General features: G+C 36.5%; 62 protein-coding genes and 1 CRISPR repeat array (2 of these 63 only partly in view). Of the genes, 43 read left to right on the top strand and 19 right to left on the bottom strand.

The genetic code is table 11. The annotated features are described in order from the left end of the window. Together NBG71_RS08720 and NBG71_RS08715 are read left to right on the top strand one after the other, a co-directional pair. Nucleotides 1-390, top strand: the 3' portion of a protein-coding gene (locus NBG71_RS08720; protein WP_159363476.1) for a bactofilin family protein. The gene continues 126 nt to the left of window position 1, outside the view; the window shows 390 of its 516 coding nt (coding positions 127-516); the start codon falls outside the window, past its left edge; the stop codon is at nt 388-390. 81 nt (nt 391-471) lie between these two features. Continuing rightward, nucleotides 472-1029: a GNAT family N-acetyltransferase gene (locus NBG71_RS08715; protein WP_075670894.1), complete on the top strand. Its 558-nt coding sequence runs from the start codon at nt 472-474 to the stop codon at nt 1027-1029. Here the strand turns inward: NBG71_RS08715 and NBG71_RS08710 are convergent. Then, nucleotides 1007-1357 carry a nitrous oxide-stimulated promoter family protein gene (locus NBG71_RS08710; protein WP_075670896.1) on the bottom strand — a complete coding sequence of 117 codons (351 nt, stop codon included), beginning with the start codon at nt 1355-1357 and terminating at the stop codon, nt 1007-1009. The genes NBG71_RS08715 and NBG71_RS08710 overlap by 23 nt on opposite strands. 179 nt (nt 1358-1536) lie before the next feature. On the opposite strand from NBG71_RS08710, the gene NBG71_RS08705 reads away from it, so the two are divergent. After that, complete coding sequence (locus NBG71_RS08705; RefSeq protein ID WP_036934877.1) at nt 1537-1782, top strand: DinI-like family protein; 246 nt, start codon at nt 1537-1539, stop codon at nt 1780-1782. 132 nt (nt 1783-1914) lie between these two features. On the opposite strand, the gene NBG71_RS08700 is transcribed toward NBG71_RS08705, so the two are convergent. Together NBG71_RS08700 and NBG71_RS08695 are read right to left on the bottom strand one after the other, a co-directional pair. Continuing rightward, nucleotides 1915-2154 (bottom strand): YecH family metal-binding protein, encoded by a 240-nt coding sequence (locus NBG71_RS08700; RefSeq protein WP_075670898.1) that lies wholly within the window; start codon nt 2152-2154, stop codon nt 1915-1917. Between the two features lie 111 nt (nt 2155-2265). Beyond that, a complete protein-coding gene (locus NBG71_RS08695) occupies nt 2266-2481 on the bottom strand; it encodes a DUF465 domain-containing protein (RefSeq protein WP_006533649.1) in 216 nt (71 codons plus the stop codon). A gap of 264 nt (nt 2482-2745) precedes the next feature. Here NBG71_RS08695 and eco point away from each other — a divergent pair, with 264 nt between their 5' ends. Then, nucleotides 2746-3225: a serine protease inhibitor ecotin gene (gene eco / locus NBG71_RS08690; protein ID WP_036912483.1), complete on the top strand. Its 480-nt coding sequence runs from the start codon at nt 2746-2748 to the stop codon at nt 3223-3225. 88 nt (nt 3226-3313) lie between these two features. Here the strand turns inward: eco and NBG71_RS08685 are convergent, their stop codons facing one another. Next, nucleotides 3314-3751, bottom strand: a complete 438-nt coding sequence (locus tag NBG71_RS08685; protein WP_036934874.1) for a universal stress protein — start codon at nt 3749-3751, stop codon at nt 3314-3316. 536 nt (nt 3752-4287) lie between these two features. Between NBG71_RS08685 and NBG71_RS08680 the strand changes: the two genes are divergently transcribed. Beyond that, a complete protein-coding gene (locus tag NBG71_RS08680; RefSeq protein WP_075670950.1) occupies nt 4288-5202 on the top strand; it encodes a cation diffusion facilitator family transporter in 915 nt (304 codons plus the stop codon). 82 nt (nt 5203-5284) lie between these two features. On the opposite strand, the gene ghrB is transcribed toward NBG71_RS08680, so the two are convergent. Next, nucleotides 5285-6244 (bottom strand): glyoxylate/hydroxypyruvate reductase GhrB, encoded by a 960-nt coding sequence (gene ghrB / locus NBG71_RS08675; RefSeq protein ID WP_099659338.1) that lies wholly within the window; start codon nt 6242-6244, stop codon nt 5285-5287. Between the two features lie 581 nt (nt 6245-6825). On the opposite strand from ghrB, the gene galE reads away from it, so the two are divergent. From galE to NBG71_RS08625, 10 genes are all read left to right on the top strand, one after another. Further along, complete coding sequence (galE, locus tag NBG71_RS08670) at nt 6826-7842, top strand: UDP-glucose 4-epimerase GalE (RefSeq protein WP_075670902.1); 1017 nt, start codon at nt 6826-6828, stop codon at nt 7840-7842. Nucleotides 7843-7887: 45 nt separating this feature from the next. Beyond that, nucleotides 7888-8943 carry a UDP-glucose--hexose-1-phosphate uridylyltransferase gene (locus NBG71_RS08665; protein WP_250916778.1) on the top strand — a complete coding sequence of 352 codons (1056 nt, stop codon included), beginning with the start codon at nt 7888-7890 and terminating at the stop codon, nt 8941-8943. Nucleotides 8944-9075: 132 nt separating this feature from the next. Beyond that, a complete protein-coding gene (galK, locus tag NBG71_RS08660; protein WP_109392921.1) occupies nt 9076-10236 on the top strand; it encodes a galactokinase in 1161 nt (386 codons plus the stop codon). Beyond that, nucleotides 10236-11306: a galactose-1-epimerase gene (galM, locus tag NBG71_RS08655; protein ID WP_099659341.1), complete on the top strand. Its 1071-nt coding sequence runs from the start codon at nt 10236-10238 to the stop codon at nt 11304-11306. Before galK ends, galM begins: the two co-directional genes overlap by 1 nt. 181 nt (nt 11307-11487) lie before the next feature. Next, entirely contained in the window at nt 11488-12498 is a 1011-nt protein-coding gene (locus NBG71_RS08650; RefSeq protein WP_075670910.1) for a substrate-binding domain-containing protein, read from the top strand. Nucleotides 12499-12828: 330 nt separating this feature from the next. Then, nucleotides 12829-14463, top strand: a complete 1635-nt coding sequence (locus NBG71_RS08645; protein ID WP_075670912.1) for a sodium/sugar symporter — start codon at nt 12829-12831, stop codon at nt 14461-14463. A 257-nt stretch (nt 14464-14720) separates the two neighbouring features. Then, the gene (locus NBG71_RS08640; RefSeq protein ID WP_075670914.1) at nt 14721-16760 is read left to right on the top strand and encodes an IreA family TonB-dependent siderophore receptor; all 2040 of its coding nucleotides are present in this window, start codon (nt 14721-14723) and stop codon (nt 16758-16760) included. Between the two features lie 114 nt (nt 16761-16874). Then, the gene (locus NBG71_RS08635) at nt 16875-17732 is read left to right on the top strand and encodes an alpha/beta hydrolase (RefSeq protein ID WP_250916777.1); all 858 of its coding nucleotides are present in this window, start codon (nt 16875-16877) and stop codon (nt 17730-17732) included. A 399-nt stretch (nt 17733-18131) separates the two neighbouring features. Beyond that, nucleotides 18132-19298 carry an MFS transporter gene (locus tag NBG71_RS08630; RefSeq protein ID WP_075670918.1) on the top strand — a complete coding sequence of 389 codons (1167 nt, stop codon included), beginning with the start codon at nt 18132-18134 and terminating at the stop codon, nt 19296-19298. Between the two features lie 214 nt (nt 19299-19512). Beyond that, nucleotides 19513-20091, top strand: coding sequence for a DUF1287 domain-containing protein (locus NBG71_RS08625; RefSeq protein ID WP_075670922.1), 579 nt, complete (start codon nt 19513-19515; stop codon nt 20089-20091). 474 nt (nt 20092-20565) lie between these two features. Here NBG71_RS08625 and NBG71_RS08620 read toward each other — a convergent pair whose 3' ends face one another. Together NBG71_RS08620 and NBG71_RS08615 are read right to left on the bottom strand one after the other, a co-directional pair. After that, a complete protein-coding gene (locus NBG71_RS08620) occupies nt 20566-20949 on the bottom strand; it encodes a YkgJ family cysteine cluster protein (protein WP_099659342.1) in 384 nt (127 codons plus the stop codon). A 408-nt stretch (nt 20950-21357) separates the two neighbouring features. After that, entirely contained in the window at nt 21358-21702 is a 345-nt protein-coding gene (locus NBG71_RS08615) for a DMT family protein (RefSeq protein WP_075670926.1), read from the bottom strand. Nucleotides 21703-22158: 456 nt separating this feature from the next. Here NBG71_RS08615 and umoC point away from each other — a divergent pair, with 456 nt between their 5' ends. Beyond that, a complete protein-coding gene (gene umoC / locus NBG71_RS08610) occupies nt 22159-22563 on the top strand; it encodes a UmoC family flagellar biogenesis regulator (RefSeq protein WP_250916776.1) in 405 nt (134 codons plus the stop codon). A 123-nt stretch (nt 22564-22686) separates the two neighbouring features. Here the strand turns inward: umoC and NBG71_RS08605 are convergent, their stop codons facing one another. From NBG71_RS08605 to NBG71_RS08585, 5 genes are all read right to left on the bottom strand, one after another. Beyond that, nucleotides 22687-23391 (bottom strand): LutC/YkgG family protein, encoded by a 705-nt coding sequence (locus NBG71_RS08605; RefSeq protein WP_075670930.1) that lies wholly within the window; start codon nt 23389-23391, stop codon nt 22687-22689. A gap of 1 nt (nt 23392) precedes the next feature. Continuing rightward, on the bottom strand, nt 23393-24814 hold the full coding sequence (locus NBG71_RS08600) for a LutB/LldF family L-lactate oxidation iron-sulfur protein (RefSeq protein WP_075670932.1): 1422 nt from the start codon (nt 24812-24814) through the stop codon (nt 23393-23395). A 12-nt stretch (nt 24815-24826) separates the two neighbouring features. Then, on the bottom strand, nt 24827-25546 hold the full coding sequence (locus NBG71_RS08595; protein ID WP_099659343.1) for a (Fe-S)-binding protein: 720 nt from the start codon (nt 25544-25546) through the stop codon (nt 24827-24829). Between the two features lie 119 nt (nt 25547-25665). Beyond that, nucleotides 25666-27192: an L-lactate permease gene (locus tag NBG71_RS08590; RefSeq protein WP_075670936.1), complete on the bottom strand. Its 1527-nt coding sequence runs from the start codon at nt 27190-27192 to the stop codon at nt 25666-25668. A 1927-nt stretch (nt 27193-29119) separates the two neighbouring features. After that, a complete protein-coding gene (locus tag NBG71_RS08585; protein ID WP_099659345.1) occupies nt 29120-30670 on the bottom strand; it encodes a methyl-accepting chemotaxis protein in 1551 nt (516 codons plus the stop codon). Between the two features lie 507 nt (nt 30671-31177). On the opposite strand from NBG71_RS08585, the gene NBG71_RS08580 reads away from it, so the two are divergent. The 3 genes from NBG71_RS08580 to NBG71_RS08570 all read left to right on the top strand — a co-directional run bounded on the left by NBG71_RS08580 (nt 31178) and on the right by NBG71_RS08570 (nt 33767). Further along, nucleotides 31178-31756, top strand: coding sequence for a phosphoglycerate mutase family protein (locus tag NBG71_RS08580; protein WP_075673651.1), 579 nt, complete (start codon nt 31178-31180; stop codon nt 31754-31756). 90 nt (nt 31757-31846) lie between these two features. After that, nucleotides 31847-32734, top strand: a complete 888-nt coding sequence (locus tag NBG71_RS08575; RefSeq protein WP_211838488.1) for a PhzF family phenazine biosynthesis protein — start codon at nt 31847-31849, stop codon at nt 32732-32734. A 374-nt stretch (nt 32735-33108) separates the two neighbouring features. Beyond that, a CRISPR array of direct repeats spans nt 33109-33376; the repeat unit is 28 nt; unit sequence GTTCACTGCCGCATAGGCAGCTTAGAAA. A 112-nt stretch (nt 33377-33488) separates the two neighbouring features. Continuing rightward, nucleotides 33489-33767, top strand: a complete 279-nt coding sequence (locus tag NBG71_RS08570; protein WP_211838487.1) for a hypothetical protein — start codon at nt 33489-33491, stop codon at nt 33765-33767. Between the two features lie 68 nt (nt 33768-33835). Here NBG71_RS08570 and NBG71_RS08565 read toward each other — a convergent pair whose 3' ends face one another. Next, nucleotides 33836-34189, bottom strand: a complete 354-nt coding sequence (locus tag NBG71_RS08565) for a hypothetical protein (protein WP_211838486.1) — start codon at nt 34187-34189, stop codon at nt 33836-33838. Between the two features lie 759 nt (nt 34190-34948). On the opposite strand from NBG71_RS08565, the gene NBG71_RS08560 reads away from it, so the two are divergent. Beyond that, a complete protein-coding gene (locus NBG71_RS08560; RefSeq protein WP_250916775.1) occupies nt 34949-37498 on the top strand; it encodes a DUF8727 domain-containing protein in 2550 nt (849 codons plus the stop codon). Nucleotides 37499-37509: 11 nt separating this feature from the next. Then, on the top strand, nt 37510-39366 hold the full coding sequence (locus tag NBG71_RS08555; protein WP_250916774.1) for a DUF2357 domain-containing protein: 1857 nt from the start codon (nt 37510-37512) through the stop codon (nt 39364-39366). Nucleotides 39367-39477: 111 nt separating this feature from the next. Here NBG71_RS08555 and NBG71_RS08550 read toward each other — a convergent pair whose 3' ends face one another. The 5 genes from NBG71_RS08550 to NBG71_RS08525 all read right to left on the bottom strand — a co-directional run bounded on the left by NBG71_RS08550 (nt 39478) and on the right by NBG71_RS08525 (nt 43349). Further along, nucleotides 39478-40668 (bottom strand): site-specific integrase, encoded by a 1191-nt coding sequence (locus NBG71_RS08550; protein WP_250916773.1) that lies wholly within the window; start codon nt 40666-40668, stop codon nt 39478-39480. A gap of 222 nt (nt 40669-40890) precedes the next feature. Next, nucleotides 40891-41718: a YfdQ family protein gene (locus NBG71_RS08540; RefSeq protein ID WP_250916771.1), complete on the bottom strand. Its 828-nt coding sequence runs from the start codon at nt 41716-41718 to the stop codon at nt 40891-40893. A gap of 65 nt (nt 41719-41783) precedes the next feature. Further along, a complete protein-coding gene (locus NBG71_RS08535) occupies nt 41784-42158 on the bottom strand; it encodes a YfdP family phage-associated protein (protein ID WP_099075721.1) in 375 nt (124 codons plus the stop codon). 173 nt (nt 42159-42331) lie between these two features. Then, the gene (locus NBG71_RS08530) at nt 42332-42673 is read right to left on the bottom strand and encodes a hypothetical protein (RefSeq protein ID WP_211823670.1); all 342 of its coding nucleotides are present in this window, start codon (nt 42671-42673) and stop codon (nt 42332-42334) included. A 208-nt stretch (nt 42674-42881) separates the two neighbouring features. Further along, on the bottom strand, nt 42882-43349 hold the full coding sequence (locus NBG71_RS08525; RefSeq protein WP_099075719.1) for a hypothetical protein: 468 nt from the start codon (nt 43347-43349) through the stop codon (nt 42882-42884). Between the two features lie 128 nt (nt 43350-43477). Here NBG71_RS08525 and NBG71_RS08520 point away from each other — a divergent pair, with 128 nt between their 5' ends. The 10 genes from NBG71_RS08520 (at nt 43478) to NBG71_RS08475 (ending at nt 49815) form a co-directional block, all read left to right on the top strand. Continuing rightward, on the top strand, nt 43478-43699 hold the full coding sequence (locus NBG71_RS08520) for a transcriptional regulator (RefSeq protein WP_063108339.1): 222 nt from the start codon (nt 43478-43480) through the stop codon (nt 43697-43699). 81 nt (nt 43700-43780) lie between these two features. Next, nucleotides 43781-44239 carry a YmfL family putative regulatory protein gene (locus tag NBG71_RS08515; protein ID WP_250916770.1) on the top strand — a complete coding sequence of 153 codons (459 nt, stop codon included), beginning with the start codon at nt 43781-43783 and terminating at the stop codon, nt 44237-44239. A gap of 88 nt (nt 44240-44327) precedes the next feature. After that, nucleotides 44328-44537 carry a hypothetical protein gene (locus tag NBG71_RS08510; protein ID WP_250916769.1) on the top strand — a complete coding sequence of 70 codons (210 nt, stop codon included), beginning with the start codon at nt 44328-44330 and terminating at the stop codon, nt 44535-44537. Next, on the top strand, nt 44527-44718 hold the full coding sequence (locus NBG71_RS08505) for a DUF4222 domain-containing protein (RefSeq protein ID WP_250916768.1): 192 nt from the start codon (nt 44527-44529) through the stop codon (nt 44716-44718). Before NBG71_RS08510 ends, NBG71_RS08505 begins: the two co-directional genes overlap by 11 nt. Continuing rightward, the gene (locus tag NBG71_RS08500; RefSeq protein ID WP_250916767.1) at nt 44715-45767 is read left to right on the top strand and encodes a helix-turn-helix domain-containing protein; all 1053 of its coding nucleotides are present in this window, start codon (nt 44715-44717) and stop codon (nt 45765-45767) included. Before NBG71_RS08505 ends, NBG71_RS08500 begins: the two co-directional genes overlap by 4 nt. 171 nt (nt 45768-45938) lie before the next feature. After that, nucleotides 45939-46646, top strand: coding sequence for a phage regulatory protein/antirepressor Ant (locus NBG71_RS08495; protein ID WP_004247134.1), 708 nt, complete (start codon nt 45939-45941; stop codon nt 46644-46646). Continuing rightward, nucleotides 46646-47671, top strand: coding sequence for a DUF968 domain-containing protein (locus tag NBG71_RS08490; protein WP_250916766.1), 1026 nt, complete (start codon nt 46646-46648; stop codon nt 47669-47671). The genes NBG71_RS08495 and NBG71_RS08490 overlap by 1 nt, the downstream gene beginning before the upstream one ends. A 27-nt stretch (nt 47672-47698) precedes the next feature. Next, complete coding sequence (locus NBG71_RS08485; protein ID WP_196730050.1) at nt 47699-48379, top strand: bacteriophage antitermination protein Q; 681 nt, start codon at nt 47699-47701, stop codon at nt 48377-48379. 779 nt (nt 48380-49158) lie between these two features. Next, nucleotides 49159-49575, top strand: a complete 417-nt coding sequence (locus NBG71_RS08480; protein ID WP_250916765.1) for a hypothetical protein — start codon at nt 49159-49161, stop codon at nt 49573-49575. 18 nt (nt 49576-49593) lie between these two features. After that, nucleotides 49594-49815: a hypothetical protein gene (locus NBG71_RS08475; RefSeq protein WP_115370356.1), complete on the top strand. Its 222-nt coding sequence runs from the start codon at nt 49594-49596 to the stop codon at nt 49813-49815. Here NBG71_RS08475 and NBG71_RS08470 read toward each other — a convergent pair. After that, a complete protein-coding gene (locus NBG71_RS08470; RefSeq protein ID WP_250916764.1) occupies nt 49790-50026 on the bottom strand; it encodes a hypothetical protein in 237 nt (78 codons plus the stop codon). The two genes, NBG71_RS08475 and NBG71_RS08470, sit on opposite strands and share 26 nt — an antisense overlap. A gap of 139 nt (nt 50027-50165) precedes the next feature. Here NBG71_RS08470 and NBG71_RS08465 point away from each other — a divergent pair, with 139 nt between their 5' ends. From NBG71_RS08465 to NBG71_RS08410, 12 genes are all read left to right on the top strand, one after another. Beyond that, nucleotides 50166-50435 carry a phage holin family protein gene (locus NBG71_RS08465; RefSeq protein WP_046334538.1) on the top strand — a complete coding sequence of 90 codons (270 nt, stop codon included), beginning with the start codon at nt 50166-50168 and terminating at the stop codon, nt 50433-50435. Further along, the gene (locus NBG71_RS08460) at nt 50435-50905 is read left to right on the top strand and encodes a lysozyme (RefSeq protein ID WP_250916763.1); all 471 of its coding nucleotides are present in this window, start codon (nt 50435-50437) and stop codon (nt 50903-50905) included. The genes NBG71_RS08465 and NBG71_RS08460 overlap by 1 nt, the downstream gene beginning before the upstream one ends. After that, nucleotides 50887-51045 carry a hypothetical protein gene (locus tag NBG71_RS08455; RefSeq protein WP_250916762.1) on the top strand — a complete coding sequence of 53 codons (159 nt, stop codon included), beginning with the start codon at nt 50887-50889 and terminating at the stop codon, nt 51043-51045. Before NBG71_RS08460 ends, NBG71_RS08455 begins: the two co-directional genes overlap by 19 nt. Nucleotides 51046-51047: 2 nt before the next feature. After that, nucleotides 51048-51509, top strand: coding sequence for a lysis protein (locus tag NBG71_RS08450; RefSeq protein WP_250916761.1), 462 nt, complete (start codon nt 51048-51050; stop codon nt 51507-51509). Nucleotides 51510-52207: 698 nt separating this feature from the next. Next, nucleotides 52208-52720, top strand: coding sequence for a KilA-N domain-containing protein (locus tag NBG71_RS08445; RefSeq protein WP_196538820.1), 513 nt, complete (start codon nt 52208-52210; stop codon nt 52718-52720). An 80-nt stretch (nt 52721-52800) separates the two neighbouring features. Then, nucleotides 52801-53208 carry a hypothetical protein gene (locus tag NBG71_RS08440; RefSeq protein WP_121910092.1) on the top strand — a complete coding sequence of 136 codons (408 nt, stop codon included), beginning with the start codon at nt 52801-52803 and terminating at the stop codon, nt 53206-53208. Then, entirely contained in the window at nt 53205-53543 is a 339-nt protein-coding gene (locus tag NBG71_RS08435; protein ID WP_250916760.1) for an HNH endonuclease, read from the top strand. Before NBG71_RS08440 ends, NBG71_RS08435 begins: the two co-directional genes overlap by 4 nt. Before the next feature lie 2 nt (nt 53544-53545). Continuing rightward, a complete protein-coding gene (locus tag NBG71_RS08430) occupies nt 53546-53758 on the top strand; it encodes a hypothetical protein (RefSeq protein ID WP_006537823.1) in 213 nt (70 codons plus the stop codon). Between the two features lie 124 nt (nt 53759-53882). Then, nucleotides 53883-54350 carry a phage terminase small subunit P27 family gene (locus NBG71_RS08425; protein ID WP_036937618.1) on the top strand — a complete coding sequence of 156 codons (468 nt, stop codon included), beginning with the start codon at nt 53883-53885 and terminating at the stop codon, nt 54348-54350. Beyond that, the gene (locus NBG71_RS08420; RefSeq protein ID WP_250916759.1) at nt 54304-56046 is read left to right on the top strand and encodes a terminase large subunit; all 1743 of its coding nucleotides are present in this window, start codon (nt 54304-54306) and stop codon (nt 56044-56046) included. The genes NBG71_RS08425 and NBG71_RS08420 overlap by 47 nt, the downstream gene beginning before the upstream one ends. After that, on the top strand, nt 56047-57369 hold the full coding sequence (locus tag NBG71_RS08415; RefSeq protein WP_109850110.1) for a phage portal protein: 1323 nt from the start codon (nt 56047-56049) through the stop codon (nt 57367-57369). It begins immediately after the preceding gene. A 5-nt stretch (nt 57370-57374) separates the two neighbouring features. Further along, a protein-coding gene (locus tag NBG71_RS08410; RefSeq protein ID WP_250916758.1) for a head maturation protease, ClpP-related crosses the window boundary here: on the top strand, nt 57375-57671 show its 5' portion. The gene runs 555 nt beyond the window's last position; 297 of the gene's 852 nt are visible here — the first part of the coding sequence; the start codon lies at nt 57375-57377; its stop codon lies beyond the right edge, outside the window.

The raw sequence follows: 57671 nt of genomic DNA, 5'->3' as shown, positions 1-57671 counted from the left end.
GGCGATATTAATGTTGAAGGCGATATCCAAATTTGGGGTAAAGTAGCCGGCAATATTAATGTCAAAGATGGCGTTATTCGTGTTATGCATGCCGGACAAGTTGAAGGTGAATTAACAGCACCTGATATTATTATTGATGGTTTTGTAAAAGGCATCTGTGCTGCAAATAATTTAGATATCTTAGAACACGGTGAATTACGTGGTACTAGTCGTTGTGGCAGTATGTCTATTAAGCGTGGTGGTATTTTTACTGGGCAATCAGAGCAAGTTGAACATCAAGCCAAATCAGTTGCTCAACAACGTGTTGTTTCAATAAAAGAGAGCTCTAATGCAAATAAAGATAAAGTTGCTACTCCAGTAGAAAACCAACTAAAAGAAAATAAAAAATAAAGTACCATTTTTCTTTTCATTGTTCGTTGCTTATCCTATTTTATCGCTATTGTCTTAATTTTATATAAATAGAGAATAACGATGAATTTAGATACTCCCAGACTACACCTAAGAGAATGGCGTGAGAGTGATAAAGCGCCATTTTTTTCTGAAATCAACTCTTCACCTGAAGTGATGCGCTACTTTCCTTGCACTTTATCTCAACTAGAAAGTGATAATATGGTTGAGACTATCCGCGAAAAATTTATTCAGCAAAATGGATGGGGAATGTGGGCTGTTGAATTAAAAGAAACTCAAGAATTTATTGGTTTTGTGGGGTTAAATATTCCAGCAGCGCCTTTGCCATTTAATCCCTGCGTAGAAATTGGTTGGCGGATTGCGCAAAAATTTTGGCGAAAAGGCTATACCTATGAAGCGGCTTTAGCTGTATTTAAATATGCGTTTGAAACGTTGGGATTAGAAGAGGTTGTTGCTTTTACTGCAGTTTCAAACCTTCCATCTCAAGGTGTAATGCAAAAACTAGGTATGTATCAATCTGATAGTTTTTTTCATCCAGCATTAGATAAAGCACATCCTCTTGCTGAGCATGTTCTATATCGCTTGAAGAAGTCTGATTTTATTTTTCAGTCGAACGAATAGACCGTTTTTTTTCAGGAAGAGGAGGAACGGGTTTTTTATCATCAATAAGATGACGTATTGCTAAAATTGGATGATAAATCAACATTCTTGGACCAGCCCATCGCATGATCTGTTTCATCGTTTCTCGTTTGGCTGGTTGATAGCAATGAATAGGGCATTGTTTACAGGCCGGTTTATCTTCACCATAGCGACATTTATCTAATCGGTTATAGGAATAATTGATTAATTGTTGATAATAATCTGAGTCAGCTTCAGGATGCGAATGAGCATAAAGGTGCACCATTTTTTGAATGGTTTTTTTCTCACGATTTATTCTTTTTCCTGACATATCTTCCTCTCTTAGTAATATGTTGCATTTATTATGCATCTTATCATTAAGCCGATAGAGACGCTAAAATATTATTTAATGCGTAATCATAAAAAATTTTGTCAAAAAGACTTTTCTTTTTTCTTAGAATATAATACTGTATTTATATACAGTTTATTTGCCTTTAAATGGTGAAACCAATGCGTGTGGAAATTTTATTTAATAAACAATCTAAGATAACCGACTCATTATTTCCGCTCTTAGAACACGAACTGAGAAAAAAGATCATTCCAGAATATCCAGATATGCAGTTTCGTATTGCCTTTAGTAGCATGAACTCGATTCAAGTCACTGGCATAAAAGATGAAACTAAGCATGAACACATAATGGAACTTATTCAAAGCGTTTGGGAAGATGATGGTTGGTTGCAAACAGACGATGAATAAAGTGCAGTAAAAATTTAGTAAATAAAGTAATTACGATTGTCAGAATGAATTGGCTTTTTACTTGTTTATATAAAAAGCCAATGACATAGAAAAGGAAATCACTGGCAATCGGGCTTTAAAACTGTATATCTATCAATGATGACAAATCTTATTTTCACTCGTTGTAAATCCACCCTCTGCTGGAATAAATTTACCTTTCCTTTCTAAGAAATCAACTAATTCAGTCGCTGTCATATTTTCAGCTGAGCACGTATGAAAACGTGAGTCATTGCCGAATTGTTTATGGATAGCATCAATTAGCGATGTTTTAGTAAATGCAGTCTTTGAAGAAAGGATCATTTGTAAAACTTCATGACCATGTATTGATGACATATTGAGTACCCTAAAAAATAAAAGATATATTAATTATGCATCTTTATGAGAGGGTATCTTTGTTTTTAATCATAAAAAGCGATGACATTATATCATCGCTTAAAAAGAGCCTTATTTTTCACTTCGCTGAAGTATTTTTTGCATTTCATCTTTAAGATGAAGCTTTTCTTTTTTTAGTTTGGCAACTTCATCGTTATAGCCAGCTCCGTTTGGACCTTCTAGTTTAGCAATTTCTTGATCGAGTCGATGATGTTTATCGTAGAGAGCTTCAAAGCGGGGATCACTATTTCTTAATTGAGAAACAAGGGATTGTTGATCTGAGAACATATAACCTCCTATGAAAAGAAATTGGGTCTCTATTTCAGTATAATCATAGATTGGTTATCTGCATGGTAGAGCATCACAAATTTACATTTCATGAAAAAACGTGATTTTTCTTTTTAAAACATTCAGAATTATCCACTCATAGTATTATTTACTAAGATGTTAGCATTCAAACACTAAAAATATTAGTATTCGGATAACGAGTAATAAAAACATCTGAATAATTTTGTTAACGGCGAAGTGTTCGCTGTAAATATGGAGAGAGTGATGAACAAAGTAATATTATCTTTAGTAGCAGCAATGTCTTTATCTGCGTGTGCACAAGCTACTGACAGTTTAGATAAAGTTGCACCTTATCCTAAGGCTCAAGAAAATCAAGTTCGTCATGTTATCGAGTTAGAGAAAAAAGATAATGAAAGCAATTACCAAGTTGAATTAATTATTGGTAAAGAATTGAAAGTAGATTGCAATCATCAGTGGTTTGGTGCGGATTTAGATGAAAAGAATTTAGAAGGTTGGGGTTATAGCTATTATGTTGTTGGCGATTTAAATGGCCCAATGTCAACAATGATGGGATGTGCTGACAATACGAAAAAAGATGCCTTTGTACAGGCAAATATGGGATCAGATGCCTTTATCCGTTATAACAGCAAATTACCTATCGTAGTTTATGCACCTAAAGATGTTGATGTAAAATATCGTATTTGGTCTGCAGCTGAGACGACTCAAGATTCAGTTAAAAAATAATAGATAACCTTATTTAGAATAGGTCATCATTCGCTAAAAAGCCCTTTGTTATTGAGACAAAGGGCTTTGTTGTTATTTTAGCTAGATATTAGCGAATAACTAAAACTGACATTTTGGCATGTCGTACAATTGATGACGCTGTTGAGCCTAATAAATAAGAGGAAACATTAGGTCTATGTGAAGCAATCGCAATTAAATCAGCATCAATGTGACGGGCATATTCTAAAATCTCATCTTTTGCGTTACCAACGCCAACATTACATACAATTTGCTCATCAGGAATTTTTGCATCTTTAATCATTTCTTGTAGCGCAACAAAAGCAAGACGAGTACGTTCTGAAGAATCTTTGAATTTTTCAGGAATCGCAGCAAACTCGATACCAAAGAAAAGTTCAGCATTAGGAATAACGGTGAGGAAGTGGATCTCAGGTTTACCCACCTTTGCTATTTGTTCAATGTGAGCGATTAGTTCCTGAGAAAGTTCATCTTCTAAAATATCAATGGGAACTAGGATTTTCTTATACATTACAAACCTCACTTAGCGTTAGTTTAAAATATTTACCATTATCGCTTAATAGTAAAAAATAGCTGTGATCTGTGTTTTAAATAAGAGTGAGAATGATTATTTACTGCTTTACATTATTAAGCATTAAAAATTAAAAACAGACTAAAATAATATTAACAATATAATGAAAAATAAGTTATATACCTTAACTTGTTGACAGAAAAGCACATTAATAATGTCGCATTAAAAATAAACTTTTATTTTTTTCATTAAAAATAGAAAATGCATAAAAGAATGATTATCAATTATATTATTGTTTTGTATCTATAAGATTTTATTGATAAAAATAAGAGACAGAAAGATTTAAATATGGCATATTAATAGGCAATGGCATCTCAATATGATGTCTGGACAGCAATCTTAGTCCCTAAACTGGATTGTTATTCAGAGTCGTCCTTTATCCTCACCAATGAGTTATGGAACCTGAAATAACCTATGGAACTCTATTTATCTATGGCAATAGAGTAGGCTATTTAAAACCAAATAAGATTATTATTATGACACATAATCACATTGATGATATTGAGTTGGATCGGGCTGATAATAAACAGTCTGAAAAATTTAAGGCAGCTAAAAAAAGCACGTTAGTGAGTGTTTTTGTCAATATCGTTTTATCCATTTGGCAAATTACAGTGGGCTTTTTCTCACACTCTCAAGGTTTAATTGCTGATGGTATTCACTCGCTTTCTGATCTTATTGCTGACTTTGTTGTTTTAATTGCCAATAAAGGTAGTCAGAAACAACCTGATGCGGATCACCCTTATGGGCACTTTCGTTATGAAAATGCGGCATCACTTATTCTTGGGACTATTTTATTAATTGTTGGTGTCGGAATGGTATTTTCTGCCATTCATAAAATTTTAGATCCATCTACTATTCCTGAAGTTCATAGTGTTGCTTTATATGTGGCTTTACTTGCATTAGCGGCTAAAGAAGGATTATTCCGCTATATGCTTGCGGTTGCAAAAAAAGTGGACTCAACTATGTTAGTTGCAAATGCTTGGCATGCGCGTTCTGATGCTGCTTCTTCATTAGTTGTTGCAATTGGTATTATCGGAAGTTTGGCTGGATTTAAATTTTTTGACCCATTAGCAGCATTAATTGTCGGACTATTTGTCGGCCGTATGGGATGGCGTTTTACTTATCAAGCTCTGCAAGATTTAATGGACAGAGGGGCAGATGAAGAAACGCTAGAAGAGATTAAACAGATGCTGGTTTCAACACCGGGCGTGCAAGGCGTTCATGATTTAAAGACTCGTCGTTCAGGTGATTATTTACTTGTAGACGTTCACCTTGAAATCAAAGGTGAACTCACTGTCAGTGAAAGTCATGAGATTGTTGTAAATGCACGTAATAAGGTTTTGCAAAATAAACAGATCCTGAGTGTGATGGCGCACGTTGATCCCGCTTAAACTTATTTGAGTATCTAATAAAAAAGGTAATGATAGATTTTCATTACCTTTTTTTGTATCTCAAAAAGCGCTATTTACCACTTTAGAAATTGACGCAGTTTTCTTTTATATTATTACTCAGTGCCGCAATTAGATTATCGACTGCACATTCAGCCATCGCATAGCGAGTCTCTTTTGTTGCAGAGCCAATATGCGGAACAGCGACGACATTCTTCATTGTTAATAAAGGTGAAGATGAAGATAGAGGCTCTTTTTCAAAAACATCCAGCCCAGCACCAGCGATCTCTTTTTGTTCTAATGCACTGATGAGTGCTAATTCGTCCACCACTGCGCCACGTCCTGCATTAATTAAATAAGCATCAGGTTTCATCATCGAAAATTGTTTTTGACCCATTAAATGATGCGTTTCTGGTGTTAATGGTAACGTGATACAGACGAAATCAGATTGCTGTAATAAGTCTTCTAAAGAACAATGCTTTGCAGAAAATTTATCATTCACATCTGTATATTCTGTACGTGAGTGATAAAGAATATTCATATTAAAACCAAAATGTGCACGTTGTGCCAAAGCTTTTCCTATTCGGCCCATACCAATAATACCCATGGTTTTATGATGAACATCAGTACCGTACCAATCAGAAGTGATACCTTTAACCCATAAACCTTGTTTAACATTATCAGCAAGTTCAGGAACTCGTCTTGCTACGGCAAGTACTAATCCCATCATGGTATCTGCAACGGTATCTGTTAACACGGTTGGAGTATGCATTAGTTTGATATTACGTTTGGTGAGTGCATTAACATCAACATTATCATAGCCAACAGAAACTGTTGAAACGGCTTTTAAATGAGGGGCTTGGTTAATGAAGTTTTCATCAATATTGCCACCAGCACCGAGTAGACCAGAAGCATTGGCAAGTGCGGAACGAAAATTATCAGATCCTAAAGAGAGCGTTTTAAATTGTTTGATATCAGCAAAATCAGATAGTTTTTTGTACAGTTTTTCAGGAAGATCTTGGTAGAGCAAGACAATCGGCTTCATTATGTTCTCCATTAGATACTCGTCATTCTTCGATACTCGTCATACTTCAAGCCACAGCGTTGTTGGCTACGTTCATTCGCACTAGTCACATACTAATGTATGCTCCTAGCGACTCATTCACTTGCCGCCTAGCTGTGACTTGAATTATTTAGAGTATCTATGCAATAAAACACTTATTAAGTTATTCAATAAAACACTTATTAAACTGTAAGCATTTTATTGAGAGTGTTCATACCCCGCTTAAACATATTAGCAGGGAAGTTAATAAGGTATGATAAAGCGTATTGAATGTCAGTTTTATCATGTAATTAACTAATTGATTGGGCTGTAATCGTTTACTTTAAATGGGTATTATTTTTAGTGATGAAGAGGTGGGATGTATTACGTATTTTATTAACATACTGTAATGTAATTCTAAACTAAGATTTTTATAAAGTTTAAGTGTGTGCGAAAAGCGTGTAAACGTTTACACTAAATGTCGGTTTGATCACGAAATGATTCGATTGATCTTGCTAAACTCTGTGTCAGTGAACAGAAACCGTCTTGCGCTTTTCCGTTGAATTGAATCAAAAGAGGTGAATGTGGAAATATTAGTGACAGGTGGTATGGGATATATCGGTAGTCATACTTGCGTACAAATGATTGAAGCAGGCATGACACCAATTATTTTAGATAACCTTAGCAATGCGAATGAAGAAGTCCTTAACCGTGTTGAAGCCCTAACAGGTAAACGCCCTCTGTTTTATAACGGTGATATTCGTGATGACCAGTTATTGGCATCAATCTTTGCTAAGCATTCTATTCAGTCTGTTATTCATTTTGCGGGATTGAAAGCGGTTGGTGAATCTGTTCAGAAGCCAATTGAATATTATGACAACAATGTTAATGGCACATTGGTGCTAGTGCGTTGTATGCGTGATGCGGGCGTAAAAAGCATTATCTTTAGCTCATCTGCGACAGTTTATGGTGACCCTCAAGTTGTTCCTATTACTGAAGATTCGCCAGTAGGGGGCACAACTAACCCTTATGGCACCAGTAAATATATGGTTGAGCGCATTTTATCTGACTTATTTGTTGCGGATGAAAGTTGGTCTATTAGTTTGCTACGTTACTTTAACCCAGTAGGGGCGCATCCATCAGGTACGATGGGGGAAGATCCTAAAGGTATTCCTAATAATTTAACCCCTTATATTTCTCAAGTGGCAATTGGTCGTCGTGAACAAGTGGCTGTCTTTGGTGATGATTACCCAACAAAAGACGGTACAGGTGTTCGTGATTATATCCATGTTATGGATCTGGCTGATGGTCATATAGCAGCATTAAATGCGTTAGGTAAAAAAGCGGGCTTACATATTTATAATCTGGGAACAGGTAACGGTACTAGTGTGATTGAAATGATTGAAGCATTTCGTAAAGCTAGTGGTAAACCTATCCCTTATCAATTACAAGCTCGTCGTCCTGGCGATATTGCAGAATGTTGGTCAAGCCCTGCAAAAGCAGAGAAAGATTTACACTGGAAAGCTATTCGTTCAATTGATGATATGGCTGCGGATGCTTGGCGTTGGCAGTTACAAAACCCAAATGGTTATCTGAAATAAGATTTTAAGTATTCAGATAATCTTGAATAAATAAGAGAGAAGGTTATGTCAAAACTGATTTTTGATCCTGTTGAACATCCTCATCGTCGTTATAATCCGCTAACTGGCCAGTGGATTTTAGTTTCACCACATAGAGCGAAACGACCTTGGAATGGCAAAGATGAAAAGCCTCAGATTGCGACATTTCCCTCTTATGATCCTCACTGCTATTTGTGTCCGAATAACACCCGAGTCTCTGGTGATAAAAATCCAGATTACACCGGAACGTATGTCTTTAATAATGACCACTCTGCGTTGTTACAAGATGAATATTATGTTGAGCCCTCATCAAATCCTTTATTTCAAACTCAAGCAGTAAGAGGAATTAGTCGAGTCGTCTGTTTCTCTCCTGATCATGGAAAAACTATTCCTGAATTACCCGTCAGTAGTTTACGTAAAATTGTTGATACTTGGGATAACCAAATAGAAGAACTCAGCAAAGAATACCTTTGGGTTCAAGTGTTTGAGAATAAAGGAGAAACGATGGGGTGCTCTCAACCTCATCCTCATGGACAGATTTGGGCGAGTGATTTCTTACCTAATGAATTAGCGCGAAAAGATACGCAATTAAAAGCTTATTTTGAAAAATACGGGCGCAATCTATTAATCGATTATGTTGATGCTGAATGTAAAGATACAAGTCGCACTGTCGTTGAAACAGAGCATTGGCTGGCGATAGTACCTTATTGGGCTTCTTGGCCTTATGAAACGATGTTATTACCTAAAGTACATATTCGTAGAATGAGTGAATTAAATAGTGCTCAGCGAGATGATCTTGCTATTGCCATGAAAAAATTAACAAGTCGTTATGATAATTTATTCCGCTGTTCTTTCCCTTATTCCATGGGATGGCATTTTGCGCCTTCTTTTAAAGATGATAGAAATATCGATCATTGGCAATTACATGCGCTTTATTATCCACCATTATTACGCTCAGCCACTGTACGAAAATTTATGGTGGGATATGAAATGCTGGCGGAATCGCAAAGAGATCTAACGCCAGAACAAGCTGCGAATAATTTACGTCAATTAAGTGACATTCATTATAAAGAGCAACGTTAATGACCTGCGATATGGCAAGGTATTTTAATTAATCTGCTTTTTGCGCACGAAATAAATTAAATCAAACATCTCATTATTTACATAATGTTGTGGTGGGATTTTTATTACTTAATTTTAAGCTAAGGATTTATTATGCAGGCACTTATTAATAATGTGACTCGTTCATTTTCATCTATTTTTGGTTACGCACCTACACATTTTATTCAAGCGCCTGGTAGGGTAAATCTTATTGGTGAGCACACTGATTATAATGATGGGTTTGTTTTACCTTGTGCCATTAATTATCAAATGGTCGTTGCCGCAGCAAAACGAGAAGATAACATTATTCGTGTCATTGCGGTTGATTACCAAAATGAAGTTGATGAATTTAACCTTGATAACAGTATTGAGTTTTTACCTAATAAAATGTGGGCTAACTATGTTCGTGGTGTTATTCATTTTCTACAAAAAGATAACTACTCTTTTCATGGTATGGATATCGCGATATCTGGAAATGTTCCTCAAGGTGCAGGATTAAGTTCTTCTGCTGCGTTAGAAGTTGCCATTGGCCAAACGCTTAAAACACTTTATCAGTTACCTATTAGCCAAAAAGAGATTGCATTAAATGGCCAAAAAGCAGAAAACCAATTTGTTGGTTGTAACTGTGGCATTATGGATCAGCTTATTTCGGCTTGTGGTGAAGAAAATCATGCACTATTAATCGATTGTCGTTCATTAGAAACGTCAGCCGTAACGATGCCTGAAAATATGGTTGTGATGATTATCAATACCAATAAAAAGCGTGGCTTAGTTGATAGTGAGTACAATACCCGTCGCCAACAGTGTGAAGAGGCCGCTCATATTTTAAATGTGACTGCATTAAGAGATGCCTCATTAGAGGATCTAGTCGCTAAAAAAGCATTAATGAGTGATGTGGTTTATCGTCGGGCACGCCATGTTATTACTGAAAACAGCCGTACATTAGACGCCGCAGAAGCCTTACGCCGTGGTGATTTAACCACATTGAGTCAGCTAATGATGCAATCACATCACTCAATGCGTGATGATTTTGAAATCACAGTCAAAGAGGTTGATTCATTGGTTGAAATCGTGAAATCGGTGATTGGTGATCGTGGTGGAGTAAGAATGACGGGTGGTGGATTTGGTGGTTGTGTCGTAGCATTAGTGACACCAGATTTAGTTGATAAAGTCGTTGACTCTGTTAAGGCGCAATACGAAGCTAAAACAGGATTAAAAGAAACTATTTATGTCTGCTCTGCAAGCCAAGGAGCGGGCTATTCGGAGGCAAAATAATGGCGACTAATGAGCTTCGTTTTCTTGAACCTGAACAAATGACAGCACAACCTGCATTAGATGGAAAACCTGCACAAGTCGTGGTGCTTAAAAATCGTTTTGGTATGTCTATTTCTTTAATGGATATTGGTGCAACGTGGTTAACTTGTATTGTACCGGTTAATGGATATCGTCGAGATGTGTTATTAGGCTCTGCGGATATGAATGCCCATAAACAACAAACAGCATATTTAGGCGCAACGGTTGGACGATTTGCTAATCGCATTGCAGGGGCTAAATTTGTAGTAGAAGGTCAAGAATATAAAATTAGTGCGAATGAAGGCCAAAATACCTTACATGGTGGTAAGCAAAACTTTAGCCATCTACGCTGGGGGATCACTGCGCAATCTTCTCAATCTGTTACTTTCTCACTAATTTCTAATGATGGCGATCAAGGTTTTCCCGGTACTGTGAAAGTAAGTGTAACCTATACACTGACAAATAATAATGAAGTATGCATTGATTATCAGGCGATGAGTGATAAAACTACACCATTAAGCTTAACTAACCATGCTTATTTCAATCTTGCGGGCGAACATACTGAGCGCACAGCACTTGAACATGATTTAAGAATTTGTGCGACTCATTATTTGAAAAATGGTGAAGGCAATATTCCTACGGGTGAGTTTGCAAGCGTAATAGGAACAGGGTTTGATTTTCGAAAATTAAAACGTATTGGCCTTGATTTTATGGTAGATGAGTGCCAAAAAGCCGCAAATGGCTATGATCATGCGTTTATTTTAGATAAAAAAGTGATTGAAGATAAAACCCCTGTTGCAACCGTTATTGCACCTGAGGGTGAGCTCAAAATGGATGTCTTTACAACCATGCCTTCTGTCCAATTCTATACGGGCAACTTTTTGGTAGGAACAAAAGGAAAGAGTCGCCATTACGGCAATTACTCAGGATTGGCATTAGAAACACAATATTTCCCAGATGGCCCTAATCATCCAGAATGGCATGAAAACCAAGGTGTTTTGCCTGCAAATACAGCGTGGAATAGCCAAACAATCTATAAGTTTTACTCGTAACAATAAAAGGAAAGTGTAAACGCTTTCCTTTTCACTATTTATTTGATCTTTTTACTTTTTAAATTTCACTTCTTCGCTGATAATCAGGCCACTTAAATTCTATTACTCCCTTTTTCTTTGTTTGTAGATTAACGGCTCGTTATTTATTAACCATGAATAAGGTGATCCATAAGGAGTGGATATGGCGACTATCAAAGATGTAGCAAAGGAAGCCGGTGTTTCTGTTGCGACTGTGTCTAGAGTCATTAATAACTCGCCGAAAGCAAGCCAAGCATCTATAGAAACCGTTAATGCAGCGATGCAAAAATTAGGCTATCGACCTAATGCGGCTGCAAGGGCTTTGGTTAGTCAGAGTACGCAAACATTGGGTGTTTTAGTGCATGATGTTTCCGATCCCTTTTTTGGCACACTAGTGAAAGCGGTTGATAATGTTGCAAGACAATCAGGAAAACACATCTTGGTCTGTAATGGTTATCATGATGCTCAAGATGAACGCCAATCTATCGAGTTGTTGATTAATAGTCGTTGTGATGGCCTGGTGATCCACTCAAAAGCACTCTCTGATGAAGAATTGTTAGCTTATGCTAATGAAGTTAAAAGCATGGTGTTGATTAACCGCTTTATTCCTGAAATTGCTGAGCGTTGTGTCGCTTTAGATAATTATAAAGGGGCATGGATGGCAACAGAGCATCTGATCCGTCAAGGTCATACCAAAATTGCTTATATTTCATCAACTCATCATATTGAAGATACAACTCAGCGTCTTGCAGGTTATAAAGCTGCATTAGAAGCCAATAACATCAAGTTACCTGAAAGCTATATTGAGTATGGTGAGCCGGAAGGTGAAGGGGGCGAAAAGGCAATGATGCATCTGCTAACCAAATCAATCGATTTTACGGCTGTAGTGACTTACAACGATTTTATGGCTGCAGGGGCTTTATCTGTTCTTGATGAAAATGAAATCCCTGTCCCTGAAAAAATTTCCGTTATTGGCTTTGATGACGTATTAATTGCACGCTATATCCACCCTCGTTTAACCACAGTGCGTTATCCTGTACAAATGATGGCGGAACAAGCTGCAACACTGGCTATCAGGCTTTCTAAAGGTGAAATGCTCGAACAAAAACAACGTATTTTTTCACCAACATTAGTTCAACGTAATTCTGTTTTTAATCTTAGCCACCTCTCTTAATCTTAATTACCTCATTTATTATTCAATCAAGTCGATCCTCTTAATAAGCCCTATAAAATTAAGAGGTTATTTTTACTTGATTTGTGTAATCGTTATCACTTTTTGGTTTTTTTAATAATTATTTAGATATCTGAAATTTATTAAATAAAGTTACCATCGTATTTTAGGCGCAAACTTGGCTTTACTCGTCATGGTAATCGTTTGTTTTCCTACTTTATGATCCATTTACGTAACATAAGCGATAAAATTGTGAACAGAGTAACGGAAAAAGATTGTGAAAACGTTTACATTAAAATCCTATTCTCTCTATGGGTCTGAAAGGAAAATATTATGCATACAGAAGGTGTTGGGTTAAGCACAATAGACTATGCAATTTTTGCCCTCTATGTCGTGATTATTATTAGTCTAGGATTATGGGTTTCTCGTTCCAAGGATGGTGAGAAAAAAGGAACAAAGGATTATTTTCTTGCAGGTAAAACCCTTCCTTGGTGGGCAATTGGTTCTTCGCTTATTGCAGCTAATATTTCAGCAGAACAATTCATTGGTATGTCTGGTTCTGGTTTCTCCATTGGTCTTGCTATCGCATCTTATGAATGGATGGCAGCACTGACATTAATTATTGTTGCAAAATACTTTTTACCAGTTTTTATTGAAAAAGGTATTTATACCATTCCTGAATTTGTTGAGAATCGTTTTAAAAGTCGTAACTTAAAAACCATTCTTGCGGTGTTTTGGTTAGCGTTATTTATCTTTGTTAACTTAACATCGGTACTTTATTTAGGTTCATTGGCATTAGAAACCATCCTTGGTGTACCAATGATGTATGCCATTATTGGTTTAGCATTATTTGCAGTTATCTATTCACTTTATGGCGGACTCTCTGCTGTTGCGTGGACAGACGTGGTGCAAGTGTTCTTCCTTATCCTTGGTGGCCTATTTACCACAGTATTAGCCGTCAGCTATATCGGCGGAGATGGTGGGATCATGGAAGGTTTGAGCAAAATGACACAAGCCGCGCCAGATCACTTTAAAATGATCTTAGAGAAAGATAACCCGCAATTTATGAACTTACCGGGTATCGCGGTGCTGATTGGTGGTTTATGGGTTGCTAATCTTTATTATTGGGGCTTTAACCAATACATTATCCAACGTGCTTTAGCCGCTAAATCTATCAATGAAGCACAAAAAGGGCTCGTGTTTGCAGCGTTTTTAAAACTGATTGTGCCTGTTCTGGTCGTTGTGCCTGGTATTGCTGCATTTGTTATTACCACTAACCCTGAATTAATGGCGGGGTTAGGGACAATGGCACAAGAGCATATCCCAACGTTATCACAAGCAGATAAAGCCTATCCTTGGTTAACTCAGTTCTTGCCAGTAGGTGCAAAAGGTGTTGTTTTTGCTGCACTTGCCGCTGCAATAGTTTCATCTTTGGCATCTATGCTTAACTCTATCGCGACTATTTTCACGATGGATATCTATAAAGAATATATTGGACCAAAAGCTTCTGAAACACGGTTAGTGAATGTGGGTCGTATTAGTGCAGTAGTTGCTTTAATTATTGCTTGCTTTATTGCGCCATTATTGGGTGGTATCGATCAGGCATTCCAATATATTCAGGAATATACAGGTTTAGTAAGCCCAGGAATTTTAGCGGTATTCCTCCTAGGTTTATTCTGGAAAAAAACGAATGCAAAAGGTGCAATTATTGGTGTGGTCTTATCTATACCGTTCGCATTGTTCCTAAAATTAATGCCATTGGGTATGCCATTCCTTGATCAAATGATGTACACCTTTATGTTTACAACAGTCGTAATTGCATTAGTTAGTTTAACTTCAACGAAAACAGATGATAGTGAAGGCGCTATTGCATTAACTGATAAAACGTTTAAAACACAGAGCGGTTTTAACATCGCTTCCTATGCCATTATGATCATCTTGTGTGTGCTTTACGCGGTATTCTGGTAATAACAAGATTGTGATTGGTTAATTTTCTAAATCTAAAAATACTCTACACAACGATAAAAAGCAGATGGTTATACCATCTGCTTTTTTTGTGTTCGAGATTTGCTATTTCTGTACTTAATCTGAATAGCGTCAATTTTCATTGATGCAGATTAAAAAAAAACATCAAATACGAAAAGAAAAGCATTCTCATGATTATTTGATTAAGATAATATTAATCATTCTCATTACTATAACTGTTATTGATTCAGGGAACTGCTATGAACTTTAAAATGGGTGTTTTAACAGCCTGTATTTTATCTGCCTCTTACCCGCTGTATGCACAAGAAAACAAAGAAGAAAAACTTGTTGTATCAGCATCAGGGTTTGCTCAACAAATTACAGATGCACCAGCAAGTATCACCGTGATCAGCAAAGAACAACTCGCAAAGAAACCCGTTCATGATTTAGCGGATGCAGTAAAAGGTGTTGAAGGTGTTAGCATTAATGGTAATGCCAATAAACAAGAAATCACGATGCGTGGTTTACCAGGCGAGTACACACTTATTCTTGTTGATGGCCGTCGTCAAAATAGCCGTGAGTCACGTCCGAACGGGAGTGGCGGTTATGAGGGCGGTTTTATTCCACCAGCAGATGCGATTGAACGTATAGAAGTTATTCGTGGACCAATGTCGTCTCTGTATGGTTCAGATGCAATGGGTGGTGTTATCAATATCATCACGAAACCAGTAACAAAAGAGTGGCATGGCTCTGTTGCACTTGGCGGTACACTGCAACACAACCGTGATGCAGGTGACTCTATTAATGGTGATTTTTATCTTTCAGGGCCGTTAATTGAAGATAAATTAGGCTTACAGCTTTACGGCAGTAGCTACTTACGTGCAGAAGATAAAATCACTTATGGTCAAGGCCGTAATGACAATAAAAATATTACGGCGAAATTGGCATTCACCCCGACGGATAATCAGACCATTTTATTAGAAGCGGGTCGCAATACGTTACAGCGTACAACGACACCGGGTAAATCCATGAGCGAGTTTACCAATCGTGGTGGGCGTCTTGATAAAAATAAAATGCTGGAAACTAATAACGATCGTAATCATTGGGCATTAACTTATAAAAATCAATTTGATATTCTGCATTCTGAATTAAGTGTCTACCAAGAACAGACTAAGCGTATTCAAAAAACAGAAGCGGTTGATAAGGAAACTGGGAATAGCTATAAATATTACGAAGCACGTCGCCCTGAAATTACCAATACTGTTTTTGATGCAAAATTTACTGCTTTTTTACCTTCAAATGTGATGACCTTTGGGGGGCAATATCAATATTCACGTTTAAAAGATGAATCTTCTCTTGGTGGAAAAGAAGTTAAGCAATCTACTATTACTGCAGATCAAAAAGCGCTATTCCTTGAAGATGAATATAGCGTAACAGATAATCTCGCACTAACAGGTGGTGTGCGTCTTGATGATCACGAATATTACGGTAATCACTGGAGCCCAAGAGCCTATGCCGTTTATCATTTAACGGATGAATTCACGTTAAAAGGTGGTGTGGCGAAAGCTTTTAAAGCACCAAGTTTGCGTGAAATCAGCCCTGAATATGGCACTTCAACAGAAAAAGGTCGTGCGATTATGTATGGTAATCGTGATTTAAAACCTGAAACTTCTGTTAGCCAAGAAATTGGTATTGGTTATGATAATGGGGATGGTGTTACTGCAAGTGTGACTTTCTTTAATACCAATTTTAAAAATAAGTTAACGAACTACGATACTGGTGAAATAGATCCTATTACAGGTTTAAAACTGTACCAACACGATAATGTGGGTAAAGCAAATATTAAAGGGATTGAAACGGCGGTTGGTTTCCCAATTACGGAAAGCTGGCATGTTAATGCTAACTACACTTATATTGATTCAGAACGTAAAAGTGATGATGAAAAGTTAGCTTCTGGTGAGTCATTAAAAGGCTACCCGCTTGATATGACCCCAAAGCACAGCGCCAATGCGCGTGTGGATTGGCAGTTTGATGAAGCAACCAGTTTTTATGCCAATACCGCTTATACGGGCAAGCAAATTTGGGCTGCACAACGTAACGGTTACACTGGTGCACGTTATCGTAGTGGTTACACAACCTTTGATTTAGGAATGACCTACAACTTTAATAAAAATACTATGTTTAACTTTGCGGTATTAAATATTACAGATGAAACAGGCCCTGCTGTAAATGATAAAGGTGGTAACTGGGTTGTCGATGAAGGCCGTCGTTATTGGGCGAATATTAAATATAGCTTCTAATCGAGCCTAAATTAACATAAACCCCGTATTAAATATGGGGTTTATTTTTTTATGCCTCTCTATTATTTTCATCTAATGATTCATTTTTTAAATTACCGACAGAGTATCTGATTTATGCGAATACTAATGTTATGTGGAATGATTATGTTATCTGCGGTTGCTCAGGCTAGGCCTAACCAAGAAGTTCCTGAAATTGAGTCTCAGGCTCACTCTTATTATCAAATTACAAATAAAGAAGTGGCATATGAAGGAAAACAATATCGCCTCTTTCTTGCTATCCCTAAAAATACGACTAAAACAGCGTTAATTTATAGTGTCGATGGAAATGCGCAGTTTCCGTTGATGATAAACGAAGCCATAAAGCAGAAAAATAAACCACTGCCTGCTATTATCAGTGTGGGATATGTGGGCGATAAAGCTTACTTTATTACAGAGAGAACGCATGATTATACACCAAGTGTAAAAGGTGAAGCATTTAGCCGAGGCGGAAACGCAGAGAATTTTTATCAATTTTTCTTAACGCAAGTAAGGCCTTATACGTTAGAGGAACTCGCCAAAGAACAAGTCTCTATTACTCAGCAATCTCTGTTTGGTCACTCTTTTGGTGGTGTATTTACCCTCTATGTTTTATTCAATCATCCTGAAACATTTCAACGTTATATCGCAGCAAGCCCGTCATTATGGTGGGGAAAAGGCGAATGGGTGAAAAAAGTGCAATGGCAGGCTATTCCTAATGATATTTCTATTACAATAACCTTGGGTGAAAAAGAAGAAAGTCCAGATTTAAGTCGATTAAGTGAAGAACAACAAAAAAATTATCAAGAGCGTAGTAGTTGGTTAACACAACGTCAGTTATGCCAATATCTATCAGACGCGGGAAAACAGTGTGAGTTTTATCTGTTTGAGGGGAAAGGGCATGGGGGTTCAATTCCTGATGCGATTAATATTGCTTTAGAAAAAAGCATAGAATAAACAAAAACATCCCTTTATTTTTAGCTATCCTATCGAGTAATGATAGGATAGTAATGAATATTTATTATTGTAGTTTTTATTTAATACGTATTTATTCGTAATTTTCTTAATAAAAAATACTTATCTTTTAATAAAAATAAATATCAGATTAGAGCTATTTCTTTTTGGTAGAAAAAGACGATAATCATGATTGATATAAATAAAATTGTTTTCTGACATTAGATTTTATAATTTTATTTATCATCATTTAAGCGCTATATTCGCGTCTCCTGAATTTAGGGACGCCATCCACTGTTTTCACCTTTGTTTCTTTTATCTTTCCTAGATAAAAGAACAGCCTCTATCAGGCATCGAGAAAACAGCGCATCATCAACCGTTTTGATTGTGGAGACGAGGGTAGTGAAACAGAACACTACTTTGGTACGCAAAGGCGACAGTACATTAGTACCTGTGGCTGGGTTAACGGTATTTGCTATCGCGTCAGGCTATTTAATGAGTTTAATTCCACTGTCTATGAGCAGTTTTGGAATGGACACACTTTATGCCAGTTGGTTAGCAAGTATTTATTTTATTGGATTATTAATAGGTTCAGTCATGATAGAACCTATTATTGCAAGAATAGGGCATCGTCTTTCTTTTGTTGCATTTTTATTATTGCTGGCAGTGACTGTCGGTGTATTGCCTTTAATGCCTTATTTATCAGCATGGATGGTTTTCCGTTTTATTGGTGGTATGGCGGTTGCAGGTATATTTGTTGTTGTCGAATCATGGCTATTAATTGGCGATAATCCTAAAGAGCGAGCTAAACGCTTAGGTTTTTATATGACCTCGCTTTATGGGGGCACAACATTAGGGCAATTGGCGATTGGTGCAATTGGTACACAGGGCGCTATCCCATTTATGGCGATATTAGTTTTGCTATTAATCGCCGTATTACCACCTTTGTTTTTTAAACAAGGGCAACCACAAGGGCATGATCATAAAAGTTTGTCACTTAAGCAGATGAGCCGATTAAATAAAGCAGCTTTAGTAGGCTGTATGGTGTCTGGCGTTGTGATGGGCAGTATTTATGGCATGATGCCATTGGCTTTAAATCAAGGGCAATTTACAACAGACCAAATAGGTGTGTTGATGGCGGCGATTATTTTAGGCGGCATGGTGGTTCAGCCTATTATTAGCAAATTGTCTGTGATGATAAGCAAAACACTGTTATTAGCGATGATGTGTTTAGTGGGTGTGTTTGCTATGGGACTGACATATCTTTCTAGCGATTATATGGTGCTTATTATTGCACTGGCGCTATTAGGAATGTCTTCTTTTGCTCTTTATCCTATCGCTATTACATTAGCGTGTGATCATGTGAATGCTAGCTATATTGTCGCTATTACACAAGTAATGCTATTAAGTTATAGCATTGGTTCTGCAATCGGGCCTTTAGGGGCGGGTATGTTTATGGCGCAAGCCAATAACGGCATTATGAATTTCTTCTTTGTAGTGTTATTAGTGACGGCAATTTACATGCTCTTTGCAAGTTTACGTCGTAAAAGTCATATTGTGTTGAACTAAACCGTTTTTCTTACTTGTTCTCTTTCTTACTTTCTTTCTCTTATTTATCAGCCGAGCTTACCGTAAAGGTGGCTCGGTTTTTTATATCTACTCTAAAAAGAATTAAGACTTCCCTTATATTTTTATACTGTGTTTTATCAGTATAAACAGATAATGTCATTTCTTTCGTAAATAATGGATTTAACTTTTTCATGGAGAATACTCAGTGAATATAATGAAAATTAGCATTTTACTCTTACTCACTATGCCTTTTTCAAGTGCCCAAGCGATAACCTCAGAACAAAATAAAAAGCTGGTGGAGTACGCTGCTGATTTACCAAGAGCCGTATTTTACGACTCTGATTATCGTAAAATAGATTACCCAATGGGAGATGTACCAGCCTATAAAGGGGTATGTAGTGATGTGATCATTCGTAGCTATCGTGGCATTGATATCGATTTACAAAAATTATTGCATGAAGATATTAAAGCAAATTTTTCAGCTTACCCAAGTAAACGAATGTGGGGGTTAAATAAACCTGATACGAATATAGATCACCGTAGAGTTCCTAATTTAGAAGTCTTTTTCACACGAAAAGGAAAAGTAAAACCGATTACAAAAAATGCAGAAGATTATGTACCAGGCGATATTGTAAGCTGGCGTTTAGATAATGGACGGCCTCATATTGGGATTGTAGTAAATAAGAAAAGCGGGGATAACCAACGCTATCTAGTTATGCATAATATCGGGTTTGGTCAAGTTGCTGAAGACGTTTTATTTTCATGGAAAATAACGGGTCATTTTACCTACTAAATAGGTGAAAAAGAAAAATTGAAGCGTTCAGTCTTTTGTGGAAAATAAAATAGAAGTAATAGCAGTAAAATAAATCTGAATTTAAATAATAAGTAAAATAATGCCCATACCGATTTTATCTAAGTATGGGCATTATTTCTGGGGGAGAATATTTTCATCAGAAATATTCATAATTATTCCTCTAAGCCACCGAGTAACATACTAACGACAGCAGTAGAACAGATAAAAGAAAGGAAAAGGATAAAAAAAGAGCTACCGATCATAATGCCCTCCAAATTTATTGCTATTTTTAAATAAAAAACCTCACTAAACAAATGTTATTAACACATTACCTTATATACTAGGTCATTTAAAAATAAAGTCAAACTAACGTATTATTTAATAATGATTTTTTGTTTTTAAATTTTATTTTTATAAAAATAAATGTATTGGATGGTATTAAATGATCAGGAGGGGCTTAACCCCTCTGATGTCTTACGCGGTGTGAGGCAAGATGGTGTGAGTTAATGGAGGCAAACCATAAGCCGCTCTTGCACGATCACAAGCTTCATTAGGAATGCCATTTACCCAAGATTGTTGAAACTCACGGCAAGGAGAAGGGCGTTGTTCGTAGATAGAACAGCTTACACACTCTCCAACTTCACCAATCAGTTTTTCACAACGCGGTTTTTTAGAGTTGGTTCCTTTCATGCAAGAGAGAAAAGGCGTTAACGGTTCTGTTAATTCATCAGGAACCACCCCTCCACCACTTACCATTTCTGCCCAATAGAACGAAACTCTAAAATAGGCGCAACAAGCACCACAATGCATACAGGGATTATCCTGCATATAAATAAAATCGTTAGAATGTTTGCTCATACCAGATACCATTTTATCTGACGTTAAAGGGATAAAACGCACGTTTTAAGGGTGCGGTAGCTTAAGAGAAGCAAAAAAAAAGACAGAGAAACGATGCTTCTCTTAGAGCAATCATTATGCGCCGAATGAAAAATATTTTTCAAGAGAAATATTTCTGTATATAGAATATATTTATTACAAAACAGACTATTATTTTGGAAAATCTATCTAGGTAGACTATATGACTTAATGGTAAGCGATGGTGCTATTTAGTCCTCTGTAAAAACCACAGTATAAATAGTATTAAAAATAATCATGATATCAGGTTTTAGATAAAGAAAAGCCTTATCAATTTTGATAAGGCGATAATAAAAGAAGCATAAAGAAACGTTGAAAAAACGAGTTAACGATATCTACTAATAGGCTTTTCTAAAAGGGGCCTTTAAAAATAAATAAGGCACCAGCACCAATTAAAAGAAAACCAATAAAATGATTTAAGGTGAAGTTTTCTCCCAAGTAAGTGACCGAAAAAATAGCGAAAATAGTTAATGTGATCACTTCTTGTATGGTTTTTAATTCTGCCGCGCTGTAGTAATTATGACCAATACGATTTGCGGGTACAGCAAAACAATATTCAACAAATGCAATCAACCAGCTTAAAATAATGACAACAATAAGAGGTTTATTGCCATATTTTAGATGGCCATACCAAGCGAACGTCATGAAAACGTTGGAAATAATTAGAAGAATAATAGGCGTAAATTTGTAGAACATATTGGAGATACCACGAGTCGTTTTTAGGCAAAATTATTGCCAATAAGAAAGGTATGAGATTACTGCAAAAAAAGTAGATTTTCTATTGTGATGATAAGAAAAAAATAGCCAAAAATTAAAAGGTTGGTCTTTCTTTCCCTATAAGAAAGTTTGTAATTTTATCAACAAAAAACAAAGTTGAAGTAATAAATATCTATTTTTAAAATTATTGGCTGAATTTTAATCTATGGATGTTGTGTTAAATAACATTTTTTCAATAAAAAATAAGAAAAATAGATTCAAACCCAAAAGGCATTAATAATGTTTTCTTATTATTACTTGATTGAAATTTAAATTTATCGAGTAAGATACGATATATCCTAAAATGATGCTGTTCGCACTAATAGATGTGATATTAGTTATTTAATACATTATGTTGAGTATAAATTTTATTATAAATTCCTATAAGGAGTTCGCGTGAAGATAAGTTTATTTCTGATCTCTTGTAGCTTACTTACAGTTAGTTTTTTCTCTTCGGCACAAGGCAAATACGATCCTTTAGCAAAATGTTATGAAGTGACAGCAAATCAGCCGAGAACAGCGGTGCAGGCTTGTTTACTGGATGAATTAAAACTGACAGAGCAGCAAATGAATGTCATTTATGACAAAAGTAAGAGTGATCTTGAAGATACTGATTCTGTTGCTGCAAAAAGTGCCATTGATGCATTAGCCAGTTCTCAGCAGCATTTTATTCAATTTCGAAGTGCTGAATGTCAACGACAATCCGCATTATTAATGGGGGGATCAGGGGCTGGAGATGTTTTGTTAGCATGCGAAATAAAATTAAATCAATGGAGAGCAAAAATTTTATTGAATAATTAATTGGCGAATAATAGAGAAAAACCCAAAAGCGATTAACTTATCTTTTGGGTTTGATTTAGGAGTCAATGATTGACTCTGACTGTTAGTTATTTTGTTATCGTTTTAATGTTATTTTATTTTGAATTAGCAATCTTCAATAATAAGATAAGCCGCATGAACAGGGCCATGAACCCCCCATACTTTAATCAATTCAATGTCTGCAGTAGAACTTGCACCACCAATTAAATTGATACAAGACGGCATTCTCACGCCTTCTTGCGCCATCTTATGTAGACGCTCAGCAATTTGTGCCACGCGGGGTAAAATATCGCTTTTACGTAGGATAACAATTGAGGTTTCAGGTAATAAACTAACGGCACGCCCTTTTTCTGGGGACGAAAATAAAACAATCCCACCAGACTCCGTTAAACCCGCTTCAGCATAAACAATCCCGATTTGCGAGCGTTCAGCATAAACAATGTTTTCGCGTCCGAGAGCTGGATCCCAAATGTAGGTTTCGTATTTTTCGCTAACCGCTTTTGTGACTCCTAGTGCATCTAAACGCTCATCACCACTTATTACCACTGAGCCTTTACAATCATAACTTTCACAGAGTTCAATTAGGCTATTAATAACTTCATCAGGTTTAGTAACAACACATTTCACCATTTGAGTCTGTGCAAAGTCAGTAAACTCTTTGCATAGTTCATCTTGAGTCAAATTAGTTAAGCGAGTTTTCGCTAAATCATTAATCGGTGTAGGTTGTGGCTGTGGCTTATGCGCAATAGGGCGCCCTAATTTTTCAGCAATAGTTTGCAGAAATTCATTACGGTTTTGTTCGTTTAACATATTATTTTTTTCCTTCTGCTTTATGGCGTTTAAACCAACTACGGAAGCTATAACCATCTGGTTTAGGAAGATCACGCGATTCCATCCAATCATTTAGAACACTTATTTTGATTGGTGTAGAACCATTTTTGATCATTAATCCCGCCATTTTCGCACCGACATTCATACCCACTTTCCAAAGAGCTGGGTGTGAATTGAGGTAGTTAAACATACCAGTGACTCGACGCTCTGCTTTCGGTGTTAAACCGGTTTCAGCCATCACTCGACGATGTTTTAAAATCAACTGAGCTAAAGGAATTTTGACTGGGCAAACCACATTACAAGCATTACATAATGAGCATGCATAAGGGAGATCGTGGAAATCTTTATAACCCCCTAATAGTGGTGAAATTACCGCACCAATTGGGCCCGGATAAATTGAGCCATAAGCATGACCACCAATATTTCGATAAGCAGGACATGTATTTAGGCAAGCACCACAGCGGATGCAACGTAAAATATCTTTAAATTGTGAGCCTAAAATTTCAGAACGACCATTATCCACAATCACTAAATGGAACTCTTCAGGGCCATCAACATTGCCTGCTTCACGAGGCCCTGTTACCCAAGTGTTATAACTAGTTAAACGTGAGCCAACGGCGCTACGACATAACATGGTTATCAGTGGATCGACTTCTTCAAAAGTAGGAGCCACACGTTCCATACCCATAACTGCTATGTGGGTTTTAGGTAATGTCGTGGTCATCCTTGCATTACCTTCATTGGTGACTAAACAGACAGTACCTGTTTCAGCCACAGCAAAGTTACAGCCTGTGACACCAATATCAGCAGAAAGGAAATCTTGTCTAATACGTTGTCTAATGAAAAGCGTCATATCTTCCGGTGTTTCACTACCTTCGTAATTGAGTTTTTCATTTAATACTTTACGAATTTGATAACGGTCTTTGTGGATCGCAGGAACCACGATATGCGACGGTGGATCGTTATCCAATTGAAGAATATATTCACCTAGGTCAGTTTCAATGATCTCAATGCCTTCATTTTGTAAGGCTTTATTCATCCCAATTTCTTCGGTGACCATGGATTTAGATTTTACAATCTTCTTCGCATTTTTCTTCTTGGCAACTTCACAAATATAACGAGAGGCATCTTCTGCTGTTTTGGCAAAATAAACATGGCCTCCGTTTTCTGTCACTTTTTCAGACAATTGATAGAGATAAGCATCTAAATTTTCAAGAACATGGTTACGGATTTGTTCAGCGCGATCACGCCATTCCTCCCAATTACCTAGCTCCTTCACCATGATTTGACGGTTAGCCCCAATACGTTCTTGCGCCATAACAACCGCATTACGCATGATTGTGTCTTTCATTTCATGTTCTAGACGAGGTCTGAAATCTATATCACTGGTTTTGATAGACATAAGCAGGCTCCCTTATTGGCTCATTAAAACTTGTGCAATATGCAACACTTTTACAGGACGCTTTTCACGACTTAAACGACCTTGAATGTTGATTAAGCAGCTTGTATCAGCACCAATGACATAATCAGGGCTCACATCCATAATATGTTTTACTTTTTCAGTCACCATTTCACCCGAAATTTCAGACATCTTCACGGAGAAGGTACCCCCAAAGCCACAGCAGGTTTCTGAATTTGCAAAAGGCAACATTTCAAGGCCTTCAACATGTTTTAACAGCGTTAAAGGCTCACTTACAACACCTAGCTTTCTGGTTAAACTGCATGATGGGTGATAAACCGCTTTACCCGGAAGGCGAGCGCCAACATCAACAACGCCAAGGGTGTTAACAATAAAACTGGTTAAATCAATAAGGCGATCGGCAACACCTTGTGCCCGTAATGCCCATTGAGGTTCATCAGCAAGATAAGTTGGATAACCTTTAATGGCATAAGTACAAGAGCCAGCGGGTGAAATAATGGGATAGTCGTTCACTTCCAATGTTTCAATTAACGATTTCATGGCAGGTTTCGCGTTATTTACATAACCGCTATTAAGCGCTGGCTGACCACAGCAACCTTGGCGTTCTTGAAATAAGACTTCACAGCCTAATTTTTCAAGTAACAAGACTGTGTCTCGGGCTGAATCGGCTTTCAGAACATCACCAAGACAGGTCGCATAAAAATTAACTTTCATTAATCGAACTCCAAAACATCGCTCAGATGTTGTCATTTTTACTAAAGATAAAATTCTTTTATTGCTTTGTTATAAGAGGAGAAGGGAGTGGAGTAAACACGCTCCCTTTTCCTTATTAATTAGTTCATTAGGTGATAAATAATGCCAATTTTTGCGCCAAGAATAATTATATAAGCAATACAATATTTTAAGGTTTCACGCATAATGGCACTGCTTTGACCATCCATTTTTGTCGCTGAAACAGCAATGGCGATACTTTGCGGTGAAATCATTTTACCGCCCGTTGCACCAGAGGTATTGGCCGCGGCCAGAATGAATGGATCAATATTAAGTTTAGCTGCCGCGCTGGTTTGTAACTTACCAAACAGCACGTTAGAGTTGGTGTCACTACCTGTTACAAAGGTTCCTAATGCACCGATCACTGGAGCAATAAAGATAAAGCCCGCACCCGTGAAATCGACTAAGGTTTCAGCAATACTGCCAATCATGCCACTGAAATCCATAACAGTTGCCATCGCTACGATTGCCGTGATGGCAATAATGGAATTTTTCAGTTGGATAGTGGTTTTAACCAGAACAGAGATCAGTGTTGAAATACTTGCACCTTGAATGGTACCACCCACAAAGCTTGCGAGAATAATCAATACACCCGGAGTACTTAACCAAGCAATAGTCTGATATTCCGTTTGTGTTTCACTTAATACAAACGGGATCTTTGTGGAAATCGCGCCCGCCATGCTTTGGATCGCAGGAAATAAAGGTGAGCACGCTAAGATAAAGATAAAGGTAAACAGATAAATAGAACTTGCTACTAACAACTCTTTCCCAGTGTGCTTTTTGACATTTTTTTGTTTGTCACCACTGTTTTTCATGCGTTTAGCAAGGAAAATAACCACAATTAAGCTGACTAAGCTACCTGCAAACGCTGGTAATTCAGCACCTAAATTAGCAGCAACGATATATTGAGGGATTAGTGTACTAATACCACACATTAAGGTAATAAATCCGACACCTTTAATCGCTTTAATTCCACCACCCGCAATGGCAACAATAACGAAAGGTAACAAGATATTGAATAATCCCAACTGAATAATAATGGTTTTACTCAGTACTAATACATCAAGGCCTGTATTTTGCGCCAAAATAGAAACTGGAATACCAACTGCACCAAACGCGGTAGGGACAGTATTGGCAACTAAAGAGGCAACGGCTGCTTTAAAAGGATCAAATCCGAGTGCAATTAAAATACCGATAGGAATGGCAACCGCAGTACCATAACCCGCAACCGCTTCAAGAAAGCCACCAAAACACCATGAGATAAGCAGAACCTGTACTCGCTTATCATCACTAATGCCAGCCAATACATCTTTAAGTACATCCATGCCACCTGTTTTTAACATTAAGTTATAACTATAAATAGCAGCAAGAATAACAATGATTATCGGCCACAAACCTTTAACTGCACCATAAAGGACAGAGACAGAAGCAAATTGAATGGTGTTGTTCCAATGGAAAATAGCAAGTGCAACAGTTATCACTAAAGATACAAGCACAGCATGGTGAACGGCTGATTTCATTTTTAAGATCATAAAAATCAAAACCGCTAAAGGCACAATGCCTAATAAGAATGATAAGTAGTCTGACATGATTATTTTTATCCTTAAGTTTGCAATTTTTATCGTTTATAACTGCGTTAGCAAACCTATAAGTTGCTCATTATATAATTGTGTAGGGTACTAGGTTTTATTAAAGCTCTACTTTGCTGAAACGATAAATCATAAATAAAAAAAGATAGTTACTAACCTAAACAATGAAAGATATCATCACTTAGGAAATTGTCAGGTTAGATTAGTTGGCTATTGTAGGGAATATTTATTGAGATGTAATAGAATAAAATCAATTGTGTGACAAATATAAAAAAAATCCTTTTTTCTCATTATTTGCTTGTTAATTGTCGTATTTTTTGATGTTCATCAATGTAATTGGATTGCTAATGTTGTTATCAAATTGGTTTTAGATGAAAAAAAGAGCGATATTGATAGTTTTAGCTATGTAATAAAAAGATGAACTTAAGTCTAAAATGCCATTTTTGATGATAAAAATGGCTATCGGCACCTAAAATATACATAAATTAAACTAATGAATTATTTTGGTGGCTATTTAATTAACAAATAGACTAAAATTTTTTTATTTTAATATTTAATTATTCTAAATTTAATCTTTTAAATTATTTTAACTTTTTATTATTTTACTTTTATAACATTTTTCCTTATTTTTTATGTTTTATTCTATTTTATCTTTAATGTCTTGTTATTCTATTTTATTTTTCGTTTTTTATATTTGAATTTAATTTGTTTTTTCTTGTTTTTATTTTTTTTCTTGCATGTTTTTTTGAAATAAAAAATATAATTTTCTTTGTTTGTTCTAATGCGTAAATATTTTCACCCATTATAAAATTATAATTAATTATTATTGCTTCCTTTTATTATCCTTTAATTTAATAATTTTAATTATACAAAACTAATATTTTTATATTAAATGTTTAAATAAATAACAATATGATTTTATCATCAATGATTGACTTCTTTTTACCTCTAGGGTCATGCAATTGCTAGGTTTGTTGCTAATATTAATTGTAATACAAATCAGGTAGATAATGAAAATGTGATGAGTGAGATAAATAGTGAATGAGAATAGTTCTTTCTAATTTTATGTAGCTAAAGGTGTAGGTAAAGTGATCTTGATCGTGTCGATAAAAATAAAAAATTTATTTTTTTTCTTTTTTATACTTCAGAAAGTGTGAAATAAATTATTTCTAATAATAGACAAATATTTATTTGAGGATATTTTTCACCTTTTTTAAGGTGTTCAAGTTGATTGTTATAGAACAAAGATACGTTATGAAATATTTTTGAAGTTATAGTCTCATTTTTCGATGAGATATTAATTTCACTTTGATAATTGTCATACAAAAATGGAAAGGAAAAAAAGTGGCTAAAAAGTGAATGGGGAGATAATTGTTTTTGTTTTAACTACGTAATAATCTCTAGTGAAATGTTTTCTTTAGCGAGTGAATGTATTGCTGTCTCTTTTTAGCGTTATAAGCTTGCCTCACAATAAGTAGCATTATTCCAAGATTATTATGGGAACATTAATAGTGAAAAGATTATTTTCATCATTAAATAGCCCTGTTTTGATAACGGAAATCAGCGATTATGTTAGCGATGTTTTAGGATTTAACATTTGACGCTGTCCATTACCTCTGAAATAAGTTGGAAAATACAAACAGTTTGTCTGATATTGGTAAAATTGTTTACATTTTATTACCGACGTTGTTACAGATAAAAAAAAGAACCAAAGTGTGAGCTAGGTTCCTTTTTTAGTGTGTACGAATAGGGGGTAAAGACTAAGCTTAGCCGGACTAGGGCTATTTTTACATACTAGTTATGTTTAATAAGTATGCATTTTCGAGGTGATCTATTATTTTTTTGGCTACTTAAGAACGTTGTTGATGTAAAGGTCACTTAAATATAGTGTTGAGTGACCTTTATCGTCATTTAATGAATGCCTGGATCAGGCTCGATGGATTTGGAAGTAATTTACTAATTTATTTAGATTCAATGCTTGTTCATTAAGTGAATTCGCAGCAGCCACAGATTCTTCTACTAATCCTGCATTTTGTTGCGTTGTTGAATCAAGCTGACTTATAGCATTATTGATTTGTGATATACCATCGCTTTGCTCATTACTTGCTTGCCCAATTTCTCGTAATAATGTGCTGATATCTTCAACATCGGTGATCATTTTTTGGATTTGTGAGCCAGCTTGCTCAACTAATTCCATGCCTTCTTGTGTTTGAGTTGATGAATTATCGATAAGAGTGCGTATATCATTAGCGGAGTCTGCACTTTTTTGTGCCAGTAATCTGACTTCACCAGCAACAACAGCGAAACCTTTACCGTGTTCACCTGCTCTAGCGGCTTCAACCGCAGCATTTAGTGCAAGAATATTCGTTTGGAATGCAATGGCATCAATTAAGTTAATAATATCTGTCATTTGAGATGACGAGCTATTAATTGCTCTCATTTTTTCTGTCAGCTGGAGCATCATTTCGCCATTATGGTGCACAGCGATTTCAGTTTTTTCAGCGACATTAATCGCATCATGTGTATGATCTGCGGTGTTTTTAACAGTTGAGGTCATTTGCTCCATTGAGCTTGCTGTTTCTTCTACTGATGTTGCTTGTTCTTCTGTTCTTGCCGCTAAGTTTTGGCTACCAGCAGTAATTTGCTCTGCTGCTGACGAAATATTTTCAGCACCGTTTTGTACATTTTGCACAACATCTAATAGGTGCATTTTCATTTCTGCAAGGGTTCGTAATAATATTCCTGCTTCATCATGATAATCAGTCTTCACTTCTTGTGTTAAATCACCATTTGCAATGGCTTTTGCAAAGTTGATTGCCTTCTCTAATGGGAGAGTGATCCCTTTAGTAATAAACCATCCTAAAATACTGCCTACAATAATACTGGCGAGGGTTAATAATACTAAAAATATCCTTTTTTCAATAAAATCATGTTCAACAGCGTCGCCAGCCTCATTCATCTTTTTATTTTGCAATTCAATAAACTCTAATATTTTATCGCGATACTTTAACTGAATAGCGGAAGTTTTCGTGATCAGTTCATTGACTGCGGCGTGTCTGTTATTTTCATTAAATGCCTTCACAACAAAGTTTTGAGAGGTTATATATTGCTGACGAATATCATAAACCTCAGCTAAGATTTTTTTGGACTCAGCATCGTGTGTGGTTTCATCTAATTCTTTCAGCAATTGTGCAACTTTAGCGGTGATCTCTGCTTTTTTGCTCTCTTGCTCAGCCGCTAAACTTCCTTGCTCATCAAGCATAGTGAGTTGCTGGAATATAATAAATTCATTGAAATTATTAATCAGTAAATTGGCTTTGACTGTGGCTGGATAGATATCATCAACGACATCATGAATATCTTGATTCGCACTGTTTAAACCCATTAATGCGAAACCGGAACCCAACATAATTAACATCACAAACGTTGTAAATGCGATAGTTAGTTTTGTACGAATTTTAAAATTTTTAAAGAACATGCTTAACCCTGGATAAATAATAATTAATAAGTATTAGTAACTTATTGAAGAACAAACAGTATCGGTAAGCAGTGACAGAACTTTAGTCATTAAACTAAATAAAGGGAGATAAAAAGGCTTGCATTGATTTTTAACACACTATTTTTATTGTTAAAAAGAGATCTCCTCCCTTTTTTTATCTAAATGTGCTTAGTATTTAAGTTTCATTCAACTTTATAAAATTAAGCTTAAAGTAATGAAAAATTAAAGAGATCCTTTATTTTCCGTTAACAATTGTTTGAGCGGTTTTAATATTTGTTAATTAATTTTGAGATGTTTAGAAGGTAGAATAAAGGTAAAGAGATTATAAGAATGGCTAAATGCACACTATCTAAGACTTGCTCACCTCTGAAATACTTTTGGTTGTGATAAACTGGATGACTTAAAACAGGTGAGTTTATGGTTAATGTGAGATGTGTTTTAACACTCTATATTTCTTAGACTCAATCGACTTAAAGATAACGCTGTATGCGCAGTGTATTTATATTTTTGAGCATATTTATTTTAGGATTTAGTCATATGGCGTATTCCGATCAAACCCTTGTCTTTATAAGACATGGCGAAAAGCCTGATAATGATAGTGGGCAGTTGACCTGTAAAGGATTAAATAGAGCATTAGCACTACCCGATGTGCTTATAAATCAATTTGGCAAACCTGATGCATTATTTGCAGCAGCACCTAAACAAAGTAAATTAGGTAATTCATTACGTTCACTTCAAACGATTTCTCCTATCGCCATTAAAACTTCATTGCCTATCCATCTTCAATATCATGCTAAAGAGATAAAAGAATTACGCGAAGATCTGCTCAGTCAGCAATATGAGAATTCAGTTATTTTTATTGCATGGGAGCACGATAATTTAGTTAAAGTTGCACGAGATATCATGAAACAAGAGGGTGGTGATCCTAAATTAATACCTAAATGGAAAAGTAGTGATTTTGATAGTATCTATATCTTAAAAATTATCCGAGAGGGCGATAAGAAAAGCGTCATATTTGAACAAAAACAGCAAGGTTTAGATAGCGTGTCGGAAGATTGTCCATAATTAATGGATATTTTATTTAATACTTAAAAATAAGATAGATTTTATTTTTACACACAGGCTTGATGCTATGTGAAGCAATGCGAGTAATATATGCAAAATAAAGTTATACGCTCAGTAGAGCACGAGATCAAAGTACGCCTTGTAAACTCATTTACTCGAAATAATAAAGGTGGTAATCCTGCTGGCGTAGTACTTAATCCTCCTCTATTAAGTGATGAACAGAAAATTGCTATCGCTAAAGAAGTCGGCTTTTCTGAAACGGCCTTTGTTTATCAAGGCGAAGAGACTGATTTTAAAGTTGATTTTTTCACTCCTGAAGGAGAAGTTGATTTCTGTGGTCATGCTACATTAGCCGTCTTTTTCACTTTATCTTCACTCAACTTATTGGCTTCTGGCCATTACACACAAAAAACGAAAGCAGGTATTTTAAGCGTAGCGATTGATACTGAAAATGTTGTTATGGAGCAAACACTACCCGTTTCACGACAAGCTCCAAGTGTCGACGATGTGGCTACTGCGCTGGGAATAAATCGCGAAGTTATCTTAGAAACCGGCTTACCCATTGAAATATTTTCAACGGGATTACCCGATATTTTGATCCCCGTACAATTTGGGCAATTAGATATGCTAAAGCCTAATTTTGATGCAATAGCAAATCTAAGTCGTGAATTTAATACTATCGGTTTTCATGTTTTCGAGCTTAGCCAAGATAAAGAAATTACTGCTCATTGTCGCAATTTTGCGCCTTTATATGGTATCAATGAAGAGTCTGCAACTGGGAGCTCTAGTGGCGCTTTAGGTTGTTATCTTGTTAAGCATGTTTTCCCTCATAAAACACATTTTCTATTAGAGCAAGGGCGTGCAATGCAATGCTCCTCTCTTATTCACGTTATTATTGATTCAACGGAAAATACGATTAGTCGAGTGAGAGTGGGCGGAAAAGCGACAACGATAGGCTTGAAGATTATTACCCTTTAAATTACTCGCAGTATTTTATATCAAGTTATTCTTAATAGGCTCTAGTATGAAATCTAGGGCCTTTGTGTTTTTAAGTATTTATATAAAAACAACGTATTTATTGCTTCTTGAATTTTTATTATTGTTCGCTCTGTGATTTGATTTTTCATTAAATAGATTTTATGGCAGAAAATGCGTAGGTGGTTTTTGTGAAAGTACCCGGAACGTTGAACTTTGGTTTTGACTTAAGTATATTCAATAATTAACCCTTTTATTTTGTTCTTTAAAAACGATAACAAAAACAGATGGTTACATTTTGCTGTTTTAAGCAAGGTAAAAATAGCTAAATGTTGCTAACACCTTGTTGTATCTTGTTTTTCTATGACAATACTATTGTTCACTGCCACATAGGCAGCTTAGAAATGTGACAGAAATCTCTATCACATGGGCGCCACGTTCACTGCCGCATAGGCAGCTTAGAAAAACAGCCCACCATATTCACGTCCAAAGTGAATGTTCACTGCCGCATAGGCAGCTTAGAAACTCCTTAAAATCTTCAAACTTTGTGACCTGTTGTTCACTGCCGCATAGGTAGCTTAGAAACATAATCAAATCACCGAAAATAATAAGGTGATGTTCACTGCTGCATAGGTAGCTTAGAAATATAGAGGAGAGATTGTTTTTCAGGGTTAAGGGCTCACTGCATCCCGGATGTTTTATTTCCGTTCGTGTACAGATGCTAGAGCAATCCATTTATAACGTGAGAATGCGTGAGATGGAAAAGTTTCTTTTGGTACTAAAAAACTATAGAGAAAATAAAATTATTAAATATGAAGATAAAGCAAGGATATTTATTTGGTATATGGAAAATATACAGAAAAGAAACGCCACTATAGAAATAGCACTGCCTTTTTTAATTCAAGATTTTCGTAGTTATAGTTTAGGGAGTGATCTTTCAGATGATGAGATAAAAAGTACAATAAGGAAAGTTAAAGAATATCTTATTCAAGCTGAAAATAGGTATAAAAAAACTAAAGGGTATGATAAGAGTTAATCAAAACACCAATAAGACACCAGAAATTGATAACTGATTGAATATATAATTCGATCACTGGCACTGCTTTATTTTTTCAATAAATTAGCCATTTCTGACATTCGTTTAGATCTGAAATTTAATTCTTTTATTATATCCAAGGCTGTAATTGAAGGGTTGGACTCTATCATTTTTACTATATTATTTATTTCGCTAACTCGTGCTGATAGCTCGACAATAGATGTACGCCTATTATTTTCTTGTGGGTCTCCCCACATCTCGTCGGCATCATAGGAGTTAAATTGAATATATGTATTTGGTGGGGCGTGGTAAACATTTTCAACGCCACAAGGGAGCCAGTCATCACCAGTAACAATGTCAGCATCAAAAGGTACAGTTTTATCTATTTCTTGTAGCTTCTTAATTAATTCTGACGTTTTCATTTTTCACCCTTGTCGATCTTAATAAAAAGGCCCACCGAAGTGAGCCTTTTTGAACTCTAAATAATCCGCGTACGATTTGCGTATGATTTAGAGTCCTATCTGTGTCAGTGTGTAGTTTTAATGATTTCGCTAACTTCTTGTTTTTGAAAACGTTGTCCTATCACTGACCCACCAAATTTGGGCTGGCGGGAGTTGAACCCGCATCTGTAATTTTTTAATTTATTGATTATTAATGGGTATTTTGATGAGGCTTCAATCATGTGTAGCAGACGTGCATATTGAGGTCACACACTCTACATTTTGTTCTAAATTGATTGTGTATTAAATCTTATTGTTATTCTCATAAAAAAAATAATAATAGCTAATAGCTAATAGCTAATAGCTAATAGCTAATAGCTAATAGCTAATAGCTAGTTTTTCTTTTTCGAAATTATACTAACTATATAAATTGTAAAAGTTTTTAAGCATCATTGATAACTAATATCAATTCTAAATAAAATTATTCAATTCGATATAGATAGCACATAAAATTAAATTATGATATGTAAGTCCAGTATGGATGAAACACGGTAGCTATAAGCTAGAATAATGATATTATGACTAAGTTATTTGAAGATAGAACATAATGTTTTAGTTATAATTTATTGGAATAAAATAAACAGTGTAAGTCTTAATGACTTTTAATATTTCAATATGATAACTTTTGTAAACTATATAAAATGTTATTATCAAGTTTAATTACTGTAATGAAGAGTGGTTATGAATAGAGTATTAGTTATTAAAGAAGAAAACTATATATCTAACCCTGATATGGGATTAGTTATTCCTGTTGCTTATATAAATGAAAGTGGAGAGTATGAAAAAATAAACCCTAACGATTTTCCCAATGGTGGAATATTTATATCAAAAGGATTTACAAATATTAGTCAACAATTTGGTAATGATGAGCTTTTTATTCTTACTGAATTTTATGAAAGTAACGATGATGATTGGAAAAATAATTCTAGATATCAAAAACATTTTGGATTGGGGAATAAAGTAGAGAGACTTGAACGAAATTATTTTATACCAATTATAAAATCTGAACTTCCTGATATTAAAACTGGTTATATTAACCATGACATTGATGCATCGAGCAATCAATTTTTTGTAGAAAATGATGATTATATTTATGGTCCATTCAAGGCATCTAAACAAGATAACAACTGGCAATTATCACCATTATCAACACCATCTCCATTACAATTAAAACAAGACCACATTGCAAAAATAGAATTAAAAAGTATAGTCGCAAATAAATTGATTTCTGAGTGGAGTATCAAAGGGGAAAATAAAAATTATATAAATAATTTGAAGGATATTTCAATTCTACCTTATGAGCAAGTTGATTATATATCAGATACTCGTTTAGTATCATATTTTACCAAAAATGGTTTTGGTAACGGAGTGTCTAAAAACAAAAATCCATTAGGAAAAAGCGAAGCCCAAAAGTTATCGCTAGGCATTGATGAATATGTAAAAAAAAATAAAGTTCTAGAGAATAGTGAACGATTGATAAGACTTAAAGAACTGTTAGGTGATTTTTTAGATTCTAGTCCATTTGGCCAGGAAATAGTTCAAGAATTTTTGGCTGAAAGTCGAGATGGAAGGCTTTATTTAGACAATTATTTTTCTAAAAATAAAGATTTATTGGTGAAACAAAAATCAGAGGAACTGGAAGAAGTAACAAAAATTCAAAAAATAAAATTAGATAAGGAACTTAATGAGTTAGAGCGGCTCATTTCAAATAAAAAGTCAGAGTTAGATTTTGAAATAAAAAATGTTGAGGCGGAAAAGTTAAAAGCTAAAGATGAAATAGAAAGAATAAAGAAGCAAACTGCAGAAGATGCACATAAAATCCTGCTACAGAAACAACAAGCATTAACAGAAGAAAATACTGCTTTAGAGAGCAAAATAATTGATTCAAGCCAAAAGCTTGAGGCTTTTTATTCAACTTTATCAAGAGTAAATGATTATAATTCACTCATTTCAGAGATAAATTATCTTAAAAGGTTAAAGGAAGATCTAGATAAAGAAAAAGAGGCTGTTGAAAAAACTATTAGCCTTAAAAAAGCAACATTAAATTCTCCTCAATTATTGGAGAAAGCTGTTGAAATTAAAACGTTAACTACATTATTAAATGGGGGGAGAAATAAAGAGAGTTCTCCCAATATATACAAAACAAAAATAGTGCCATCGACAGTAAAATTAACAAAAGATAATAGAAAAGATTATATAAATTATTTAATAGACTCATTTAGTAACGATAATGGTAAAAATTTCTCATTTGATGAAATGTCTAATTTACTTATTTGCCTAAATCAATCATTTATGACTATATTAGCAGGCCCTCCAGGTACAGGTAAAACCTCTACAGCAATTAGACTTGCACAAAGTATGGGGTTGACTAATGAAGAAAACATACATAATACAAGTAACTTTATTAATATTTCTGTAGGGCGAGCTTGGGTTTCTAGTAGAGATATATTGGGTTTTTATAATTCGTTAAAAGATGTTTATCAGCCTGCAAGAACAGGACTTTATGAATTTTTGAAAAGCGATCATAATCAAGATTATCTGAAGTTAATTTTATTAGATGAGGCAAACCTTTCTAGTGTTGAACATTATTGGTCTGACTTTTTAAGTATGTGTGATCCTGAAGGTAGGAATAGAAAAATTGATTTGGGTATACCTTCAGATGAAGAACGATACATAAAAGTTTCCAAGGGAGTACGTTTTATTGCAACTATAAATAATGATGCATCCACAGAGCGTTTATCCCCTAGATTGATAGACCGTGTTCCTGTAATAGGTTTGAATCATAATTTGGATTTTAAATCTAATTTGTTAAAAACTATAGATTTTGATGGCGCTATACATAACGAATCTTTTGAAGAATGTTTTGATGTTAGTTTATATGAATCTTCGTTTACTACTGAAGAGGAAAATTCACTAGAGCAAATCATTGAAATTTTAAGAGCTCCAATTAATAGAACAACATCTGTAATAGTTAGCCAAAGAAAATATAATGCTATAAAACGATATTGTCATGTGGCAAATGAAATTGAAGGGTTAAGGATTCAACCGTTAGATTTTGCTATTAATCAGCATATTTTACCGTTGATTGAAGGGTATGGAACTGGTTTTAAAGAAAGATTACATAATCTTGAACAAAAGCTAGTTGAACTTGATTTAAATTTATCTAAGGCAACGTTAAAAAATATAATAAATAATGGCGATATATATAGTGAATCGTATTCATATTTTTAAGGATGAATTAGATGAAAATTAAAATATCAATTTTAGGAGGAAAGCGTCAAGGTGACGCTTTTGAATTATCCTTAGTTGAATCTAAATGTAAGTCAGCTATTTTTATTCTTGAAGATGAAGCTATTGAAATATCATTTTCTAGCAAGTTATTTTACGATAAAGTATCTTTACTTTTATATGAAAATGAAATGCAACCCACAGTGATTGAACAGCGTGATGACTTGTGGATTTATAAATGGCAACCTAGAAGATTAGGGAAGTTCAACTATGAATGCTTTTTTCATAATTATTATGGTATTGCTGAGTTAGCTTTAGAATTGAAAATTGAAGAAAAAATCGAAATATTTAACTTTCAAGCAATAGAAGTTCTAGCTAGAAAAATAAATGCAGAGCGTGTGGAAAAAATGCTTTCATTTTTAGCTGGAGTTGATAATGAAGTACTATGTTCTTTCTTTAGAGTAACTCGTCGACAAGCGGGTTATAAACATGGAGATACTCCCGCGGAAATTTTACTTGAACAAATTGAAAATATTACAGAAAACACATCAATATTGGTAAAAAAAATAATTAATAGGCCAATTACTAAATTATCAACTATAGGAAAATATGTTTATCCTAATGATAGCACTAATGTCGATGATCTCACACTATCATGGCTTTGTAACAATATAGATGAACTTTCTGAAACTGACAGTATTGATCACGCTATTTTAGAATATAATGATAATTTATATATAGCAGGGAAATTAATTGAGCATAAGGCAACGGAAGATTCAGATGTTTATGAAAATCAGGTAATTTATGGTTTTATAAATACTCTGATTCAGACAGCATCAAGGTTACTTTTTGGTTTTGAAATACCTGAAGGGAAAATTAATAAATCAAATGAAACACCTTTAGGATATATTAGTTTTTTTAGTCAAATTCAACGTTTTCAAAAGAGCATTAATCAGAGGAAAATATTAAAATGTAAATCTATTTTAGCTAATCTTCATTCTATAAAGAGAATGCTGACTGAAAAAATACCATTGAAAAAACATATTGTAGGTATACCTACATTTACGATGAAAGCAAAAAAGAATCCCTTATATTTATCACTATTTAAAAAAATAGTCGATTGGTATCGTTTTGGGAGTCCAGATTGGAGTGTGCAAGAAGAACTATTGTCAATTCAGAGTATTCCAAAGCTATTTGAATATTATTCTTTATTCTATATTAAGGCTATTTTAGAAAAAAAGTATAACTCTAACTTTTCAAATGAATCTGTAAGTGAATCATTAATATTTAGCATTAATATTGAAAAAGGTCTAAGGTTGAGTTTGTTTTATGAACCAAAGTATTGGATGGTTAATCATCCTAAAGTTGATTTTAGAGGCCTTGTAAATACTGAGGGGTGGACTACTTATAATGGAAAAGTATCAAAACGTTCTAGTTCTAGTCGATTTTCAAATAGATCACCAGATTTTGTCATTAAAATAAATGATGATTACAATAATGGAAAATATATTATTTTAGATGCAAAGTATACATATTCTGATAAAGCATTTACTCAATACCTCCCTGACTTAACTCTTAAGTATTTGCATGGACTTCACTCTATTTCAAATGTTAAAAATATAATTACAGGATTAATGATACTAAATCCTGATGAAGAATCAAAAGTAAGAGATTTTCATCATAGCAATTTTGATATTTTTTCAGAAAAACCTGCCCTACCATTTTTATTATGTGGTTCAATTTCTCCTGGTGATGAATTTATTGGTAATAGTCAATTTGAAAATACATTACTGAAGGTAGTTGACCTCACTATGCGACAACTTAATGAAATTAATAAAAATATTTATTCTCTAAATACTGCTCTGGCGTAAGATAATAATTCTAAATCTTACATGATAAAGGATAATATTAATTCAAACATGCCCCGAGTTACTTTATCTCAGGGCATTTTATATTCATATAGTTGCTGATAAAAGAGAGCGTTAATTAGCTGAGGGCAAATGTTGATACTTAATATTATAAGCTGTATTACCGTCATACTCTTTAAGATAGCCCCCATAATGTCGAAACAACATCTCGGGACCTTTGTGCCCCATTTGTTTTGCTAGCCAAAACAAGTTGGTTCCTTGGCTTATATGACGTGTGGCGAATGTATGCCTAGTTTGATAAGGATTACGATATCGAATACCTGCTTTCTTCAGCGTTGGTACCCATGCTTTCTTCCTGATTGCGTCAGCACCTGCCCAGGCTTTATTTGTTTTTGGGTCTTCGAAAATTACGCCATCCTTCATGAACGTGAATTGTTTTTGGTCATTCAGAGCGCTTAGGGCTTCGCTATTCAATTCAATCTTTCTAGTACCGGCTTTAGTTTTGGTTTTCTTAATAACACCGACAACGCTGGCGGACTGTATATGTGCTGTATTCTCTAAAAAATCAATATCACTCCATCTCAATGCACATAACTCAGAGCTTCTTAATCCAGTATTAATGGCAAATTGAAATAAGTTTTTCCATTGTTCATATCTTGCCGCAGTGAGCAGAGCAGAAACTTCCTTTGGTGATAATGGGTCAACAATATAGTTACTTTCAGCACCATTATTTTTTGATTGGTATCTTGATGCCGATATAAGTCTCACTGGGTTAATTGATACAATCCCATCAGTAATGGCCTCATCTAGTGAGCTTCGTAAAAAAGATAACTGATTACGAATAGTTTTTAATACAGTAGTTTGCTTTTGTATCCAATTTTTTAGGATCGCAGGAGTGAGTGATGAAACATGCAATTGGTGCAAATCTGATAAGGCACTTTTACATTTTTTGTAACCATTAATTGTTGATGGTGATAAATTTCGAGTTTCACAAATAACTAAATACTCTTCTAGATAATCAATAACCCTTTTTTCGTGATTATTAACACCAAATAAATTTAATTTTTTAGAGTTAGGAAAATACTTTGAATAGTTAAAAATGTTTTTTTCGATATTATTCTGAATTTCTGCGAGTAGCCTTTCTGCATATTTAATATTTTTGCTGTTTATCTCTAACCTAGAGAGAGGTTCTCTACAAAGAACTCCTTTATAAGTGAATGTAATAATAAGTGTTTCTTTAATTTTATTTTGGCGAATAGTCACACCTCTTGGCAATGGGTATTTTGTTTGTTTTTTCTTGCCCATTTATTTACCTCAATTATATCAATCCAGCGCTCCTTGGATCCTTCCACTTTTAAAACTTGAACTCCTTCATGCCAGAATTGTCTTTGTAACCGTTTATTTATTGCATCAGTTGTTTCGTCAAAAAGTTTGCAATATACCGAAATCGGTATGCATTCAAAGAACATACTTTCTCTCCACACAATTTTACAAATGCCACCAAGTTAGTGGCATTTGTGCGATTAATTACGCTGAAAATTTGCCGATAAATGTTTCGATTTCACTTTCATCGAATTCATCACAAAGCAGATTACGGAACTCTTGAGCGATTTGTTCTTCAAGTTTTTCAAGCTGAACAATGCGGAGCACTAAAACAGGGACATCACCGCCAGTAAGCACGCTATAACGTAATTTGATGCTACGTTCTTTTAATTCATCATACGGAGTGCAGGTAAATTGGAATGTAGTAGGCATTGCATCTTTGCTTCTGGCTTCAACATTTTCTAATACCGAGCGTTTTGCACTAAAATCCGCGTCTTCATGTTCAGCAGAACGTGTTGACTCAATAGTGATACGGCGAACAGCAGAAATAGCTTGTTTTATATCTAAAACATTACCGTCAGCATCGAACGCCATTAAATAATCACGCCAATCTTCTAACCACTCGGCTAATTCTTTTTGACGATGTTTAACACCATCAATTTTTAATAGCGCTGCGAATGGGGCAGTTTGTTTTAACTTAACAGCAGCTGTGTTATCTGCATGACCGGGTTCGCCAATTGTGCCGATATTAAAAATAGTTTTGGCACTCATTTCATCGGCATCAATAAAGCAGCTAACACCTTCATCAATTGCATTCTTGATTGAGTATTTAACAAAGTCGCTGATACTGGTTGTTTTCATTTCCCCGCGAAAGCGGAAACGACCTTCTTGTAAATTTTCTAAACTACTTACTTTAAAGTCATTCGGAAGAACAATCGCTGGGCATAATGACTTCTCTATTGCATTGAGACTTAATGAAGCCACTGTCATATCTTGAATTTGCGAAATAGCATTACTGTCTAATTGAGACATGAGTAAACTCCTACTTATTTAAAAGTACTAAATTAAATGGACAGGTTTAATTAAAAATAAGAAAACTAATTAATGGCTTTTAATTTACCTTCGGGTTGACCTTGTAAAGAAAATAATTGACCTTGATCTTCTTGCATAATGGTCAACTTGCCACCTTTACCCACGTACATAGGTGTTTTGGTGGTATCTTCCTCAGTCCGTTTTCCTCTAGGTGTTGGTGCAGAGAATTTAAGCTTATGAGTTATTTCAACTCGTTTTTCTTCCATTGAATTACTAATGCGAGCAAAATCTAATTCAATAGTGACTTTGCCTTTTCCACCATTATTTAAAACGCCTAAAGCCACATCATTTAAAACAGCAGAGACTTTATTTTCAAAAACGCCAGCATCTAATTCAGAAAGAAAGTCAGGGACATTTGTCTTACGATCTTCTTGGCTCATTTCTATAACCTCATGTTATCTCTTCACACAATAAGAAAGGGCACTAGCGAGTTGATACAACCCGGATAAGACATTTCACAAGCAATACCAGTACCCTTAGTTATTGTTAGATTTGATAAAAATGGCTGACTGAGCAGAACATTATCACCACACCCCCGTTAATGGTTAAAGACTCAATCAGTCATTGTTCCTCGTTTTTGACCCAGAAGAAAGGAGAGGGTATCTGCAGCACTTAAAAGAGCTTCCCGCTGACGCCACAAAACACATTGTGCTTCAACTATTGGGTAAGGGACTGAATCAGATACCGGACGCAGTTCAGTGGCTACAAACAGTGCTCCGTTCTTAACAAACTCAGATTCTTCACTATGTTTTACAAATTTAATCCAACCGATGGTTTCGTGTAGCTCTAACCAAAAGTCTTCATGGATATTGTCGGTTGACAGAGTTAGCGCGTTCTTATGAAAGACTAAGGCATAGATTTTGATGTTTTGTTTTTCATTAGTAATATTACTCACGCTAATTTCCCTCCACACAATTGATTCTCTTCACACATAAAAAATCATTTACTTTGTATTTGAGTAGGCATTGGTAATATTGTTGATACCAATAAGATAGCGTAACGCTAATGTTTGGTCAATAGCATTACGCTAATAAATTTGTGTTTATTTTTTTGGGGATTTTTTGAGAGGCAAAAATAATGGCTTTCCATCAGACCAAGCAAGTTTAAGCTCTGGTTTTGATCTTATTTTTATTGCTTTTATTGTTTGCAAACCATTTTCTTGATTTTAGTTCTAACGAGTCAGCATGAGCTTTAGCATCTGTATCAACCCACTGAGGGATTGGCGTGGAAGTGTCTTTATGTAAAATAAAATCAATTATTGACTTTATTGCGTCATCAGCAGAATCATAAGCTTCTAGAAAGCTATTATTTCTATGAGATTTATCAGTCTTACATGGAGTATGATCTAGCGTACCTATTTCTAAACCAAGCTTTTCTTCGATCTCTCTAGCTAAAGGGGAGCCCATATTTCTGGGGTTACCACTTTTGCTATCTATAGCCTTATTTCTTATTTGCGATAAGGTCGCATCTGTTTTTGCTCTTCCTAAAGCTATATTCAAGTTAGCAATAGTTTTATGTTGCTCAATAAGCATATTAAGCCATTCACGTCTAATTTCTTCAATAGTTTTCATATCATTGCCAATTTTATTTATTTTTTACATTAGATAGCAATGCACTAACCATTAGAAGAAGTGAAACGCTATTGACTAATGATAGCGAAACGCTATTATTTAGGTGGGTAATATGTAAGGTAAATCAAATGACACTAAAAACATACACAAGTAACAAACGGGGAAAATCTACAGAACTAGCCAGAAAATTGGGAGTTCCAACGACACTTATTTCTCAATGGGCTAATGGTGTTCGCAAAATTCCTGCTGAACGTTGCCTTGAAATTGAGAAAGCGACGTTAGGTGTAGTTCGGTGTGAAGAGCTTAGACCTGATATTGATTGGTCGTATTTGCGTGGAACTCAACAATGATTTCCATAGTTTTTTACTGAATAAACAATAGCAAAACTATTTAAAGCAGTTAACTACAAAAATCTTAAATAAGGGTAGGAAATGAATAGTCAATCAATAAAACAAGTAGTGAAAGCAATGTGTGAGGCAACTGCTGGTGGACGTGAAGCAATGGCTGGTGCGCTTGGTCTGTCTTTAACATCATTCAATAATAAACTGTACGAGAAAAACGGTTGTCGTTCGTTTGATTTAAACGAGTTGTTAGCGATGCAAGATATTTCTAAAACCGTTTTGTTTGCTGAGTTTGTTGCTCGTGAATCAAATCGCTTGTTGGTGGATAGAGTCAATCCAGCTGAACTAGACACAACCGAGTTATTCACATTACGCAGTAATGTTGACGAAATGCAAGGGCATTTAGCATTACTGATGAAAAATAGTTTGGCTGATGGCGTTATTGATAACGAAGAAGAGCAGAAAATAAAAATGATGTTGGATGGATTAATTTCGCAGATCCACACATTTATGAATGCGTTTGTTTCGTTACATCAAAAGAGATATTAAAGATGGCTATATCCAGAAAGGGTGAAGCCAAAGGTGTACGGCCTCTGGCTTCGGTTTGCAAATTTCAATTGTGTGAAGAGAAATTAGCATGAGTAGATTAGCGCATTTAGTACCTAAAAAGCAATTTCGTTGTTTACCTGTCTCAGGTCGTCAGTCATTTCGCTATGTGGAAATCATAGCCTCTGACGAACAACTAAACAACTACCAACAAAAAATAGATCTGGTAGATAGACAGTCCCTTAAAAAGGCATGGGCTGATTTTTATTTTTCAAGTGGAGAGTGGGGCAATGAGCAATGAGAACCCAAACCAACTTGATCGCTACTACAAAAATCATCGGGGGATCGTTGTTCATGTTGTTTGTTATGACCGAAAAAAACAGCGCGTTATTTTTATGCTCGATGGTTGTGATGATCCCCAATGTGAGCCAGTTAAAAAATTTAGAGAGAAATATACCCGAGTTAAGGGAGGTCTCATATGAGTGTTAAATTATCTAGTTATGTTTGGGATGGTTGCGCCCATGCAGGTTTAAAACTCACATCAGTCGCTATCATGGCCAGATTAGCTGATTTTTCTAATGATGAAGGCATTTGTTGGCCTTCTATTCTGACTATTGCTCGCCAAATCGGTGCGGGAGAAAGTACAGTACGCACAGCAATAAAACAGCTGGAAAAAGAGGGGTGGTTAACCAGTGAAAAGCGTAGAAAAGGGAATCGTAATGCAAGCAATATTTATCAGTTAAATGTAGTGAAGCTATACCAAGCGGCAAAGAAAGGGCTTTCTCAACCAACAAAATCTGACGTGTCAAAATCTGATGCATCAGAATCTGACCCATCAAAATTTGTTGCATCAAATTCTGTTCCATCAAAATCCAGTAAAAAGGTCGTTTTTGACCCGTCAGCTCCTGAGGGTGATCCATCAGTAACTTCAAAATATGATCCATCAATAAATCATTCTTTGTCGCAGAATTCTGGCGAATCCAGCGACCAGCCGAAAAATGATTTTTTAACTCGTTATCCTGAAGCAGTGATTTACAGCGCTAACTTCCAAAAATGGGGCGATGAAGGTGATTTAAAAACGGCGAAATGGATGTTTGGTCGTGTTAAAAAACTAAATCCATCTGCGCTAGAGCCTACTTGGTATGACTGGGCGAACGATATTCGTTTGATGCGTCAAATCGATGGGCGTACCCATGAGCAAATTTGTGCCTTGTTCGATTGGGCCAACAAAGACTCATTCTGGTACCAAAACATTTTAAGTCCTCGTAAGTTACGTAAACACTTTGATGAACTATTCGTTCGTAGTCAAAAGCCAAAGGATGAGCTAAAGGTTCAAGTTGACACCGTTGAACGTGATAGTGCCTTTTCCCGCTTGATTGGCTCTCGGTCTAAACCTAAAAACCGCATTGAAGAAATTGCACTTGAGCTAGCAGGTAAAACAGGCATTCGTCGTATGAGTGAGTTTTCAGGTCGCCAAGCATGGAACAGCATTTGGAAGCAAGCGATAGAAATGTTACAGGAGACTCAGTAATGCTAACTAAATACATTTTGTTCGTTGGTTTTTGGTTTGTAGTGACATTATTGATTGGGTTATGGGGTACTTATGCCTGAGTTGATGTTAATGGATATTGTGAAGGAGAGAATAATCTGCCCATTTAATCACGTGATGTACGGTCACGAGTAAAACGTGGAGAGAAATAGCATGATGCAAAAAATAATGGAAGTTTCAGTATTACCCATAATGAATCGTGAATTAACTATGTCGAGTCGAGAGATTGCCAGTTTAACGGGAAGTAATCATTCCGATGTTAAGCGTTCTGCCGATAGGCTTTTTGTTGCTCAAATTTTAACCCAGCCATTGGCTGAGTTCCCTTTTGAACATAACGGCAATCAATATACTGAATATCGTTTTAATAAAAGAGACTCTCTGGTGTTGGTAGCTCGATTGTCACCTCAGTTCACAGCAAAAATAGTTGATCGCTGGCAGGAATTAGAATCAAAAATGCAGCCAGTCATTCCTCAAACATTACCAGAAGCATTGCGATTAGCAGCAGACTTAGCAGAAGAAAAACAAAAATTGGAAAGTGAACTGGCGATTGCGACACCTAAGGCTCAGTTTGTTGATAATTATGTTTTATCCCATGGTTCTATGACATTTCGACAAGTGTGTAAATTACTGCAGGCGAAAGAAACCGATTTTCGTTGTTTTTTAATTGATAAGAAAATTATGTATCGCTTGAATAATACGTTTACGCCTTATCAAACTCATGTCGATCTTGGTCGCTTTGAGATAAAAACGGGAACGAACCAAAAAAATAACCACGCTTTTGCACAATCAAGGTTTACTACTAAAGGTGTGAAGTGGATTGCAGGGTTATGGGCTGAATATAAAGTTGAGGATGAGATTTAATGAAACTACTCTTAACGCCCTATATTCAGTCTGACCTTGGCGTTGTTTTATTGAAGCCTGGAGCGGAGTTGCTTAAGCAATTTAAACCACATTCGCGCGTGATTATTAGCGATGTACCAAAAAGTTTAGATAAATGGCCTTCTGGGGCATTAACAGGAAATGAACAGCCATTATTGGATAACAAGGGCATTGTTGATTTTTTGAATAATAAAAAAGTTCTCCAAGCTATGGGAGGATTGTCATCGATGAATATGTGGATAGGCAGAAATATCCATTGTTGTCAGATTAACGATAAGCATGACAGTTATCATCATCATGAATTAACAACCACATGGCATAAAGACGGTGTGATACGGACTTGTTGGTACCATGATAATCATATTCGCCATTCATCAGCTGAGTGGGTTGCTGAGTTGGCTCATAAAAATCGTATTGCTTGGATGGTAGACACTATTCGTAGTCGTTTGAGATTAGATAGTGGCCACCAGCTGACAATACCTGATTTTTTCTCATTCGCGGTTATGCATAACTTGGTTGATGAATTACCCGAAGCGATATTGCGTCAGATTTTAAACTGGTCAGATAAACAAGAAGAACGCAGAGTTCACGGTGGTTTCCCAGAAGCCGATATTATCCCAAGCAACGTAACTGCACTATCCGCAATGAATGAACGGTTAGATGCGATAAAACCCGTTATTAAAGTTGCTGTCGATCCGGAGCCACCAGTATCATTTCTCCTAAAACCTAAAATGCAACGTTGGGAAAATACCAACTGGCTCCAATGGGTAAAGACTCAACCATGTTGCGTGTGTGGGCAACAGGCTGATGATCCACACCACATCATAGGTCATGGTATGGGAGGGATGGGCACTAAGGCTCATGACTTATTCACTATTCCATTATGTCGTATTCATCATGATGAGTTACATCGTGATCCCAAACAATGGGAAGCAACTCACGGCAATCAACTCGAATTGTTATTTCATTTTTTAAACCGTTCGTTAGGCATCGGTGCATTTATTTAACGTGTGTACGGCACGAGTGGAGGAAATATGCCAATTTATGCGCATGACTTGGAATATTTAAGTGATATGGCATCGATAGCTACATCAAACTTAAGAGTTTCAACAAAAGGTCAGTTAGAAGCATTTGAAGATTTTGGGTTAACAGACACAAGAACAACACCGAGAGTTAGAATACGAGATTTAAAATTAAACGGTCGTTTTGTTTGTCGTGATACTGATCCAATCTATGTATTAGAAACTCGTTGTCGTCGAACTCCAAAGCCGATGATAGATCCGGTGGATTTTTTATTAAGCTCATGGCGTAGGGCTATCAATGCATTAAGTGAAGAACAACACTCATGGATAATGTATTGTTATGGATATAGCTTGAAATTTGAGCATCAAGTTAATATCAGTATTCATATATGGTCTGAATTTGAAAAGCAGCATAAAGGCAAAAAGATAACTAAAAAGGTTAAAGAACGACTAAGATCATTAGTCTGGTTATCGGTTCAGACTTTCGCTGGCCGTAATTATTCACAAACAGACCTAGCTCGCTTAGTTGGTGTTAAGCGTGATAATTGGAGTAAAAACTATCAAGCATATTGGGATTATCTACTTCAAGTGTGTTATGAATTAGATAAATCAGCATTACTTTCCATGAGGCGAGTTAGAATCGAGCAGATTAATAAAAATAATCACGACAACTTGCAAAAATCAACAAAATAGGCCATATTTAAGTCTAATTTGGTATGTTGCCAAAATTGTTTATCACCTCGCATCTGCGGGGTTTTTTGTTATCTGCAATGAAAACTCTATTTGCCAGCTTCCGACTTTCACTCGGTGGCATTAAAGCGAATGGGGTTCTCATTGTGGAGAATGTCGAGGCTGATCGGCTAACTCACATGGGCTACCGCACTTATTAGGATAGAAGTACACACGCCATGGGGAACCTGAACGCATACACTCTCAGCGTATGCCTCAATGATGCTTCTAATTTTGTTAACGTTTAGACTTAGTTTAGTTACTAATCTGAACTTACAGGCTTCGACAGGTCTAAAACCTAACATAAATATGATTATGAGGTATAACATGAGGCTATTTATATTAGTTTTTGCGGTAATGCTTTCTGCTTGCGCATCTTCTGGACAGGATTTTAGCAAGGAAAAACCTAAAGATGACCCCTATGCTGATAGTACGCTAAATAGTATTAAAGCTAGTCAGAAGGTGCAAACAGACCGGCAAATATATAAAAGAGGTTATTAATTAAGCAATTGATAATTGCTTAAGAGCGGATCATTGCGTGGCCTTTTTCTATTTATAGATACGAACCTGTAAGTAATCCTTACAAGTTCAACCATCCGGAATTACCGGATAGTTCACATTCAGAAGATCGCTTAGGCGGTCTTTTTTCGTATATGCCGACCACAGTATCAATCACACATTAATCACTTCACACAAGAGCTGTGAGTCGGCACCTTATTAACTAAAATAAATCGGTAAATGTTATGTCAAAAGAGATAAACGAATTACAGTTTAGTCTTCACTATGCCTCAGAAACAGATAGTGAAATGAATATCTCAACCATTTTAACGGCAAATATTCATACGATTGATGGTGACACCCAACAACTCACACAATTAATTTGCACGACATCTTCTGAAGGGAAAAAGCAATATCGAATCGGCTTGCAAAAAATTAGTGATGCAGGTGATCCATTGCTGGTGGCGATTGAATCCTATTGGCGTAAAAACACACAAGAGAGTTGTATTTATTTGTTAGAGAAAGCGAAGCAATTTATTCAAGGACACTTACAACAAACGAATACATGGATATCTATGTATGGTCTTGTGATTGTTTCTAATGCCTCACTTGAAGAGCAGTTGCCTGAAGGTTTATTAAAGGCACTTAATTTATCCAAATAAGCGAATAAGGAGAGAATGATGTGTGATGAACAATTAAAAATGACAATGAGCACCTTAATGCGACAAGTTACTCAGCAAGGCAAGCAAATTGCTGAGTTACAAAAACAGCTCGCTAGCATGCAATTAACGAGCTGTGAATTAGAGACTATTAATAATGCCACATTAATGGCTATTTCTAATAATCTCATTGAAATAAAAAAAGTTAATGGCTCTACTATTTGCCGGATATCGCCATTTTAGCAAATTGCCCTGCAATGGCTATTTGAGTTTCGCTGGGATTCCCCTCGTTCATTTTTATCGCTTTATCGATTAGCTCATAAAGTTTGTTTTGCTTTTCTTCGTCATCTCCAGTGATCAATGCAGCAAGAATGGCGAACAATGCAGGGGTGGCATAGGCCATGTTTTCAGGAATAAGTGTGATACCTGTGTATTTTTCAAACTCGTATTGCATAAGTATTTCCCTCCGGAGTTAATCAGCCATTCCTTCGGTTAATTACATTGGGCTGAATTATTAATTTAAATTAAGTCTTAAATTTTCACTTTTAACTTTCTCACACTAATCATCAACGGACACTCCTCTGGGGGTGACTATGCGTATGGAAAAATTAACCAATGTAACTTATGGAACCGCAGGTCTAACGGCCTTTTTTGCCAGTCTTTCGTTATATGAATGGGGATTTGTTATCGGGATGGCGTTTAGCATGGTTCTTGGTTTAGCTACTTATTTTATGACTCGTCGAGAACAACGAAAGCGCACTCAATTATTTGAAGAGCTTGTTCGTCATGTTGACCCACAAAACCCGACCGAAACGTTAAAAAGACTTGCTGAATTAATGGTGAAAGCGCCAAAGGATATTTAATGTCTCTCAAACAGAAAATAGCTGCGCTAACAACAGCGGGAGCAACAGCAATCGCGTTAGTTGTCATCGCCCATTTTGAGGGTGTGCGTTATGAACCTTATCGTGATGTGGCAGGCGTTCTAACGGTTTGTTATGGGCATACAGGCAAAGACATTATTCAAGGTAAGAGATACACACAACAAGAATGTGATGCGTTATTACAAAACGATTTTATTAAAATACAACAGCAAGTCGATGCATTAATCAAAGTACCACTCGATGACTACACTAAAGCCGCTTTATATTCCTTTGCTTTTAATGTGGGTGCCACCGCATTTGCTCGCTCAACATTACTCAAGAAACTAAATACTGGTGATAGAGCGGGTGCCTGTGAAGAAATGAAACGTTGGGTTTATGCAGGAGGAAAGGTTTGGCGAGGACTTGTCAGTCGTCGAGAGGCGGAGTCAGCACTATGTCATGGAAACCTTTAATCGTCATTATCGGCTTTATTCTTGCATTACTCATTACAGTCGCTGGTGGTATTTATCTCTCGATTGATAACTCATGTACTAAAGACCAAGTGAGTTTAGAAAAACGCTGTCAGATTGCACTCTCACATCATCGGTACTAATCATGAAATACGGGAAACTCTATGCCATCATTGCGTTGGTAGGTATTATTGTGGGTAGTTACTGGGTGATTAACTGGCAAGCTAATAGGATTAATTCACTGACAGATACCAACAAAAAACTGGCCGTGGCTCTCGAAGAACAGAAGTCTATTAATACTGATTATCAAGCGCGCATAATGCGATTAAATCAGTTGGATATTCAATATATGCAGGAGTTAGCGAATGCCAAGAATGAAATTAGCCACTTGCGTGATATTAGTGAGCGTCATCCTGAGCGGGTGTATATCAAAGCCGAGTGCCCCAAAAGCAAAACCACTCCCTCCACCAGCTTGGCTTATGCAACCACCGCCCGACCTACTGACACCGCTATCCGAAATTATTGGTTACTCAGAGAGCGAATTGCAGAGTCAGAGCAGGTGATTAAAGGGTTGCAGGATTATATTAGAGTGGAGTGTGTGAACTAAAAAAAGCCCAGCATGGGTGCATGGGCAAACTAACTAAACACCAATCAGTAAGAGTATAGCGAGGTTGATTTTAATTAGTATAGCTTAAGTAAGTATATATACCAGATTGATAATTCTGATTAACCTATTTCTTACCTAAATAAAAAACGCAAGATAAAAATAACCCTGTGAGTTTGGGCTCCCACAGGGCTTTCACTAGTATGTGTGAAAATAATAGATTACCAATATCTAAATATCCAATCTGTTAATAATCAACGCTATTTTTTAGAAAATAATCATCTTGCAATGACGTTTTAATGCGTTGCGTTGTCGCTGTTCTCATACATTAACAATGACATGTTCTCCTCACATTGAGTGTGTAAGAGAAGTCAAAAACAACGAATACCACCGTTTTGTTATTTTTGGGTCATTATCAGCAACGTCAGCTGTAGGTAGAAGAAGGGGCGTGACGATGGAGAGACATCAATATATTTAATTCTACAAACGTCATTTATTTAGTGACGTATATGGATAGCCATCAGTTAACCGCTGGTGGCTTTTTTTATACGCATTTCATCGCTCATTCACAGAGCAATTCAAAAACGTCGAATCCAATCACTTTGATATGAGCCTTCGAGAAAGTCAGTTATAGCTGGCGAGCTTCGACGGGCTGATTTTCTATGTGAACGAGGGTTCATTTCAAATGAAGGTAATACGTTATGCAATATCCAAGAGTAAGTATTAATGGTGTGTCTGTCCGTGTTGATAGTGAAGGTAGATATAATTTAAATGATCTTCATGCGGCCGCTGTTGCGGATGGTAAAGCAACGGAATCACAAAGGCCTGGTGCATTTTTGAAAAGTCGTCAAGTAAGGCGATTTGTTCAAGCTTTAAGCGATGCAACAAAAAGTGCATCGGTTAAAGTGATTAAAGGTGGACTCAACCAGGGAACTTGGGCTTTAGAGTTAGTCGTTATTAGATATGCAGCTTGGTTAAAGCCAGAATTTGAAATCCTTGTCTACAACACGTTTAAAGAGGCTACGAGGAAGGGATTAGATGTCATGTCTAAGTTGAACAAGCTAGATCATGTCATTAATACCGAAACTAAAAATATAAGTAACTGTGCAAGAACGATGGCTAACTGGGGAGTTGGTGGTAGAAAGCAGTTACTACTAACAGCGAGGGAACGAATTCTTAAAGAAGCTCAAATCTATATTCCTGGTATTGAATAGCGATCCTTAAAATTGAGGATGCTGATTTAATTAATATCTAACGATGAATAGGCCCTAATGGCTTTTTATTGGAGTTTATTATGTCAAACAAACAGATTAATTATGAGGCAATAGGTCATTGTGTTTACTTGCAAAAAGAAATATCGCAGCTAATTGAAGAGAGAAGCAACCTATATAAAGAATTCATAGCAATTTGTCATTCAGGGCAATTTCCTTATACAGATCCAAGAAACACAAAAATTATCGATTTAAATAGTATTGATAAGCCAGCTAAATTGCTAAAAAAAATACATGAGATAAATCAAACTATCATCACACTAGCAACCACTCATAATCAATGGGCGGATAAGGCTGATTATGAACATTATGTTATTAGTAGTGATAATTCTTTAGGTTTTAGTACGTCTAGTGACGCTATATTCAAAGGAATTATTACCTGCAATAAGCAATCATCAATAGAAACTGATGTCGTCAGAAACAAAACATGAAAAAACGCAATGTCTATGGTGGTCGATGGGCTAAAGTGAGATTAGCGTTTCTTAATGAACATCCGCTCTGTGTCATGTGCCAAGAGCAAGGACGCATTACTGCGGCCACAGTGGTTGACCACATTACTCCACATCGCCTTAAAGAGGCGCTTGAATCAGGCAATAAAGAACGTATCGCAAAAGCCCAAGCCTTATTCTGGGATACAAAGAATTTTCAAAGCCTATGTGAACTGCATCATAACTCAACCAAACAACGTATCGAAAAGAGTGGCAAAGTCATTGGCTGTAATGCGGATGGCATTCCACTCGATCCGAACTCTCATTGGAATAAATAACGATGTGTAATCAAAAACAAGTGAAATTATCCAAGCTATTTCGTGGTGGTCGCTTCGTTGGTCATGCATTAAGTGTTGATGGTGAGTTGTTAAGTAATCAAAAGTTAGTTGTTCTTCCACCCGCTGATGGATTATGTAAACAAGTTGATATCACAGTCACACTGACATGCACTAATGACATGATCATGAATGCACCCGATATCCATTTGAAATAACTCTAAATTGAAATAACAACGGGTGGGGGCGGGGTAAAAGTTCAAACACTTTCGCCCTGATTACCTAGCGCCCTCATTTGTGTGCACAACCGCGAAATGAAAAGTTTTTTTCTGGGAGGTTCCGATGGCAGGAAGACGCCCGAAACCGACCCACTTGAAGGTGGTCACCGGTAATCCGGGAAAACGAAAACTCAACGATAAAGAACCCCAACCCAAACGTGAAATTCCAAGCCCACCCGAGCATTTAACGGATTGGGGGAAAATGGCGTGGGCAAAATTAACCTTAATACTCGATGGGATGGGCGTTTTAACCGTGGCTGACACGCTGGCATTAGAACGGCTGTGTGATATCTACGCCGATATTCTTCAATTGCGAGACACCATTGCCATTGAAGGTAAGACATACACCACAAAAACCCAATTAGGGGATTTTTTAATTAAAGCGAATCCAGCGGTTGCCATGTTGGACAAAAAAGACGGTCTTTTTAAAAGTTATTTAGTCGAGTTTGGTTTAACCCCCGCCGCTCGCTCGAAGGTGAAGATGGATGGTGGAGAAGAAGAGGAAGATCCGCTCAACCAATATTTCGGTTGATCCGGCAACACAATACGCGCAAGACGTGCATCAAGGCAAAATCTTAGCGGGGCCTGATATTCGTCATGCATGTGCGCGTCATCTTAAAGATTTAAACGAAGCCGAGCAACGAGGATTAGTCTGGGATGTCGAGGCCGTCAAAAGAGTGATCGATTTTTTCGCGAAAGTCTTAAAGCTCAATGGCGGGGAGCATGAAGGAAAACCGTTTATTTTATTACCTTGGCAATGCTTTGTGATTGGCTCCATTTTTGGCTGGAAAATGACAGACGGCACACGCCGGTTTCGCATGGTGTACGTTGAATCAGGCAAAGGCTCAGGAAAATCACCGATGGCGGGTGGCGTTGGGCTGTATTGTTTAGTCGCCGACAGTGAACCGCGTGCCGAAGTGTATGCGGCAGCCACGAAAAAAGACCAAGCCATGATTTTGTTTCGTGATGCGGTGGCGATGGTTGATCAATCTCCTGCATTAAGTCAGCGGATCACCAAATCAGGCGGAACAGGTAAAGAGTGGAACTTGGCTTATTTGAAAACGAGTTCATTCTTTCGCCCGATTAGCTCAGATGATGGGCAATCAGGGCCTCGTCCCCATTGTGCGCTGATTGATGAAATTCATGAGCACAAAAATAATACCGCCGTCGAGATGATGCGAGCGGGTACAAAAGGTCGGCGGCAAGCCTTGGTATTTATGATCACCAACAGTGGCCATGATAAAACCAGTGTGTGTTATGACTACCATGAATACGGTCGAAAAGTCGCCGAAGGTACTATCGAAGACGACAGCTTCTTTTCCTATATTTGCTCACTGGATGAAGACGATGATCCCTTTAAGGATGAGTCTTGCTGGGGGAAAGCCAATCCGTCATTGGGCTACACCTTTTCTGAACGCTACTTACGTGAACAAGTGACACAAGCTCGAGGTATGCCCGCGAAAGAAAGCATTGTTCGTCGTCTTAATTTTTGTCAGTGGGTGGATGCCGATAATCCGTGGATTAACAGTGAAACATGGATGCAGTGTGAAAACCCGTTCACCTTCGATGATCTTCAAGGTGAAGAGTGTTATGGCGGACTGGACTTATCGGGAACCAAAGATTTAACCGCATTAGCCTTGTATTTTCCTCGCCTTAAACGTCTTTATGTTGAATTTTGGACACCCAAAGACACCTTATTGGATAGAGCGAAAACCGACCGAGTGCCTTACGACTTATGGGTAAGGCAAGGTTTTATGCATACCACTCTAGGGAATGCGGTGAGGTATGAATTTGTGGCAGAACGCATTGCTGAGATGGCGATGTACGTCAACATGAGAGCCATTGCCTTTGACCCTTATCGCATTAAATACCTTGTACCCAAACTGGATGAGGTGGGGGTGACGGTTCCCTTAATCCAACATGGCCAAGGATTTTACAAAGCCAAAGATTCTGGGCTATGGATGCCACACTCTATCGAACTGTTTGAACAGCTCATTGATGACAATAAGATTGAGATCCACGCCAATCCTTGTTTGAGATGGAATGCTGCATCCGCTGTGCTTGAGGCTGACCAAAAAGATAACCGCGTCTTTGCCAAGAAAAAAAGCACCGGTCGAATTGATGGTGTGGTGGCATCAGCAATGGCGATTGGGGTCTCTGAAGGGGAATTCGAGGATGAAGGGGATATTGATGGTTTCTTTGATAACCCAATTATTGTGGGGATCTAAATGCGTAACATGAAAAAAAAGAGCCGAATAAAATCGGCGATCCTCAATTGGATGGGGATACCCATTAGTTTAACTGATGGCGCCTTTTGGGAAGAATGGATTGGAAAGAGTAGCAGTGGCAAGGTGGTCACCGCAGATAATGCATTACAGCTGTCTGCGGTATGGTCTTGCGTTCGGTTACTCAGTGAATCTATTTCGACATTGCCATTGAAAATCTATCAAACGAAGGCGGATGGCTCGCGCGAACTGGCGAAACATCATCCCGCTTACACCGTCTTATGTCGAAAACCCAATGCAGAAATGACGCCTTCTCGCTTTATGTTGATGGTTGTTGCCAGCTTATGTTTAAGAGGAAATGCGTTTATTGAAAAATGTTATATCGGGAAAAAGTTGGTTTCACTTCAACCGTTATTACCTCAAAACATGACGGTGAAACGATTGGAAAATGGGCAGTTGGAATATACCTATACCACGCCTAAATCGAATAAACGGGTTATTCCCGTTAAAAATATGATGCATATTCGAGGGTTTGGTATGGACGGTGTGTGCGGAATGATACCGATCCAGATTGGGCGTGATGTGATTGGTACCGCGTTATCGACGGATGAAGCAGCCGGAAAAGTGTTTGAAAATGGGTTACAAACCAGTGGATTATTAACGTCAAAGAATGCTTTGAAAGCCGATCAACGAGAACGCCTAAGAAAGCATTTAATGACGTTTACCGGCTCAAAAAATGCTGGAAAGGTGATGATCCTCGAAGCGGATTTGTCTTATCAAAATGTCACCATGAACCCTGAAACTGCGCAATTATTACAAAGTCGCGGATTTAGCATTGAGGAAATTTGCCGTTGGTTTCGCGTTCCACCTTTTATGGTGGGGCATGCCGATAAGCAAAGTAGTTGGGCATCCAGTGTGGAAGGGATGAATATGCAGTTTTTGACTAATACACTACGTCCCTTATTGGTCAATATTGAGCAAGAAATTAATCGTTGTTTACTCGACAGTGATGAAGATTATTATGCGGAATTTTCTGTTGAGGGCTTATTACGTGCAGACAGTGCAGGACGTTCAGCTTATTACACAACAGCGTTACAAAATGGCTGGATGAGCCGAAATGATGTTCGACGGTTAGAGAATTTACCGCCTATTGAAGGGGGCGATATTTATACGGTTCAGCTTAATTTAACGCCACTGGATCAGCTCGGAAAAGATATCACGAACAATGAAGCTGAAAAGCTCAAAGCACAGATCACTAACTGGTTATTTCCTGAAGGTGAACCTGTAACCCCATCTCAATCCAATCCACCTCGTCCCGAGGAGTAATCGTTATGAAAAAAAATCAGTTGCCAGTCGCGCTGGAGGATCGCCCCTGCGCATCGATTCGCTATGAGCTGAAACCCAAAGCACTGGATAAATGGAATAGCCGTATTCGGGCATCCAGTGCGGATAACTCGATTTCGATATTGGACGTCGTTGGAGAAGATTATTGGGGTGAAGGTGTCACCGCTAAACGGATTTCTGCCGCGCTTCGTGCCATTGGTGAGCAAGATATTGTCGTTAACCTCAATAGTCCAGGGGGCGATATGTTTGAAGGGTTGGCAATTTATAACTTGCTTCGTGCCCAC

This window comes from Proteus sp. FZP2095, from assembly GCF_023701425.1.
GTDB classification, from domain to species: Bacteria; Pseudomonadota; Gammaproteobacteria; order Enterobacterales; family Enterobacteriaceae; genus Proteus; species Proteus cibarius.
This window is presented reverse-complemented; position numbering and strand designations above follow the sequence as displayed.

Excerpts from the sequence above, each read along its gene's own strand:
- NBG71_RS08715 (WP_075670894.1), top strand. The coding sequence starts at position 472 with ATGAATTTAGATACTCCCAGACTACACCTAAGAGAATGGCGTGAGAGT.
- NBG71_RS08710 (WP_075670896.1), bottom strand. The coding sequence starts at position 1,357 with ATGTCAGGAAAAAGAATAAATCGTGAGAAAAAAACCATTCAAAAAATG.
- NBG71_RS08705 (WP_036934877.1), top strand. The coding sequence starts at position 1,537 with ATGCGTGTGGAAATTTTATTTAATAAACAATCTAAGATAACCGACTCA.
- NBG71_RS08700 (WP_075670898.1), bottom strand. The coding sequence starts at position 2,154 with ATGTCATCAATACATGGTCATGAAGTTTTACAAATGATCCTTTCTTCA.
- NBG71_RS08695 (WP_006533649.1), bottom strand. The coding sequence starts at position 2,481 with ATGTTCTCAGATCAACAATCCCTTGTTTCTCAATTAAGAAATAGTGAT.
- eco (WP_036912483.1), top strand. The coding sequence starts at position 2,746 with ATGAACAAAGTAATATTATCTTTAGTAGCAGCAATGTCTTTATCTGCG.
- NBG71_RS08685 (WP_036934874.1), bottom strand. The coding sequence starts at position 3,751 with ATGTATAAGAAAATCCTAGTTCCCATTGATATTTTAGAAGATGAACTT.
- NBG71_RS08680 (WP_075670950.1), top strand. The coding sequence starts at position 4,288 with ATGACACATAATCACATTGATGATATTGAGTTGGATCGGGCTGATAAT.
- ghrB (WP_099659338.1), bottom strand. The coding sequence starts at position 6,244 with ATGAAGCCGATTGTCTTGCTCTACCAAGATCTTCCTGAAAAACTGTAC.
- NBG71_RS08665 (WP_250916778.1), top strand. The coding sequence starts at position 7,888 with ATGTCAAAACTGATTTTTGATCCTGTTGAACATCCTCATCGTCGTTAT.
- galK (WP_109392921.1), top strand. The coding sequence starts at position 9,076 with ATGCAGGCACTTATTAATAATGTGACTCGTTCATTTTCATCTATTTTT.
- galM (WP_099659341.1), top strand. The coding sequence starts at position 10,236 with ATGGCGACTAATGAGCTTCGTTTTCTTGAACCTGAACAAATGACAGCA.
- NBG71_RS08650 (WP_075670910.1), top strand. The coding sequence starts at position 11,488 with ATGGCGACTATCAAAGATGTAGCAAAGGAAGCCGGTGTTTCTGTTGCG.
- NBG71_RS08645 (WP_075670912.1), top strand. The coding sequence starts at position 12,829 with ATGCATACAGAAGGTGTTGGGTTAAGCACAATAGACTATGCAATTTTT.
- NBG71_RS08640 (WP_075670914.1), top strand. The coding sequence starts at position 14,721 with ATGAACTTTAAAATGGGTGTTTTAACAGCCTGTATTTTATCTGCCTCT.
- NBG71_RS08635 (WP_250916777.1), top strand. The coding sequence starts at position 16,875 with ATGCGAATACTAATGTTATGTGGAATGATTATGTTATCTGCGGTTGCT.
- NBG71_RS08625 (WP_075670922.1), top strand. The coding sequence starts at position 19,513 with ATGAAAATTAGCATTTTACTCTTACTCACTATGCCTTTTTCAAGTGCC.
- NBG71_RS08620 (WP_099659342.1), bottom strand. The coding sequence starts at position 20,949 with ATGAGCAAACATTCTAACGATTTTATTTATATGCAGGATAATCCCTGT.
- NBG71_RS08615 (WP_075670926.1), bottom strand. The coding sequence starts at position 21,702 with ATGTTCTACAAATTTACGCCTATTATTCTTCTAATTATTTCCAACGTT.
- NBG71_RS08605 (WP_075670930.1), bottom strand. The coding sequence starts at position 23,391 with ATGTTAAACGAACAAAACCGTAATGAATTTCTGCAAACTATTGCTGAA.
- NBG71_RS08600 (WP_075670932.1), bottom strand. The coding sequence starts at position 24,814 with ATGTCTATCAAAACCAGTGATATAGATTTCAGACCTCGTCTAGAACAT.
- NBG71_RS08595 (WP_099659343.1), bottom strand. The coding sequence starts at position 25,546 with ATGAAAGTTAATTTTTATGCGACCTGTCTTGGTGATGTTCTGAAAGCC.
- NBG71_RS08590 (WP_075670936.1), bottom strand. The coding sequence starts at position 27,192 with ATGTCAGACTACTTATCATTCTTATTAGGCATTGTGCCTTTAGCGGTT.
- NBG71_RS08585 (WP_099659345.1), bottom strand. The coding sequence starts at position 30,670 with ATGTTCTTTAAAAATTTTAAAATTCGTACAAAACTAACTATCGCATTT.
- NBG71_RS08580 (WP_075673651.1), top strand. The coding sequence starts at position 31,178 with ATGCGCAGTGTATTTATATTTTTGAGCATATTTATTTTAGGATTTAGT.
- NBG71_RS08575 (WP_211838488.1), top strand. The coding sequence starts at position 31,847 with ATGCAAAATAAAGTTATACGCTCAGTAGAGCACGAGATCAAAGTACGC.
- NBG71_RS08570 (WP_211838487.1), top strand. The coding sequence starts at position 33,489 with ATGGAAAAGTTTCTTTTGGTACTAAAAAACTATAGAGAAAATAAAATT.
- NBG71_RS08565 (WP_211838486.1), bottom strand. The coding sequence starts at position 34,189 with ATGAAAACGTCAGAATTAATTAAGAAGCTACAAGAAATAGATAAAACT.
- NBG71_RS08560 (WP_250916775.1), top strand. The coding sequence starts at position 34,949 with ATGAATAGAGTATTAGTTATTAAAGAAGAAAACTATATATCTAACCCT.
- NBG71_RS08555 (WP_250916774.1), top strand. The coding sequence starts at position 37,510 with ATGAAAATTAAAATATCAATTTTAGGAGGAAAGCGTCAAGGTGACGCT.
- NBG71_RS08550 (WP_250916773.1), bottom strand. The coding sequence starts at position 40,668 with ATGGGCAAGAAAAAACAAACAAAATACCCATTGCCAAGAGGTGTGACT.
- NBG71_RS08540 (WP_250916771.1), bottom strand. The coding sequence starts at position 41,718 with ATGTCTCAATTAGACAGTAATGCTATTTCGCAAATTCAAGATATGACA.
- NBG71_RS08535 (WP_099075721.1), bottom strand. The coding sequence starts at position 42,158 with ATGAGCCAAGAAGATCGTAAGACAAATGTCCCTGACTTTCTTTCTGAA.
- NBG71_RS08525 (WP_099075719.1), bottom strand. The coding sequence starts at position 43,349 with ATGAAAACTATTGAAGAAATTAGACGTGAATGGCTTAATATGCTTATT.
- NBG71_RS08520 (WP_063108339.1), top strand. The coding sequence starts at position 43,478 with ATGACACTAAAAACATACACAAGTAACAAACGGGGAAAATCTACAGAA.
- NBG71_RS08515 (WP_250916770.1), top strand. The coding sequence starts at position 43,781 with ATGAATAGTCAATCAATAAAACAAGTAGTGAAAGCAATGTGTGAGGCA.
- NBG71_RS08510 (WP_250916769.1), top strand. The coding sequence starts at position 44,328 with ATGAGTAGATTAGCGCATTTAGTACCTAAAAAGCAATTTCGTTGTTTA.
- NBG71_RS08505 (WP_250916768.1), top strand. The coding sequence starts at position 44,527 with ATGAGCAATGAGAACCCAAACCAACTTGATCGCTACTACAAAAATCAT.
- NBG71_RS08500 (WP_250916767.1), top strand. The coding sequence starts at position 44,715 with ATGAGTGTTAAATTATCTAGTTATGTTTGGGATGGTTGCGCCCATGCA.
- NBG71_RS08495 (WP_004247134.1), top strand. The coding sequence starts at position 45,939 with ATGATGCAAAAAATAATGGAAGTTTCAGTATTACCCATAATGAATCGT.
- NBG71_RS08490 (WP_250916766.1), top strand. The coding sequence starts at position 46,646 with ATGAAACTACTCTTAACGCCCTATATTCAGTCTGACCTTGGCGTTGTT.
- NBG71_RS08485 (WP_196730050.1), top strand. The coding sequence starts at position 47,699 with ATGCCAATTTATGCGCATGACTTGGAATATTTAAGTGATATGGCATCG.
- NBG71_RS08480 (WP_250916765.1), top strand. The coding sequence starts at position 49,159 with ATGTCAAAAGAGATAAACGAATTACAGTTTAGTCTTCACTATGCCTCA.
- NBG71_RS08475 (WP_115370356.1), top strand. The coding sequence starts at position 49,594 with ATGTGTGATGAACAATTAAAAATGACAATGAGCACCTTAATGCGACAA.
- NBG71_RS08470 (WP_250916764.1), bottom strand. The coding sequence starts at position 50,026 with ATGCAATACGAGTTTGAAAAATACACAGGTATCACACTTATTCCTGAA.
- NBG71_RS08465 (WP_046334538.1), top strand. The coding sequence starts at position 50,166 with ATGCGTATGGAAAAATTAACCAATGTAACTTATGGAACCGCAGGTCTA.
- NBG71_RS08460 (WP_250916763.1), top strand. The coding sequence starts at position 50,435 with ATGTCTCTCAAACAGAAAATAGCTGCGCTAACAACAGCGGGAGCAACA.
- NBG71_RS08455 (WP_250916762.1), top strand. The coding sequence starts at position 50,887 with ATGTCATGGAAACCTTTAATCGTCATTATCGGCTTTATTCTTGCATTA.
- NBG71_RS08450 (WP_250916761.1), top strand. The coding sequence starts at position 51,048 with ATGAAATACGGGAAACTCTATGCCATCATTGCGTTGGTAGGTATTATT.
- NBG71_RS08445 (WP_196538820.1), top strand. The coding sequence starts at position 52,208 with ATGCAATATCCAAGAGTAAGTATTAATGGTGTGTCTGTCCGTGTTGAT.
- NBG71_RS08440 (WP_121910092.1), top strand. The coding sequence starts at position 52,801 with ATGTCAAACAAACAGATTAATTATGAGGCAATAGGTCATTGTGTTTAC.
- NBG71_RS08435 (WP_250916760.1), top strand. The coding sequence starts at position 53,205 with ATGAAAAAACGCAATGTCTATGGTGGTCGATGGGCTAAAGTGAGATTA.
- NBG71_RS08430 (WP_006537823.1), top strand. The coding sequence starts at position 53,546 with ATGTGTAATCAAAAACAAGTGAAATTATCCAAGCTATTTCGTGGTGGT.
- NBG71_RS08425 (WP_036937618.1), top strand. The coding sequence starts at position 53,883 with ATGGCAGGAAGACGCCCGAAACCGACCCACTTGAAGGTGGTCACCGGT.
- NBG71_RS08420 (WP_250916759.1), top strand. The coding sequence starts at position 54,304 with ATGGTGGAGAAGAAGAGGAAGATCCGCTCAACCAATATTTCGGTTGAT.
- NBG71_RS08415 (WP_109850110.1), top strand. The coding sequence starts at position 56,047 with ATGCGTAACATGAAAAAAAAGAGCCGAATAAAATCGGCGATCCTCAAT.